The organism is Staphylococcus sp. GDY8P196P, from assembly GCF_017891705.1.
In the GTDB taxonomy this organism is placed as follows: domain Bacteria; phylum Bacillota; class Bacilli; order Staphylococcales; family Staphylococcaceae; genus Staphylococcus; species Staphylococcus ureilyticus.
This window is the reverse complement of record NZ_JAESJS010000012.1, coordinates 57,672-108,404: the sequence shown is the minus strand read 5'-3', so window position 1 is coordinate 108,404 and position 50,733 is coordinate 57,672. Positions and strand designations below refer to the sequence as shown.

Sequence of the window (50,733 nt, the reverse complement as noted above, 5' to 3'; positions counted from 1 at the left end):
TTTTTTTACATAAAAGGAGCTTAACTTCCAGTTCGAAGAACTGTAAACTGACAAAAGAAAGCGTTTGAAGCTGACGAAGTAAACGAGAGACGAAATGAGCTTACAAGCGGTAAGTGAGTGAGGAAAGCGTGAAACTGAGGAAAGATGCGAGCGCTTGTCTGAAGTCAGGGATGCTTCTTAGCGCCGAAGGTAGCTGACTTACGTTCCGCAAGAGTAGGTAAAGAGGAATACATGAGCTAAAGCTCATGTATAAGTCACACTATTCCAATAACATATAAATTTATAAGATATATAAGTGTGAAACGTAAAAATTAAAATTAAGAAGTGTGACTTTACAGGCAATCAAGACCCGAAAGGGTCTTTTTTTTACGTAAAAGGAGCTTAACTTCCAGTTCGAAGAACTGCAAGTGGTACTTTATATAAAATAAAAGTCTAGCATAAGCTAGACTTTTAAATTAATAGTGAATAAAGCATTTTGTTTTCGTTAATATAGATATTGGAAGGATCGAATTCATTGACATTCGACTTTAAGTTATCTAAATCTTGATGGTTATTTAATTGTATGCCGATGATGACAGTTCCTGTATTTTGAGAACTTTTCTTAAGGTACTCAAATTTAGTAATATCATCCTTTGGTCCAAGTACGTCATTTACAAATTCTCTTAATGCGCCAGGTCTTTGTGGGAAGTTGAGAATGAAGTAATGTTTCATTTCTTCAAATAATAAAGAACGTTCTTCGATTTCTTTCATACGGTTGATATCATTGTTGCCGCCACTTACAACACAAACAACTGTCTTACCTTTAATTTCTGAACGATATTGTTCTAATGCTGAAACACTTAAAGCACCAGCAGGTTCCGCAATAATTGCTTGTTTAGAATACATGTCCAAGATCGTTGAACAAACAGCGCCTTCATGTACTTGAATATAGTCATCTACTACATTTTTGGCAATATCATATGTGATTTCACCGACTTTTGCTACAGATGCACCATCCACAAATTTATCAATTTCAGGTAACGTTACTATTTGATTTTCTAGTACAACAGAGGCATACATACTACTCGCACCGGCAGGTTCTACGCCAATGATAGAAGTTTGTGGTGAATGTTCTTTGAAGTAAGTGCCTACCCCTGAAATTAACCCACCACCGCCTATAGCTGCGAATAAATAATCAAATTGAATGTTATCCTCTTTAGATTGTTTTAAAATTTCTTTAGCTAACGTACCTTGGCCAGCGATTGTATAAATGTTATTAAATGGATCGATGAAATTCATTTTATTATCTTGAGTATACGTAAGTGCCTCTTTTAGACAATCATCAAATGTATCGCCGGTAAGCACAACTTCAGCGTTACTACCACCAAAAAATTTCACCTGATTTATCTTTTGAAGAGGTGTAGTTACTGGCATAAATATAACAGCATTTAAATTAAGTTTGTTGGCAGTGTAAGCAACACCTTGTGCATGATTACCTGCACTTGCACATGTAATTCCGTTTTGTCTATCATTTTCATTTAACGCTATAATTGCGTTATAAGCACCTCTTAATTTAAAAGATCGAACCCATTGTAAGTCTTCTCTTTTTAAATAGACATCACAATCGTATTTAAGCGATAAGTAATGATCCTTTTGCAAAGGAGTTTCTTTAACAACATCTTTCAATTGTAAGAAAGCTTCATCTATATCTTTTGAAGAAACAGTTGTTTTGACAGCCATAAATTTCACACCTTTATTTAAGTTTCGTTAAAAAGCTTTTGACGTTTCATATGCTTGAATTTCATTTTCGAATTGTAGTGTTACAGCAATATCATCAAGTCCATTAACAAGTTTATTTTTCCACGTTTCATCAATAACAAAGTGAAATGTTTTATCATTCGCAGTCACAGTTTGATTAGGTAAATCAACAGTGACTTTACCTGCTTTGGCAATGTATTGACGTTCTTCTTCATTTAATACGATAGGTAACATCGCATTTTTAGTACAGTTCATATAAAAGATATCACTATAACTACCAGCAATAATAATATCAAAACCATAATCCTTAATTGCCCAAGCTGCATGTTCACGGCTCGAACCACAACCAAAATTATCCCCAGTTACTAAAATCGTGGCATCTTGGTATTCTGGCTTATTTGGATTGAAATCTGGATTGTCGGATCCATCCTCTAAGTAGCGCCATTCATCAAAAGCAAAAGGTCCAAAACCAGATTTAGAAATTCGTTTTAAATGTACTTTTGGTATGATTTGGTCAGTATCAATATTATCATGAAATAATGGAACAACTTTACCAGTATAGGTTGTGATAGGTTGGATTTCCATATTATACAACCACCTTTCTTACGTCTACAAACTTCCCGTTAATGGCTGCAGCAGCTGCCATAGCAGGGGAGACTAAGTGTGTTCGAGCCCCTTTGCCTTGGCGTCCTTCAAAGTTACGATTACTTGTTGATGCACAATGCACACCAGCAGGTACTTGGTCAGGGTTCATACCAAGACACATTGAACAACCAGGTTCTCTCCATTCAAATCCAGCATTTTTAAACACTTTATCAAGACCTAATTTTTCTGCTTCTATCTTTACTGTTCTAGAACCAGGAACGACGATTGCTGTAATATTAGGATGCACTTGATTTCCTTTTACAATATGGCTTGCTTCTATTAGATCAGATAGTCGAGCATTCGTACAAGAACCTAAAAATACATAACCTAAATCAATATCTTCTGCTTTTTGGCCAGGTTTTAGTCCCATATAGTTATAGGCCCGTTCATCATTAACATCATTAATTTCAGGAAATGGTGTATTAAAGCTAACACCCATTTCAGGGCTAGTACCCCAAGTAACTTGTGGTTCTAAATCAGAAACATCAAGTCGTATGATTTTATCAAAATTTGCATCATCATCAGTGTAAAGTTCACGCCATTCATCTACATCATATGCAAAGTTTGTTGCATAAGGTCTTCCTTTTACATATTCAAATGTAGTTTCATCAGGCGCCATCATCCCATACTTTGCACCAGCTTCGATCGCCATATTACAAATCGTCATTCTTGCTTCCATTGATAGACTACGAATAGTTTCACCTGAAAACTCAAGTGCATATCCAGTACCAAAATCAACACCATATTGGTTAATAAGATGTAAAATAATATCTTTTGCATATACGCCTGTAGGTAGTTTACCAGTAACATCAATTTTTAAATTTTTTGGCTTTGTTTGCCATAGTGTTTGTGTTGCAAAAACATGTTCGACTTCACTAGTTCCAATACCAAATGCAATAGCACCAAAAGCACCATGTGTAGCTGTATGAGAGTCTCCGCATACGATTGTTTTTCCAGGTTGTGTCAGTCCAGTTTCAGGACCAACCATATGCACGATACCTTGTTCGTCAGAACCCATATCAAAAATATGCACATCAAATTCTTCGGCATTTTTTTGAAGCGTTGTTATTTGTTTATTAGCAATTTCATCTTTAATATTAAAAATATCAACTGTTGGAACGTTATGGTCCAGCGTCGCATAGGTTAAATCAGGTCTGCGCAGCTTTCTATTTTGTAGTCTAAGTCCTTCAAAAGCTTGAGGAGATGTGACTTCGTGTATAAGATGTAGGTCTATATATAATAATTGTGGGTCACCTTCTTTACCGGTTAAGACATGCTTATTCCAAACTTTGTCAAATAGTGTTTTACCCATATGACATCTCCTCCTTTTTAAAGATTTTGTTTAATGAATTTAAAAATATCAGTCGTTTTATACTTACCATTGAGATCTTGAGTTGTTTTTTCATCTTCGATAAGTTGATAAATAACTGATTCTAATCTATGAGCAGCCTCTGGTGCATTAAGACTTTCTCTTAAACACATAACCACTGATAAAAGCATACCGAATGGATTTGCTATATCTTTATTTGCAATATCAGGTGCAGAACCATGAATGGGTTCATAAAGTCTTGGTCCTTTTTCACTAAAACTAGCTGATGGTGAAAGACCAAGCGAGCCAGGAATTACAGATGCCTCATCACTTAATATATCTCCAAATAAATTTTCTGTTACAATGACGTCAAATTGAGAAGGATTTGTAATGATATGCATTGCACAAGCATCTACAAGTAAATGATTAACTTCAACATCTGGATAGTCTTTAGATACATCATTTATTACATTTCTCCATAATTTACTGGAAGAAAGTACATTTTCCTTATCTACAGAAGTTAATTTTTTGCGACGGTTTTGAGCTAAATCAAAAGCAACTCTTGCAATTCGTTCTATTTCTGTACGTGTATAAGTTAAGGAATCTAAAGCTTTATCCTCATTCCAATGTTTTGGTTCACCAAAGTAAATACCACCTGTTAACTCTCTCACTAAAATAAAATCTGTACCAGCTACACGCTCTTTTTTAATAGGTGATAAGTGACTGGTACCACTCGTTACTGTAGTGGGGCGAATATTAGCAAATAGACCTAAAGCTTTTCGAATACCAAGCAGACCTTGTTCAGGTCTATTATTAGGGTCTGTCCATCTTGGGCCACCGACAGCACCCAATAGAATTGCGTCTGCTTGTTTACAAGCACTTAGTGTCGTATCAGGTAGTGGCGTACCATGATTATCTATAGCAATACCACCGAAATCATGCGTTTCTATTTCATAGTCGAAATTATAGATATTACTCAGTTGTGAAAGAATTTCTAGTGAACCATTTAAAATTTCCGGTCCAATCCCATCCCCGGGAAGTGCTACAATCTTATAACTCATGAGTGAATACCTTCTTTCACTTCTGAATTAGAAACGTATTTAGCATGTGCTTCAACATATGATTTACATGATGCTAATAAGATGTCATGATCAATACCTACACCAGTAACGATTTGATCTCCAATTTTAATTTGGACATGTACTTCTGCTTGTGCATCAGTACCTTCAGTTACAGATTCAATACGATAGTCTATAAGTTCAGTTTTGCGATTGAAAATTCGATCTACTGCATTATATACAGAAACAATTGATCCAGTACCAATACTTGAATCTTGATACGTATTTCCATCTTTATCTTGAATAACTACGACTGCACTTTGTAGTCCATTTGAGACGAATTGTAGTTGCAGAGCTTCAACTTTATAGATGGCATTTTGTTCATGTTCAGTTCCTTGAATTAAAGCGTGTATATCCCTGTCAGTAACAGACTTTTTCTTATCAGCAATTGTTTTAAATTGCTTAAATAGTTCTTTTTGTTCTTCGGCATCCACATCATATCCCAATGCAACTAATTTTTCTGAAAAAGCGTGTTTACCAGATAATTTACCGAGCGGTAATTCAGTTGTTTTGACGCCTACTAATTGTGGTGTCATAATCTCATAAGTTTCAGGATTTTTAAGAACACCATCTTGATGAATACCTGATTCGTGACTAAAAGCATTTTGTCCGACAATAGCTTTATTTCTTGGGACTCGAATTCCTGCATATCGTGCTATTAAATCAGATGTATTTTTAGTTTCTTCGAGATTTATTTGTGTTTGATTACCATAATGATCTTGTCGAACGTATAGGCCAAGTGCAACTTCCTCAAGGGCTGTGTTACCTGCACGTTCACCAATACCATTTAAAGTACCTTCAATGCGTTTTGCACCATTTTCAATTGCAGACATACTATTTGCAACAGCTAAGCCTAAGTCATCGTGACAGTGTGCACTATAAATAACTTCATGATTCGTTTTAATGCTTTCTTGGAGTGTTTTAAAAATTTTGCCATATTCTGTAGGGTAGCTGAATCCAACTGTATCAGGTATATTGATGACACTTGCTCCCGCATCAACTGCAGTTTGAACACATTCGATTAAGAAAGGTAGTTCCGTTCTTGTAGCATCTTCTGGTGAAAATTGAACGACGTCAAAATATTCTGTAGCATAAGCAACATGCTCTTTGATTGATGCTAACACTTCTTCTTTGGACATCATGAGTTTTGAGTCACGGTGAATAGGGCTAGTTGCTAAGAACACATGTATTCTAGGTTTTACTGCCTCTTTTGTTGATTGATACACTGCATCAATATCTTTTTTGACACAACGTGCTAAGCCACAAACAGCAGTGGTTGTTAATGTTTTAGAAATCGCTTCTACGGATTTAAAACTACCTGAACTTGAAGCAGGGAAACCAGCTTCGATGATATCAACACCCCATTTTTCAAGTTGTTTAGCAATTTTTAAGCGTTCATCGAAGGAAAAGTTTACGCCTGGCGTTTGTTCTCCGTCTCTTAGTGTCGTATCAAAAATTTGAATATGGCTAGTCATTTTAAACATCTCCTAATAAATAGATTTTAGTTCAATATGATGAATGAGCCGAACAATCTAAAATTGTCCTAAAAATTAAAGTAGGGGACTTCTCTTGATTCTTCAGGCATCACCATAAAACTAATTATTTTTCAATACTCTTGGATTTAATAAATGGCATCATCTCACGTAGGTCTCTACCAACCGCTTCAATTTGATGTCCATGTTGTTCTTCACGTAGTTTATGGAATTCTTCAAAATTATTTTCGTTATCTTTGATGAAACGATCGCTGAAGTTTCCTTGTTGAATATCGTTAAGTACTGCTTTCATATTATCTTTAACATCTGGAGTGATTACGCGTGGTCCTGATACATAGTCTCCAAATTCAGCTGTATTTGAGATTGAATAGCGCATGTTTTCCATGCCACCTTCATACATTAAATCAACAATTAATTTCATTTCATGTAAAACTTCAAAGTAAGCAATTTCTGGTTGATAACCAGCTTCAACTAATGTTTCAAAACCAGATTGAATTAGTTTTGTTGTACCACCACAAAGTACTGCTTGTTCACCGAATAAATCTGTCTCGGTTTCTTCTTTAAATGATGTTTCTAAAACCCCAGCACGAGTTGCACCAATACCTTTTGCGTAACTTAGTGCTAAATCAGTTGCTTCACCACTTGCATCTTGTTCAACTGCAAATAGGGCGGGTACGGCGCTACCTTCTGTGAAAGTACGTCTAACTAAATGTCCAGGCCCTTTTGGTGCTACTAAAAATACATCTACTGTTTCAGGTGGTTGAATAACATTAAAGTGAATATTAAAGCCATGTGCGAAAACAAGTGCATTATTTGGCTCTAAATTAGGTTCAATTTCTTCATTATATACTTGTCCTTGAATTTCATCTGGTAATAATACCATGATGACATCAGCCTGTTTTGCTGCCTCATTTACAGGATATACTTCGAAACCATCATCTTTTGCTTTGTCAAATGAACGACCTGGTCTGATGCCAATAATCACGTCATAGCCGTTATCTTTTAGGTTTTGCGCATGTGCATGTCCTTGTGAACCATAGCCGATGATGGCTACTTTTTTACCTTGTAATGCATCTTTCGTTACTGATTGGTCATAATAAACTGTTGTCATAATAAAATCCTCCATGTTTTAAATATAGTTTGATGAATTGTGTTTTAAACTAAACCGGCTGAACCAGTTCTTGAAACTTGTTCAATGTTATATGATGATAGATCATCTAATAAATTATCCATTGTATATTGTGGACCTGAGGCTTGAAGATAGGTGTAAGGATCCTCATTTTTTAAAATAGAGACTAGCGCATCATAAGGTTTAATTACTTTTTGTAAATCTTGATGGTTACTTGGTGTTTCTAATTTCACAAGCACTAATTCTCTGTTGTAAGTGTTTGTATCAGTGATGTCTTCTACATCAATAATATTTATTTGTTTTTCCAATTGGCTAATTAAGTTTCTTAAAACATCTGAATCTGGGACTTCCGCTACAAATGTGATATTAGAAACGCCATCTTCTCTCGTTGGAGTAACTGATAACGTGACAATGTTAAATTGCCTGCGAACAAAGATACTCGTTAATCTATTTAAAGTACCAGCTTTATCTAAAACTTTTGTTCTAAATGTGCGTCTCATAATAATCCCTCCATCTCATAATTAGCTTTACCGCTAGGCACCATTGGATTAACAGGTTCGATAGGTGAGATACGAACATCAATGAGAGCAGGCCCTTTGTGTTCAAAAGCAGCGTCTAGTTGTTCTTCTAAATGTGTTGGATCTTCGATAAGGAAACCTTTCACATTGTATGCTTCTCCCAATTTTAAGAAATCAGGTTGTCCATTAAATACGGAATGAGAGAAACGTTTGTTAAAGAATTTATCTTGCCATTGTTTAACCATACCTAACGTGCCGTTATTTATAATTACAACTTTTATGTCTAAATCGTATTCTTCTAGTATTGCTAACTCTTGATTGGTCATTTGGAAACCACCGTCGCCAACAAAAGCTACGACTGTTTTATCAGGTTCAGCTAATTTTGCACCTATTGCTGCAGGTATGCCAAAGCCCATTGTTCCTAAGCCACCACTCGTAACTAATTGACCGTGATTTTTAAATGGATAATATTGGGCAACCCACATTTGATGTTGACCGACATCAGTTGTAACAACTGCGTCACCTTTAGTAATTTCTCCTATATATTCAATAGTACGTTGTGGTTTTGAAAATGTACCATCTGGATCTTCTTTGTATGCAAAAGGTTGCTCTGCTTTATTGTTAAAGCATGTTTCTAACCAGTCATCATGGTTGATTGAATAGCTGTCGAATTCAAGTAATGCTTCTAAAGTTGCTTTACAATCTGCAACAATACCTAAATCAACTTTGATTATTTTATTTATTTCTGATGGATCAATGTCGATATGAACAATTTTTGCATTAGGTGCAAATTCATCTGGTTTACTTGCAAGTCTGTCATCAAAACGACTGCCAAAGTTTATAAGTAAATCACAATCTGTTAATGCCATATTGCTTGCGTATGATCCGTGCATTCCCCCCATACCTAAAAATAGGGGATTTTCATATGGTATGGCACCTAACCCTAATAAAGTACTAACTACAGGCAATTGATGTCGTGTAACAAATTCAGTGAAAACTTCATTAGCCTTAGCGTGATTTACACCAGCTCCTGATAAAACCACAGGTTTTTTAGAAGATTTTAAATAATCACGTAATTTTTGAATTTCTGTTTTGTCTGGTTGATTAGGAACTGAATAACCAGGTAGGTTCAATTCGTTTGATACTTCTGCGTTAGTAGATAAGATTCCCATATCTTTTGGGAAGTCAATAACGACTGGTCCTTTTCTTCCTGAGTTTGCTACGTGAAATGCCTCATGGATTATCTTAGGTATTTCATTTACATTTTTAATCTGATAATTATGTTTAGTTATCGGTGTAGTCATTGAAAGCAAGTCTGCTTCTTGGAAAGCATCTTTCCCTATACCAGCTGTTGCAACTTGACCTGTGATAACGACAAGCGGTAGTGAATCACTATAAGCATCAGCAATACCAGTGATTGCATTTGTTGCTCCAGGACCACTTGTAACGACAACGACACCAGTTTTTCCAGAAACACGCGCATAACCCTCAGCAGCGTGTGAAGCACCTTGTTCATGTCTCGCTAGAATGTGTTTAATTTTCCCATCATAAAATGTGTCATATAGTGGAAGTACAGCACCACCAGGGTAACCAAATATAAAATCTACATCTTCATTTACAAGTGAATCTACTAATAATTCTGAACCAGATTTCATTTCATCAATTGTTTCTTTTTCTAATTCAACTTCGGTCTCAATTGCTTCTGCTGTTTCAAAATAATCTAAATTTTCTGATTTTTCATATTCAAGTATTTCAGTTTGTTTAGACATCATACTCACTCCTTAAATGAGATCTTCAGGTACTTGCATAATACCACCAGTATTAGCACTCGTTACTAATGCTGTATAGCGTGCAAGATAACCTGTTTTCACTTTTGCTTTAAATGGTTTCAAGTTTTGTTTTCTAGATTCTAATACTTCGTCTGTAACTTCTACATTTAATGTTCTGTTTGTTAAATCAATTGTGATATCGTCGTTGTTTTCAATTAAAGCGATAGGTCCACCCGCCGCTGCTTCTGGTGAAATATGACCAACAGCAATACCTCGTGTTGCTCCGGAAAATCTACCATCAGTGATTAATGCAACGTCTTTACCTAACCCTCTTCCTACAATAGATGATGTAGGGGCCAACATTTCCGGCATTCCTGGTCCACCTTTAGGGCCTTCATACCTAATCACAACCACATGACCTTCACGTACTACGTGATTGTCAATTGCTTCAACTGCTTCATCATGTGAATCAAAACAAATTGCTTTTCCTTTAAAGACTTTAATTGAAGGATCAACACCACCGACTTTGATAACCGCACCTTTAGGAGCTAAGTTACCATAAAGGATTGAAAGGCCACCTTGTTTATCGTATGGATTATCAAGGTGTCTGATTACATCACTATTTAATATCTCTTTGTGTTCGTTATTTTCACGAAGTGTTTTACCTGTGGCTGTAATTCTGTCTGGATGAAGTGTACCTTCTTTTTTAAATAATTCGTTAATGATAGCTGGAACGCCACCAGCTTCATGTACATCATGCATAGAATAGGAAGAACTTGGTGCTATTTTTGACAAATAAGGCGTTTTTTTCGCAATTTCATTTATTCTTGATAAGTCATAATCAATGCCAGCTTCATTTGCAATCGCTAATGTGTGTAGTACTGTATTGGTAGATCCCCCCATAGCCATGTCTAAAGCAAATGCGTCATCAATTGCTTCTTTAGTAACAATATCTCTTGGTTTAATGTCATTTTTGATATTATCAACAAGTTTAAATGCTGCTTCTCTAATCATTTCTCTACGTTGGTCACTTACTGCTAGGGCTGTTCCGTTATATGGGAGAGCTAAGCCTAAAACCTCCATTAAACAATTCATTGAATTTGCTGTAAACATACCAGAACATGAACCACAAGTAGGGCAAGCATTTTGTTCCATATCTAAAAACTCATCTTTTGAAATTGAACCATCTTTAAATGCTCCAACTGCTTCAAACATTGAAGAAAGTGTTAATGCTTTACCTTGTGATGATAAACCTGCTTTCATAGGTCCACCTGAACAAAAAATAGCTGGAACATTGGTTCTTACAGCTGCTAGTAACATGCCAGGTGTAATCTTGTCACAGTTCGGTATGTAAAAGACACCATCAAACCAGTGTGCATTGATAACTGTTTCTGCAGCATCGGCAATAATTTCTCTAGATGGCAGTGAATATCTCATTCCAATATGTCCCATTGCAATACCATCATCTACACCGATTGTGTCAAATTCAAAGGGGATGGCACCTGCTTCTCGAATTGCTTCTTTAGCAATGTCAGCTAATTCTCTTAGGTGAACGTGTCCTGGTACAATGTCGATATATGAATTACATATAGCTACGAAAGGCTTATTCATATCTGTTGGTTTTTCTAAAGCGCCTGTTGCATGCAAAAGGCTTCTTGCTGGAGCTTGATGATCTCCTTTTTTGATCATATCGCTTCTCATATTAATTCCCCCATAAATTTGAAAATAAAAAAGCGTCCCAATAAATAATTGGGACGCTTTCAAGTCCCATTCAACTAGAAATAGGACTTAAACATTTAGTAGATTCTTTACTAAAGTTCCAGTCCTAATAGCATAATAAAATGACTAAAATATTTGAAGTTGTTGGTTGGTATTGCATTGTATATTTGGTCATCTTATTATGCTCCTTTCCGTTAGAATGGTTTATCTGTTAATGTATTAAATTGAATTGTCTAAAAATTCGATAAATTAAATTTACTATATTGAACTTGTGCTGTCAATGATTTTTTTAAATTTTCTATCAATTCAAATAATTTCAAAATGTTGGAACTTGTTTTAGTTTGAAGTAAAATAAGGAAAAATTTGTTAAACTATAGTAGTTAATTTAATGATAATAAAGTATTAAAGTAATAGATGATCATTTAGTGCTGATAAAAATCAATAAGAAAGTAGTCACTTTTAATGTTAGTGAATTTAAAACTTTTCTTATTCATCATTATTGATTTGGAAGTAAATAGAAATACTTGAGCGATGCACAAGCATATGCGACACTAATCCAATCGATTTGGAAGTGTCGTTAAAAAAGGAGAGACATATGATTAAAATAAATGATTTAGAAAGTATGGAACATTTTGCAAAATTGTTAGCGAAACATTTATCTGCAGGGGACATTATTTTATTAAATGGTGATTTAGGTGCTGGTAAGACAACATTAACGCAATTTATTGGTAAAGCTATGGGCGTAAAACGCAATATAAATTCTCCAACGTTTAACATCATTAAATCTTATCAAGGAAATGCATTTAAGTTACATCATATGGATTGCTATAGATTAGAAGATAGTGAAGAAGATTTGGGATTTGATGAATATTTTGAAGATCAAGCTGTCACATTGATTGAGTGGAGTGAATTTATCGAATCATTTTTACCAAATAATCACCTAACTATAAATATTAAAACCATAAATGAAACGACAAGAAATATAGAGATGAAAGCAGTAGGTCAACATTACAAAACGTTAAAGGAGGCCGTTGAATATGATTTATCTGTTGATTGATACATCTAATCAACCGTTGTCTGTTGCAGTTATGCAAAATAATGTAGTACTAGGTGAAATCAATACTAACGTGAAGCAAAATCATTCTACTCAGTTAATGCCGGCGATTCAACAGTTGTTTCATGAGAGTGGAATTGCAAAAGAAGAAATAAATGCGATTATTGTCGCGCAAGGACCTGGCTCTTATACTGGACTTAGAATTGGCGTAACGGTTGCTAAAACTTTGGCCTATGCATTGAATGCTGAACTATATGGTGTTTCTTCGCTAAAAGCGTTAGCTGCAACTGTTCAAGACGATGAACGACTTTTGGTGCCGATATTTGATGCACGTAGAGAAGCAGTATACAGTGGAGTTTATCGATATAATGGAAATCAATTGCTCCAAGTAGAAGAAGATCAATATTTACCAATACAAGAACTTCTCAACTTATTACATAGAATGGGAAAACCATATGTATTTGTTGGCATAGACACTGAAAAAGTAAAAGATTTATTAGATAGTGATTGCATACCTAATATACCAAAAGCAAAATATATGAAGCATTTAGTTGAAACTACTGAAGATATACATCAATTTAAACCCAATTATATTAAATTGTCAGAGGCCGAAAGAAATTGGTTAAACCAACAGAAAAAGAACTAAATATACGCTTGATGACTATGAAGGATGTACCTCAAGTATTTGATATTGAAAGAAATAGTTTTAACAACAGTAGTTGGACAATCGATGCTTTTTATCATGAAATAGAACAGAATGAGTTTGCACATTATTTTATAATTGAGTTTAATAATGTGATTATTGGTTATATTGGCATTTGGATAGTGATAGATCAAGCGCAGATTACAACAGTTGCGATAGATGAATTATATAGAGGCTATGGATTAGGACAATTATTATTAAAATATGCGATGAATTATGTACAAACCAAATGTGAAATTATGAGTTTAGAGGTTCGGATAGATAATGTGGTGGCACAACATGTGTATACAAATTTAGGATTCCAATTTGGAGGCAAACGTAAGAACTATTATGGTGAAGGTGAGGATGCAATAGTGATGTGGGTGAATTTAAATGAGTAATCAAACATTGATTTTAGCAGTTGAGTCAAGTTGTGACGAAACAAGTGTAAGCATTATTAAGCAAGGCACAGAAATTTTAAGTAATATTGTATTGAGTCAAATTGAAAGTCATAAGCGATTTGGAGGTGTGGTACCTGAGGTCGCTAGCCGGCACCACGTGGAAGGTATTACAACGACAATTGATCAAGCATTATATGAAGCAAATGTATCCATGGAAGATATAGATGCAGTAGCGGTAACTCAGGGTCCTGGACTCATAGGTGCATTGTTAGTAGGCATTAATGCAGCTAAGGCGTTAGCTTTTGCTTACGATAAACCATTGATACCTGTACATCATATTGCAGGACATATTTATGCGAATCATTTAGAACAACCATTACAATTTCCTTTAATAGCATTAATCGTGTCAGGTGGGCATACTGAACTAGTATACATGAAAGATCATTTGAATTTTGAAGTCATAGGAGAAACTAGAGATGATGCTGTTGGCGAAGCCTATGATAAAGTGGCGAGAACGATTGGTTTAGGCTATCCAGGTGGGCCACAAGTTGATCGATTAGCTGCAAAAGGTCAAGATAGCTATAATTTCCCGAGAGTTTGGTTAGAGGCTAATAGTTACGATTTTAGTTTTAGTGGATTAAAAAGTGCAGTCATAAATAAATTGCATAATTTACGACAAAAAGGAGCTGAAATAAAACCTGAAGATGTAGCAACGAGTTTTCAAAATAGTGTTGTCGAAGTTTTAGTTGGCAAAGCAGTGTCAGCTTGTGAGGCATATGATGTGAAACAGTTAATTATTGCGGGTGGTGTCGCCAGTAATAAAGGTTTAAGAGCAGCGCTTGATAAATCCTGTAAGCAACATGAGATTAATTTGCGAATACCGAGCCCAAAACTTTGTACAGATAATGCTGCTATGATTGGTGCTGCAGCACATTATTTATATCAAGCTGGATATGTTGGTGACATGTCATTAAATGGATTTAATGATATGGATATAGAGCAATTTTCAATAAACAATTAAACTTGATAGGATGAACATTTAAAAATGTAATCACTTCATTTAGTGTAATATTAACTTAATATGATATTATCTCTATAAAAATGGATACAGCTTAGATTAATTATATATGAAATTAGGAAGTAGGAATATTAAATCAATGTTTGATGTTTCTACTTCTTTTTTAAAAGTTTAATGCTATGTATTTCGTTAAATAAAAAAATATGTACATTATAAATATTATTAAGTTCAAATGTTTAAATATTAAAAAAGGGGTATATATTTTAATGTATAGTCATACTATATAGAATAATGTAAATTTAGAATTACATTATCAGGAGGCGGCTTATCAATGAAATCAGTTCAGTATTTTAATTTTGAAAATAGTTTAGCAGCATTAGACTTTTATGAAAAAAATTTAGGTGCCACAGATATTCAACGTATTGGTGGTGACCATGAAATGTTTAAAGATATGCCAGAAGAATTCCAAGTAGACAAAAACTTTACAATGAATGCTTCATTTAAAGTTTTAGGTGAAACATTTTATTGTAGTGACACATGGAAAAATAAAAAAATCGATAATAGTGGTGCAATTGTAACATTTACATTTGATCACAGTAATGAAGCGGATAAACAACTAGCCATCGATTTCTTTAACAATGCAATAGCAGCTGGTTGTGAAGAGGCAATGCCGTTAGGTAAAACGGAGTGGTCAGAATTATATGGCATGTTTAATGATCCTTTCGGTATTACTTGGATGATTAATGCTGAATAAAATAGTTAAAGCAAATAAAGGAACAATGAAGCGAATATAAACTTCATTGTTCCTTTTCTGTATTTATTAGCGCATTTATAGTTAAATGATTCGGTCTAAGACTTAAAGGAATTGATTGGAGGATGTTTTAGCACGTGTATATACTTGATTAGGAAATTTTAAGATTCTTAATAATTCAATTGCATTTCTTGTATCTGCTTTGCCAGGTTTAATTTTAAAATCAAAAGCAATCTCATTTTCATAAATGGTTTCGTTAAAGTGAAAGTTTTTGTACTGATATTCTAATAATGTAGCTAATTCAATATCATGGGTCGCAGCTATGATTTCGTAATTTTGGCTATTGCCTAAATAATTTAACACGGATTCAGAAGCGGCAATTCGTTCTGTTGTATTAGTCCCTTTAAATATTTCATCAATGAAGCAATAAATTTTATCCTCTGTTTTTAAATCAAACAATCGTTTAATAGATTTGATTTCTGTCATAAAATAACTATCGCCAGACAAGATATCATCTTGGTTCACCATGGAGGTGAAAATTAAGCCAGTTTTATATTTAAAGTACTTTGCTGTAACTGTATTTATCGTTTGAGCGAGTAAAAGATTTAAGGCGATTGCTTTCATAAATGTTGACTTGCCTGACGCGTTCGAACCAGTTAATAATATATGACTATTAATTACTAAATCATTAGAAATAGCATCGACAAGCAGTGGGTGTGTAAGTGCTTCAAATTCTACTGAATCATCATTACTTGCTTGAGGCAATGCATATTGTGTTAATGTTTCTCTCCACAATGCTATTGCATAGTGATTGTCTATACTTCCTATATATTCATAACACGCCATAACTTCAGCTTCATATTTTTTAAAGCTATGTTGTATTAAATGGAAGATATGGTAGTCCAACATAAATATTGCTTTTAATAAGAATGCAAATACCATAGAATCTTCTGCTGTATTTACTCTTCCCAATAGACCACTTAGCCTACGAGCAACTTTAAAATGACTAAAGTCAACATCAATGGTAGGGGCACCATCTATTTTGTGAATTGCATAAGCCTTTTTAATAACATTTGATGTATAAAATAATGAATTTAAGTCTTGATCAAATGTCCTTTTGAGTACGCCACTTAAAATCATATTAAATATAGCAACAAGTATAGTTAAAAGAATACCGATTTCAGGTTTTAAAAATGCAAACAGTAAAAAGACTAACGGTAAATATGTAGTCAACATATACAGATGATTGCGTTTCACTGTGGTTAGTTGATCAGGGAACGTTGGATAAATTGCTTTACCGATTTTAGCAAGGTGGGTCGATATCTTTAGTCGAAAAAGTTCGTCATTTTTAAATTTTTGAATTAACATCTGATTATGAATGGTAAACATTTTCCTTAAAGTTGCATATAAACGCATCTCACCAATAGCAGTGAAATTAAAGTTCATGCTGTCGAAAAGGGCTTTTAAATTCAAGTCTGCGTAAGTTTTATCATCTATCAGATTTGTTTCATCAAACTGGTGTTTATATGTATCGAATTGATAACTATACCTGTGATTTGGTCGTACAAAAGATTCTAAAGGCTTTCTTAAGGACCATAAAGGTTTGATATCATGTATTAACTTTTTATTGGCAATGATTGTTGTGATAATAAATAAAAGAGTTGTTCCAATTATTAAAGCGATTAGGAACCAAAGAATAGGAAACATAAGTTTCACCTCATACTAGATTAATATGCTTTATTATGTCATGAAATAAATTGATATACAAATCGCTATTTAAGTTAAATATTTATAGATGTCAATAGAGAACGTGCGTACTTATCAACAATTAGTGTATAACTTGTTGATAAGTCGTGGGCAAATGTGTGGACATACATTGTTTTCTGAATATTCATTGGCGAAAAAGTAACATTTTACCTGTGTATAACTAGGATAACTCTGTGGATAGCTTTGATGATAGGGTTAAAGTTGTGAATAGTTAATGTGTAAAAAGTTAATAAAAAAGTACGAAAAATGAATTTTTCATTTTCGTACTTTTAGTTCAAATATGCTTTAAATTAACTTTTCTTGTAATTCTGCCCATTCTGACATAACTTGTTCTAATGCTTGTTCGTTATTTTCTTTCTCGTTAGCTAAACGCTTTGCTTCCTCTGGATCACTGTATATATCTGGTAGAGTTAGCATTTCATTGATTTCATTGATTTTAGTTTCAAAGTTATCTATTTTAGTTTCGCATTCATCAATTTGTCTTTCAATTTGGCGTTGTTCACGTTTTTGAAGTTTTTGATCGGTATAATGATCATTTTGTGATTCTATTGGTTTTGTTTGATGTGAAGTTTCATTTTCCTTTTTAGCTTGAATTGCTTCATTTTCTTCTTTCTTCTCAATAAAATATTGATAATTGCCTAAATACATAGTGCCACCATGAATGTCCAAATCATAAACTTTGTTTGCAAGTTGATTGATAAAATAACGATCGTGAGAAACAAATAAAATCGTACCTTCAAAATGATCCAATGCTTGCTCTAACATTTCTTTTGAATCTATATCGAGATGATTTGTAGGTTCATCTAAGATAAGTACATTGTTACGCTCAAGCATTAATAAAGCTAATTGCAATCTAGCTTTTTCACCGCCAGAAAGGTCATTAATGATTTTTTTAACATCTTCTTGTACAAATAAAAATCGGCCGAGTACTGCGCGAATATCTTTTTCATTCATTGAAGGGTATTGGTCCCACAGATAATCTAGTATTGTTTTACTAGATTTGAATTCAGCTTGTTTTTGGTCATAGTAACCGATTTTTAAATTTGCACCAGTAGTGATTTCTCCGTTCAATTTCGGTTGAATACCTGCAATTGTTTTGATTAAAGTTGATTTTCCAATACCGTTAGGCCCAATAATGGCGATATGGTCTCCTTTAGTCACTTCAATATTGATACCTTTGGTAACTGGCTGCTCATATCCAATATCTAAATCTTTGATATGGAAAACATCATTTCCTGTATTTCTATCAAAGTCAAATTGGATATTAGCACTTTTGGCATCAACCATTGGTTTATTGATTCTTTCCATTTTTTCAAGCATTTTTCTACGGCTTTTTGCCATACCAGTAGTTGAAGCCCTTGCTATATTTTTCTCAACAAAAGTTTCTAAGCGTTTAATCTCATCTTGTTGACGTTCATATTCTTGCATGCGTTTTTCATAATACTTATCTCTTTTTTCAATAAATTGTTTATAATTACCTATATAATGTTGCACATCGCCAAGGGCTACATCATAGATTTGATTGACTATTTTATCTAAAAAATATCTGTCATGGCTAATGATAACAATAGCACCTTTAAAATAGTTTAAATAACTTTCTAACCATTGTGTTGTTTCCATATCCAAATGGTTAGTAGGTTCATCAAGTAATAATAAATCAGGTTCACTTAATAACATTTGGGCTAATGAAAGCCTAGTTTTTTGACCACCACTAAAATCATTAATAGGGCGATTGAAATCCGCTTCAGTAAAATTCAGTCCATGGAGAACGGTTTTTATTTTACTTTCATATTGATATCCATCCTGTTGTTCGAATTCATTGGATAAATATTCATAACGATCGATATGACTTTTATATTCGTCTGTATCATATGCATTTGCATGTTGTGCTAACCAATCTGTTTCTTTTTTCATTTCAGCTTCTAGCTTTTTCATATTTTCAAAAGGTTTAGACATTTCTTCAATCACAGTTTGGTTTGTGTTGAGTGTCATTTGTTGTGTTAAATAACCAAGTTTTAAATTTTTACTTTTTGAAATATGTCCACTATCATAACCTTCGACGCCAGCAATAATTTTCATTAATGTAGATTTACCAGCACCGTTACGTCCTACGATACCAATACGTTCACCAGTTTTCACTTCAAAATCTACATTGTTAAAAATATCTTCTCCGTCGAATGATTTAGTAATGTCATTTAATTGTAATAATATCATCCGATTTTGCACCTCTCTATTCATTATCATTCTACCGTATTCTGCGTGTTGTTAAAACTACCAGTGTTTATTTTTATAATGTATTAATGTATAATGTTGTAGTAATTATAAGATTAATTAGACATTATAGTATAGGAGGACAAGATCTTGGCTAACCAAAGCGAAAAGATTCCTCGTGCCACGTTAAAACGGTTACTGTTATATTATAGATTCGTCAATACTTTGAAATCTAAAGGGATAGACAGAGTTAATTCTAAAACAATTAGTGAAGGTTTGAACATTGATTCTGCAACAATTCGTCGTGATTTTTCTTATTTTGGTGAATTAGGCAAAAAAGGGTATGGTTATAATATTGATAGCTTGTTACATTTTTTTAAAAATGAAATAAGTGAAAATGATGAAATTAAAATAGCCATCGTAGGTGTAGGGAACCTAGGTAAAGCATTACTAACATATAATTTTTCTATTCATGATGAAATGACTATTACAGAGGCGTTCGATATACGAGATGATGTGATAGGAACACAAATAGGCAATGTGGTTGTAAGCCCATTTTCGAAAATCACCGATGTCTTAAAGCAAGAGCAAATTGATGTCGTGATATTAACAACGCCTGAAAATGCAGCACAACAAGTTGCAGATACATTAGTTGGAGTTGGCATTAAAGGGATTTTAAATTTTACACCAACACGTGTTTATACGCCATCAGATGTTCAAGTTCATCATATTGATTTAGGGATTGAACTACAATCTTTACTTTTCTTTATGAAAAATTACAGTAATAAATAATAATTTTTAATATTAACTTTGTATAGATGCAAACATTTTTGATGTTTAGTTGTCTATGCAAAGTTTTTTTACTAGCAAGTTTTCATAGCACATCTTTTCATAAGACTTAAAACAGAAAGGTTGAAATTTCACTGTAAATCTAATATGATAATTCATATTGATTTCATCGGAAAAGAGGTAATGTTATGACGTGGTTAGTAATCAGTGGCTTAATCGTAGGCGGGCTTTTGGGGTTTGTCATGCAACGTACACGGTTTTGTCTTGCTGGTGGATTTAGGGATATGTATATCCAAAAAAGTAATAAAATGTTTTATGCCTTATTAATAGCAATATCCGTTCAAAGTATCGGACTACTCGTTTTAACTTCAACAGGGTTAGTGCAAATACCAGAGTCCACATATCCAATCATAGGTACGGTTATTGGCTCATTTATTTTTGGTATTGGCATTATATTAGCAGGCGGTTGTGCAACTGGCACATGGTATAGAGCAGGAGAAGGATTAATTGGTAGTTGGATAGCACTTATTGCATATGCATTTACATCAGCTGCTACTAAATTTGGTTTATTATTACCTTTAATGGACGGTATCAATAAACCTACTAATGTAAATACAAGTATGGCTCAAACTACAGGTATTCCTACATGGATTTGGGTCACTTTATTAACAATGATAACGCTCATATTTGTTGTAAAAACACTACGCAAACCAAAACCCAAATTTGCCGTACCAAAGTTAAAACAAAAATTTACAGGAATTCGCTATTATTTATTTGAAAAAAAATACCATCCATTTGTTGCAGCTATTGCAGTTGGACTCATTGCATTATTGGCTTGGCCAGTGAGTGAATCTACTGGTAGAATGTACGGTTTAGGCATTACAACACCATCTGCAAACATTGTTCAATTCTTTGTAACTGGTGATGTCCAACTATTAGATTGGGGTGTCTTTCTTGTTTTAGGTATCTTTGCTGGTTCTTATATTGCAGCAAAAGGTGCTAGAGAATTTAAGTGGAGATTACCAGATAAAAAAACAATCCGCAATAGTGTTATTGGTGGCGTATGTATGGGATTTGGTGCATCAGTAGCAGGCGGTTGCTCTATCGGAAATGGTTTAGTTGAAACAGCTACAATGTCTTGGAAAGGTTGGATCGCGCTTGCATCAATGATATTAGGTGCTTGGTTTATGAGTTACTTCATATTTATCAAACCAATGAAAAAAGCTCAAAAATCTACAACGCAAAAAGTTTCTACACAAACACAGACGACGTAAATTTTATTTTTTAGGAGGATTTCATTATGGTATATGAATTAGGTACAGTAGGTATGGTTTGTCCTTTTCCTTTGATTGAAGCACAGAAGAAAATGACTACTTTAGAGAACGGGGACGAATTAAAAATTGATTTTGATTGTACCCAAGCAACTGAAGCAATTCCAAATTGGGCAGCTGAAGAAGGTTACCCAGTTACTAATTATGAACAACTTGATGATGCTTCTTGGACAATCACTGTTCAGAAAGCTTAGTGATATAAAACTAAATTTGGATATCTGAATAAGATAAAACACAATGCTATATGAAGTGATTTCACTTCGTTAAAGGCTGACTACAGAAAAAAAGTCCGAGACATATTTTATGTTTCGGACTTTATTTAGTTCTATAAAAATTTCTCATTTAGTTACACGCGTTGTAAGGTTAAACGAGGTTAGTCCGAGTTGAACTATTTATAAATTTACTTAAAACTAACAAAGTATATTGATGATTTTTTGAAAGTGTTATTCATAAAGTTGTCAATTGTTAAAAGTGTTTATAAAGCAAGTTGACTTTGATTTTTAATAGTATTTAAAGGGATTACAATATGATAAAATAGAGGATGTTTACAGTGCCAAGTAGATTGATTGGAAGAGATAGTAAAAATGATTTACATATCAAAGCGAATTGTCTGTCAGATGATAGAATATCATTTCAATTACAGTCTATATGAATATTTATGATGTCAAAATAATGTGCGAAAAGTTAAATTAAGGCATTTAATAAAGCTATACTAATATTAATATTAAGTTAGAAACTATTTATAGGGATGAATGTTGATGAAACAGAACTTATGTTAAGCATTGTTGATCTGATGTGGTCTTAGACATAGGAATCATATATTGATTAAACATCATACAAGGTGTAATGATATTGAAGAAGAGAAGCCATAGCGCTTTGAATCGATAAAAAGACAAATCTAATTAAATAGGAATGAAATAAAAACAAATGATGCATAAATGTTATGCTGAGTTGAATTGAGATGGACAATATCCGGAAAGTAGTAGTTAATAATAGGAGGAAATAAAGTGAGTGAATGGACAAGAGATGAACGTTATCAGCGTTACGAAGATATTGATCAAGAAGTAATGGATGAATTAACTGAGCTTGTGAATCAATCTAAATATAGACAATTATTTCATATTCAGCCGAAAACAGGACTCTTAAATGATCCTAACGGTCTAATTTATTATAAAGGAGAATACTACATCTCACACCAGTGGTTTCCTTTAGGAGCAGTCCATGGTTTGAAATATTGGTATACATATAAAAGTAAAGATTTAATAAATTTTGAAGATCAAGGGATTTCACTAAAACCAGATACAAAAGATGATAGTCATGGTGTTTATAGCGGCAGCGCATTTACATATCACAATAACTTGTATTATATGTATACAGGAAATCATAGAGATGAAAATTGGAATAGAAAGTCGACACAACATATAGCTAAAGTACTCGATAATGGCGAGGTTCAAAAATTTCCAAAAGCAGTAATAGCAGCACCGCCGTCAGGATATACACAACATTTTAGAGATCCTAAAGTGTTTGTTAAAGATGGAATTTACTATGCAGTCATTGCTGCACAAAATGAAGAAGGATATGGAAGAATACTTCAATACCAATCAACAGACATTGTGAACTGGACATTTCAAGGAGAAATAAAAACAAAGCTTGAGGCGTTTGGTTTTATGTGGGAATGCCCAGATTATTTTAATTTAGATGGCTTCGATTTACTGTTATTTTGTCCACAAGGTATTGAACCGGAGGGTGAAAAATTTAGGAATATTTACCAATCTGGTTATATTATGGGGCAATACGACATAGATCACCTTGTTATGGATCATGGTGATTTTCATGAATTAGATTATGGTTTTGATTTTTATGCGCCTCAAACTTTTACAGATGAATTTGGCGACAGAATACTCATTGGTTGGATGGGCTTACCAGAAGTGACCTATCCTACAGATTCAGATGGTTGGGCGCATTGTTTAACAATTCCGCGTATTTTGACAATTGAACAAGGCAATTTAAAACAACGTCCTATTAAAGCACTTCAACAATTAAGAACGAATAAAGAAACAGCATTAGGTTACGCTAATAAATTTACGCGATTCTTAAAACCATATGAAGGTAAACAATTTGAATTGATTATTGATATCTTGGAAAACGAAGCTACTGAAATATATTTTGAAATAAGAGCTTCAAAATCACAATCTTTACGTATCGCTTATAATACAAAAAACAAAAAAATTACATTAGATCGTAGTGAAAGTGGCGCATTACCAGAACCAGTAGAAGGTAAAACACGTAGCACTTATTTGGATACACCTTTATCACAATTACAAATGTTCGTTGATACATCTAGTATTGAATTATTTTGTAATGATGGTGAACGTGTAATGACTTCAAGAATTTTTACAGATGATGATGCGATAGGATTTAAAGCTTCTACTGAATCTGGGCAAGCCTTTCTCAATTTCACAAAATATGATATAAAGGGTGGACAATAAATGAAACGTTTACTTGCAATCGGTGAAGCACTTATCGATTTTATTCCTAATCAAAAAGATTCAAAATTAAAAGACGTAGAAGGGTTTACAAGACAAGTAGGAGGCGCACCTTGTAACGTTGCTTGTACAACCACAAAATTAGGTGGTCAAGCAGCTATGATCACTCAGTTAGGAAACGATGCTTTTGGTGATTTAATTGTAGAAACAATAAGTAATATTGGTGTGTCTACAAACTATATCCGACGAACAGATGAAGCGAACACAGCTTTAGCATTTGTAAGTTTAACCAAAGAAGGAGAACGAGATTTTTCATTTTATCGTAAACCATCAGCAGATATGTTATATCAACCTAGCAATATAGATGCAATAACTGTAACAGAAAATGATATGTTACATTTTTGTTCTGTTGATCTCGTAGATAGTCCAATGAAACAAGCGCATAAATCGTTAATAAATAAAGTGAAATCAGCAAATGGTACGATTATATTTGATCCTAACGTACGGTTGCCATTATGGCCAAGTGAAGCGGAATGTAAAAATGCAATTCGTGAATTCTTGCCATCAGCACATATACTTAAAATTTCAGACGAAGAATTGTCATTCGTCACTGGAAAAAAAGATGAAAAAGAAGCAATCGCTTGGTTATTCCAAGGTAGTGTAGAAGCTGTTATATACACTAAGGGTAAAGAAGGTGCTGAAATTCATTTCAAAGATGGTACCGTGCATAGTCATGGTGGTTATAAAGTGAAAGCAATAGATACGACTGGTGCCGGTGATGCTTTTGTAGGTGCATTAATTAATAGATTAGCAGCATCTGATATTATCAATCCGATAGAAGCATTAAAACGAGAAGGTGGAACTATGCTTCAATTTAGTAACATCGTTGCTGCAAAAGTTACTACAAAATATGGCGCTATTGAGAGTATACCTACTTTAGATGAAGTTCAAGTGTTACTTGATTTTTAACAAGAAAGGGAAGGACTGCAATAATTCTCTCAAGTTAAGGTGATTAAGGTTGAATGGGTGTTGAAGGTTGAATGGGTGTTGAAGGTTGATTTAAGCTAAACGCATATATGAGTTTCACACAATAAATTGAAGAGTGATGTTAAAAGGCTGAGACATTTTTGTAGTCTCAGCCTTTTAGTTTATGTATTAAATTTTTTTAACATTACGTACAGAAGCATAGCAGTGTTCATTATTTTTGAAATAAACAATACGTGACTTAGAATCAATGGATTCAATATTGTGTCTATTGACAACAAAACTATTATGACATCTGAAAAAACGCTCGTCCAAATTATCAATTTCTTTTAAATTACCATAAAATTCAATTTGCCTATTGTCCAAATGAGCAATCAAACGATGCGAATTCGAAGATGATTCAAAGAACATGACATCATCGTATTGTACATAAATAGAATTGCTGCCGCGTTTAAGTTCGATTGTTTCAACCGTGCTTTCTTTTGAAAGTAATTTCAATCGAGTTTCTGAAGTTTCGAGGCAATCAATCACTCTGGATTTTAATTCGTCAGGATCATCTTTGAAGATGAAATCCATAGCAGCAACTTTATATACAAAGGTTAAATAAGTGAGCTCACTATGACTTGTGACAAATATGATATTGCTCACAGGATCATATTTTCTAATCTCACTTGCTAATTTAATACCGTTAATATCGGCCTCTAATTGTATATCAAGAAAATAACAACCAATATCTTTAAGTTCCTTTGCACGTTCCAATACCTCATAAGGATCTGACGTAGCTACTTCAATTTCCATTGGTTTTTCTTCTATCATGATGTAATTATTGATAATAGAAACTATATTTTCACGTTGTCTTACATCATCTTCACAAATGAATATTTTCATATTTACACATCCTTATGAATTAGAATTTAATATTTCTACTTTTTGAATAAAGTAGTTATTGTCTATAGTTGTATCTAATAAAACATTGGAAGTTGCATCGGTTATTTCTTTTAAGTTAGATAATCCTAAACCACGATTTTTTCCTTTTGTTGAATAATTTTCTTGGAATAAAGTATGTACTCTAGGCATATCAGGCTTACATTTGTTCATGATGATAAACATAACTGAATCGTCTTCATTTTTGATAAAAGCAATGCGAATTAGAGGATCATCCTCTATTTTTTCTGAAGCTTCTATAGCATTGTCTAATAAAATACCAATAATTCTACTCAAATTGATAATAGGCATATCAATTTTTTCAATTGGCTCTGGAACTTCAATACTTAATCTTATATTTTTTTCTTGAGCTTGTAATATTTTAGTTGTGATTAAACCTTTAATTTCACGGACTTTTAAATTTTCAATACCATTAATTTTAAGTGTTTTCATTTGCATATTATCTTGCATAGGTATGATTTCTTCATTGAAATACTTGCGTAAACCTTCCATATCATTTTCTCGAATATAATCAGATAATGTTGAAAGGATATTAACATAATCATGCCGAAACTTACGCATCTCATTATTAATCTTTTCAATTTGTAACGTATATTTATAATAATTTTCTATTTCTTTAATATTACGTTTATATTGGATTTGACGTATAATGCTAAAGGAAATAGTAATGATTAAAATTGCCGTAGTAATGATAACCACAGCATACATGATTGAAATAAATTTAGCATCACCAAATGAAACATTTTGATTTGGTAAGTAAAAATATATCAACCCTAAGATAATAAGTAGAAATAAACTAACTAATATTAAATATAATTTATTCAAAGATAAATCTGAAAAAGAGAGTCGTTTTATAAAAAATTTTGCTATGTATGCGTAAATTAATGAAAATATAATATATGTGATAGCATAAAATATTGAAAAGTTATATTTAATAACTATTATGTCTACAATTAGACTACTTAACCACAAACTTGTGAAATTTGCCATGTACAAAATAAAAAAACAAATCATTGCGGTAACAATACCAAGAAATTTGTTTTTATAATACATAAATACTAAACTTGCAAAGAATAGAAATAGAACAGCTTGTGATTCAATTGTAAGAAATAAGATAGCAGAAAGGATTATAATTCCAATAATAGAAATATAATCCTTCACAGTATAACTAATCCCGCTTATAAGCTTCATATTATAAAGTAAAATAATTGCTTGTATTATTAATATAACTACTAAGATTAAAACCGCCATATTATACACACTTTCTAAGTAACTATTATTTTATTTATATAAATCTGTTAACTCTTTAGGAATCTCAGGTTCATCAGCAAAACCTGTACAAGGTTTAACACTTGAAATAGTACCAATAAAAGCAAAGAACTTAGCAAAAATAGTTAAAATTGATTCGAAAATATTCATAATTAATAATCCTCCTTAGGGAAAAATATTGGAATTTGTAAAATTGCAATGATGGTAATACCAAGCAACATTAGTTGTTGGTATGGTTCATCTAAAAATACAGAAATAATTAATAATAATAATGTTACGGCGATAGCTTTGATTTTTTTTCCTTTTCTAAGTCGTTGTGGAATAGGTTGCTTTTTAGTTGCAGATGGTGAGAAAATTATGATTAAAACTAAACCTATTAAAGACAAGGTATACATTATTTCAGACGGTACTTTAATATACCCGACTATCCAAGGAAGTAAAACAAAGTAAAAAAGACTTTCTAAATAACATAATAGAGAACTTCTAGCATGTGCACCATGTGCAAAATGTCTGATTAAAAAAAATGATAAGTGTACAGTCAGTGTGTATAAAAATAGGTTGAAAAGGATTGAAATGCCATAAACTACAATAGTTTTCGCAAGATTGCTAACTACAACTTGCATGCCTAAACGCATTTTCAAATACTCTATATTATCTAGATTGTTTCGTATTTGAAGTTGTTTAGCAAGTCTATCTATTTTATTGTCAATTAATTTTACCATTGGCTATTCTCTCCTCACCCATATTATACAATTTTAATTATATTTTAGGCGTCTCATTGCTTAAGTGTATGTTTTGTATTCCTAACTGTTTGTATTTCTTATCTTTTTAATTTTAACATATAATTCTTAACAAATAAGTATGAAATATAACGAGTTAGGAATTATTAAACGCAATTTCAAAAATTCATGGTTTAATAAACTTGTATCACAAAGAAGTGATAAAATTATTTAGACTTAGCCGTTTAAATGATGTTGTTAGTTAGGCTTTTGAGCAGGAGCCTAATTGACTTTACTAAATTGTGACTGTATCTTCGTATAGTTATTGGAGTTACAAGTTTAGTTGTCGGTTTCATTTCTTTGAATACGGATAAGAGGAGGCTGATGTTGTGACAAGAACCTTTTCAGTAATAGCTAGTGGTTTCGTGAAATAGTACTAAATTAGTACACAACTCGCTTAATACGTTAAGCAAATCCCTTAAATTTGTATTTGTAGACCTTTCCCAGTCTCAAATCAAATCTATTTTAACATTGTCTATAACAGAGACAATTTAAAATTTAAACATGTAAGCTATCGGAAACATCATTCAATTTATCATTTTAATCGGTAAATTCACTAATTTTTTTCATAATTAATAACATCCCCAAAAATAGATAGAGAAATAACTGTATAAAACATTCCCTTAATAATAAGTTACAAAAAACCGTGAGTCCCTCCCAAGCTCACGGTTTTTTTATGTTTTATTTATAAAGATGAGGTCTCAAATTTTTAAATACGGGTATTGCTTCACGTTGTTTAGAAACCTCATCTAAATTTAACGAACAATTTAATCTTCCTTCTTTATCATTGAGTTGATCTATAATTTCACCATTTGGATTAATAATTATTGAGTTACCAGCATACTCAGTTTTACCATCGTCACCACAGGTATTACAACCGACAACAAACATATCATTTTCTATCGCACGTGCTTTTAATAAAGCTATCCAATGGTCTAATCTAACACTTGGCCACTGTGCTACATAAAATGCGATTTCTGCTCCTTTACGTGCTGGATAACGTAGTATCTCAGGGAAACGCAAGTCATAACAAATAATTTGAGCAATTTTTACACCGTTAGAAAGTGAAAATGGTTCAGGAACAGCATTGCCTGGGCTCATAAAGAGTGGTTCATCTAACATTGGTACAAGATGTACCTTATCGTAACTATTGATTAAATAGCCTTGCTTAGATACTGCAAAGGCAGTGTTATATACACTTTCTTTCATGATATTAGATACAGAGCCTGCTACAATATCTACTTGATACTGAATAGCTAATTTTGAAATGAACTCAAAACTTCGTGATAATTGTTGATCTGCTAGTTTGTTCAATTGGGGTAAGGCATATCCGTTGTTCCACATTTCTGGCAATACAACAACATCTGTGTCAGTCGTCACATAATTAGAGAACCAATTTTTAATGGTTGCTTCATTAAAAGAAACATTTGCTGGTTCAATTTTAAGTTGAAAGATTTCTATATTCATCAATTTCACCCCTTAAATTAGTATTAGACTAAATATACTAAATATATTTAGAAAATTCAAAATATGATAAATTGTATTATATCTAGATATGAAAAAAGAGGCGAAGACACAGAAGTCTAAGCCTCATATTTTGGCAATCATACTAACATTGATAGAAAAGGAATGCATTTTGTCCACGTTTTTGAAGGTGGATGTATAATAACATGTCATTCCATATATTTAATCTTTTATTTTTTTATAAGGAATCGTTTGCTTATATCATTAAATTCTTTTTCATTAGCTGCTTCACGAATATTACCGAAAGGCATTTGTGCCATCAGTTTCCAAGTTTTTGGAATATCAAAAGCTTCAGAAACAGCTACATCTACAAGTGGGTTATAATGCTGTAATGAAGCCCCAATACCTTCAGTGCTTAGTGCTGTCCAAATAGCGAATTGATGCATTGCGTTTGTCTGATTAGACCAAATTGCAAAGTTTTCTGCGTAATTAGGCATTTGATTTTGTAAGCCTTCGATGACTTCTTCGTCCTCAAAATATAAAATTGTTCCATATGAATGTTTAAAATTATCAATTTTATCAGCAGTCGGTTGGAAATCGCGATCAGGTCCCATTGTATTTTTCAGTGCTTCTTTTGTAATTTCCCAAAATTTATCATGGTTATCATTTAATAATAAAACAATACGTGTAGATTGAGAGTTAAATGAAGATGGTACATGTTTAACTGCATGTTCAATTATATTTTCAACTTCTTTATCAGAAATTGAAATTTCTTTATCTAAACTATAAATTGTACGTCTTGTTTCGATTGCATTTTGAAATGCATCTAAATCTTTTGATTTTTTAGAGAAAATTCCCATTATAGTAGCTCCTTTATTAATTCAAAATATATATCTAGTATAATAATTATACCTGAGTTTGTAAATAGGGTTTTTACAAAAAATTTCAGATTTATTACTTTTTCCTTTCAATAACCATCTATTTAATGAAAAAAAGTGAGCTTTCTAATATAATTATAATGAATACAAGGATTACTAATATGGAGGTGAGAAAATGAAAGGGTATAAAATGAATAAAGTATTAATCTCTAGCTTCGCTTTTGCAATAAGTGCCGCTTTAATATCTAAACCAATTCAAGCTGTTGAAGATCAAAATAATAACACATCGACTGGCACAAAGAATAAATTTGCTGAAACTGATGAAATGGGACGTTCATATTTTGCACCTTCAATTTCCAACCTTTATAATGTAGACGATAAAGAAAATTCTGTCTCTAACGTTGAAAATAATAATATAATAAAAAATGAATTGACAGATGATAATTTAAAATCAGATGAAAACTATGATTCATTGAATGATAATGTTTCTAACAATGATGGAAGTGATACACACATTCAACCCGACAATCCAAGTGAAGGAGACATATCTGATACAAATGAAGAGGGTGGTACAGAAGAGACGACAAAATCTGACCAACCTGATAAAGATGAAGATAAATCTTCAAAACCAGATGAACCAAGCGAAGGAGACACTTCTGATACAAAAGGAGACGGTGATACAGGAGAAACATCAAAACCAGACAAACCCAATAAAGATGAAGAATCACCTTCAAAACCAGATGAACCAAGCGAAGGGGACACGTCTGATACAAATGAAGATGGTGATACAGGAGAAACATCAAAACCTGACCAACCTGATAAAGATGAAGATACATCTTCAAAACCAGATGAACCAAGCGAAGGGGACACGTCTGATACAAATGAAGACGGTGATACAGGAGAAACATCAAAACCTGACCAACCTGATAAAGATGAAGATACATCTTCAAAACCAGATGAACCAAGTGAAGGAGACGCGTCTGATACAAATGAAGGTGAAGGTTCATCGCCAAAACCAGACAAACCCAGTGATGGAAATACATCTGGTTCAAATGGAGGTACAGGAACACCGACAAAGCCTGACCGACCAAATGAAGGTGGAGGTTCATCACCTCAACCAGACAAACCCAGTGATGGAAATACAACCGGTTCAAATGGAGGTACAGGAACACCGACAAAGCCTGACCGACCTAATTTGACACCACCGTCAAACTCTCATTATCCCAATACACCAAGTAATGGAAATCATGAGAGTGGTAATGGAGATGCGTATCAACCAACAAAACCAATCAAACCATCATATTCTGCGCGTCCGAACTTAAAAGGATCAAGTGAAAATGCACAATCAAATAAATATCAAAGTGATTTTAATTATGGAGATTTAGCAGTTAAAGAAGATACAAATCAAGCGTCGACGCATACAAAAAGTGACCGTCAAATTTTAAATAGATTTAACCAAATGTCTACCGGTTCATTTAAATATAATCCTTTTGTTGTAAACCAAGTAAAACAATTAAACAATGGTGAAGAAAAAATTTCTAATAGAGAAATTTTATCCATATTAAGACCACAACGATTTGATGATAATGCTTTTTTAAATGAGTTACAGAAAGGAACGAATTATTTTAAATTTCAGTATTTTAACCCATTAAAATCGCAGGATTATTATAAAAATTTAGATAATCAAGTTTTAGCTTTGATTACAGGTGAAATTGGCTCTATGCCAGATTTGAAAAATCCCAAAACGGAAAGTGCTACAGGTAAATATGAGTATCATTCTAGTGGCGATGAAGAAATGACTGAAACTGCAGATAAAGATTCAAAAAATACTATTGATATAAAATTTGAACGTATATTATTTGCTTTAATAACAGCTATTTTTATTATCTTTGTAGGTGTCGTAGTTGGTTACTTTGTTCATCGTAAAAACAAAAATAACGAATAACTAAAATATAAAAAGGGTTAATCCATTTCATAAGATGGATTAACCCTTTATTTTGAGAATGTAACTATTTTCTTATTTTATAATAAAATGTTAGTTAAACAATAAGATTAAAAATAAATGAAGTAGTTTCTTGTAACTCTTTTATTTTTTCTGGTCCAATTAAAACTTGAATAATTACTACAAAACCATTTTGCATCATATGTACAGCAATAGGAACCCATATGCGCTTAGTAAATGCATATAATCCTGAAAAAATCATTCCCATACCAAAGTAAATGATGAAGAAAGCTGGGTCACCGTGTGCAGCACTAAATATAATAGAACTTACTACCGAAGCTACAATGAATTTTAGGGTCTTATTACCTTTCATAAGTTGATATAACTCACCAAAGATAACTTTTCTAAACACATATTCTTCAAGAATTGGGCCTACAATTGAAATTAAAATAATGAAGACAGGTATATCTTGAGCGACTTTCATTAACCTTTCTGTATTTGGACTTGATTGCGGTCCACCTAATACAAACATATTAATTAAATTAGCAATGATTTGATAAACCATAACACTAACATATCCAACGAATGCCCATAGTATTGCGTAGCGCTTCTTCTCTTTTGTTTGTTGTTCTAATTGTGTTGGATTAGCAATGAAATTATTGATTATAATGATAATGATGGATGCAATTATAAATAAAATCACTTGTGTATAAATATTGGTAAACATTAACGATTTACCACTTAAATTGCTGAAAAAACCAGCCATATGTAAAAATAAAACACCATATTGTGCTAGACCATAAATAACTAATGTCAATATGGATACCCACAAACGAGACATAATGAACCTCCAAAAATAGTTTATATCTTATTTTAGCGTAAATTATGTTCACACACAAAATATACAACGATGGTTTTAACTTGAAATATTGACCAACTTTGATTATTATAGAAAATAGATTAGCACTCAAGGTAATAAAGTGCTAAAGATTTCCAATTCTAAGGAGGAACAATCAATGTTAAAACCATTAGGTAACCGAGTAATTATTCAAAAAATAGAACAAGAGCAAACAACAAAAAGTGGTATTGTATTAACAGATAGCGCTAAAGAGAAGTCAAATGAAGGTACGATAATTGCAGTAGGTGCAGGACGTATTTTAAAAGATGGTTCTCGAGTTGCTCCTGAAGTGAATGAAGGCGATAACGTTGTTTTTCAACAATACGCTGGCACAGAAGTTAAACGTGGGGACGAAACATATTTAATTCTAAACGAAGATGATATTTTAGCAATTATTGAATAATAAAAATTATAACTACGATAAAATATACTAACAACATGGAGGTTAAGAAATATGGCTAAAGATTTAAAGTTCTCTGAAGATGCACGTCAATCTATGCTAAGAGGTGTAGATAAATTAGCAAATGCTGTCAAAGTTACAATTGGTCCTAAAGGACGTAATGTTGTATTAGATAAAGAATACACTTCACCATTAATTACTAATGACGGTGTAACAATTGCAAAAGAAATTGAATTAGAAGATCCTTATGAAAATATGGGTGCTAAATTAGTACAAGAAGTAGCGAACAAGACAAATGAAATCGCTGGAGACGGTACAACTACAGCTACTGTATTAGCACAAGCAATGATTCAAGAAGGTTTGAAAAATGTTACAAGTGGTGCTAACCCAGTTGGACTACGTCAAGGTATTGACAAAGCTGTAGAAGTAGCGATTGAAGCTTTACATGAAATTTCACAAAATGTAGATAATAAAAATGAAATAGCACAAGTTGGTTCTATTTCAGCAGCTGATGAAGAAATTGGTAAATATATTTCTGAAGCAATGGAAAAAGTTGGAAATGATGGTGTGATTACAATTGAAGAATCAAGTGGCTTTAATACCGAATTAGAAGTTGTAGAAGGTATGCAATTCGACAGAGGTTATCAATCTCCATATATGGTCACAGATTCAGATAAAATGGTTGCAGAGTTAGAAAGACCATATATTTTAATTACAGATAAAAAGATTTCATCTTTCCAAGATATTTTACCGTTATTGGAACAAGTGGTTCAAGCTAACCGTCCAATTTTAATAGTAGCTGACGATGTTGAAGGCGATGCATTAACAAATATAGTATTAAACCGTATGCGTGGCACGTTTACAGCAGTTGCAGTAAAAGCGCCTGGATTTGGCGATCGTCGCAAAGCAATGTTAGAAGATTTAGCAATTTTAACAGGTGCACAAGTGATTACTGACGATTTAGGCTTAGAACTTAAAGATGCAACAATTGATATGCTTGGTACTGCTAATAAAGCTGAAATTACTAAAGACAATACGACAGTTGTCGATGGTGATGGTGATCAAAACAATATCGATGCAAGAGTAAGTCAAATCAAAGCACAAATTGATGAAACTGATTCTGATTTTGATAGAGAAAAATTACAGGAACGCTTAGCGAAATTAGCAGGCGGTGTTGCAGTAATTAAAGTTGGTGCAGCAAGTGAAACAGAGTTAAAAGAGCGTAAATTACGTATTGAAGATGCTTTAAACTCTACAAGAGCTGCCGTTGAAGAAGGAATTGTAGCAGGCGGTGGCACAGCATTTATGAACATTTTTGATGAAGTATCAAAAATTGAAGCTGAAGGCGACGTAGCTACAGGGGTTAATATCGTCTTAAAAGCTCTAGAAGCACCTGTACGTCAGATAGCAGAAAATGCTGGCTTAGAAGGCTCAATTATAGTTGAAAGACTTAAAAATTCAGAAGTAGGCGTTGGCTTTAATGCTGCTACTAATGAATGGGTGAATATGCTTGAAGCTGGTATTGTAGATCCAACTAAAGTAACACGCTCATCACTTCAACACGCAGCAAGTGTTGCAGCTATGTTCTTAACAACAGAAGCAGTTGTTGCTAATATTCCTGAAGAAAATAACAATGAACCGCAACCAGGTATGGGTGGCATGCCAGGCATGATGTAAAATATTTATCACATCCATGTTTAGTTGGTTGATATGACGAAATAATATAAAAATTAAAAACAAACTTTATAGAAGATACTCATGGACGTTTCTCATTTAAACAAATTTTTTGAGAAACGTCTTTTATATATATCATAGTATAAGTTAAAGCAAAACAAACGTGTTATTAAACTGGAGATTTACTAGTGATAATACAAAGGTGTCAGTGTATGCTTTTTGATTATAAATTATATCTAAATTTTGAATCGATGGATTAGATATTAATAATTAAAATATACATTGTTTATAATAATTTTACTTATGTGAATAAGTATTAAATAAAAGGGTAGAGAGTGGATGTACGTTTTTATAGCCACATTATATTTAAGTTGCACGATATTTGAAGAGTGGAGGGGATTAAATTATGACAAAGAAATCAGTATATGATGTTATTGATATGGGTGTTAATTATTTAATTTCAGGTTATGATAATTGGAGTAATGATCAAGTATTGGACGATAAAATTGATTTATTCCCAAATACAATACATTGGCAATATGGTCATGTTTTAACTATATTTGAATCTGCATTATCTTTATATGATAAAAATACAGTAGATGTAGAGAAATACACACGTTTGTTTGGTTATGGATCCTCACCAGAAAATTGGGGAGATGAAACAGTACCAAAAATAGATGAAATCTTGAACGATTTACAAACCTTACCAGAGCGTGCTCAAAAAATTTCAGATGAAGAACTACAAGCAGAATTAACTGAAACCATTGCAGGTTGTAATACGTTAGACGAATTGTTGGTATTAAATGCCATTCATATTCCTTTACATGCTGGTAAAATTGAAGAAATGTCTCGTGTTTTAAAACAACAACAATAAATTAAATAGATACTGATATATAAATCCTAGAAAAATAGCACACAGATGATTTAATGATATAATTTAATCCATCTGCGTGCTTCTTTATTCTTCAGTATTTCGTATTGTTGACTCGCTTTCTTAGGGGGGCAGCTTCATCCTGTGATCTTCAGCTTATCCTGTTCCCCCAAGCGTCTCGCTAGAATACAACTCATTCACATGTAATTCCACATTAAAATACTTTAAAAAACAAGGCTCTATATCAAACCAGGTAGTAGCTCAATGAGCTAACTATAATTAACACAATATTGAAAAGGGCAATTTCTATATGATTTCAATAGAAATTGCCCTTTTTTACTTGTCCAAGAACTTTATGTCCCAGTGACTTTTTTATACATTTTGTAAATCAGAAATGGCTTTAGCTATTGAATCAAAGACATGAGGGATATCATCTTTTTCTACACAACTAAAAGCAATTCTAATGTCAGAATCATTTAATGCAATTACACCAATAGAATAATTTTCAATTAAATGCTTACGTAACTGTTCTGGATTAACATTTTTAACTTTAAGCGCCATAAAGTATCCAGAGTTAAAATCATAGGGTTGCCAATATGTTGAATATTTTTCGTCATAAACAACAGATTTTGTAGTTTGGTATCTTGCATTTAATGTATCTATATTCTTTTGAATCTCTTTGTCAAATTGATCATGGTTTTCAAGTACATATTTAACTGCACTTTGAGAAGGCATTGGTCCACTAGAAATATTACTTCTAATTAACCCTTTTACTTTGGCTTCTAAGACTTGTTTTGTAATAGGATCGTTCACACCAAAACTAATAAATCCAACACGTAACCCCCATGCAAAGAATTCTTTAGTAGCTCCATCTAAGCGGATAGGTAATAAATTAGGCAAATGTAAATTTGTTAATGCAGTAAATAGAGATTGCGTGTAAACATCTTCATAGAATAAACCATAGTAAGCGTCGTCTATTAATGCAATAACATTAGTGCCACGCTCTGCAAGTGATTTGATGGCATCGACAATAACGGCTACTTCATCTTTAGTAGGCGTATAGCCAGTTGGGTTATTAGGATAATTCAGGATTAAAATAACTTTATCTTTGTTATATTGTTCTAAAGTATGAACAAGTTGTTCAGTGGTGAAATGTCCATGCTCATCGAAGATATCATATGTTTCAATTTCAGCACTATGTCTTGTACTATATACTAATTTATAGTTACCCCAATTATGTGATGGTAGTAAAATTGTGTCTCCGCTATCAACAAACATATCTCCCACAATAGATAGACCGTGTGTCAATGCATTCGTAACAATAGGTCTTGTCATGTGATTCGCAGTTAAATCAGGATTGTCTTTCAACATTTTTTGTTGCCATAAATCGCGAAGTGCTTCTAAACCTTGAGGAGGTGCGTACGGAAAGATGTCATTTGGTTCTAAATGATTGAACATATCATTTAACGTTTCAGCATACATTTTACTATCTTTATATGTTGCCATACCAATTGTGGCATTATACTTAGTAGCTTTCGCTTCTGCAGATTGTGATAAAATGCCTTTGGGATAATACATTAATTTGCCTAAATCAGAAAGCATATCTGCGATTTCTGGATTGGATTTAGATAATTGTTCGTTTAAATCTAAAGCTAAAGGATTCATAGTTTGTTAACCTCTCTTTACTTTTTAAATGATATAACTATATTATCTTGAAATCAGTCAAAATTAAAGCGTTCTAAACATTTTATAAGAAAAATATAAATTTATGGTCATTTTATACGAACATGTGTTCTGATTTATGTTAGAATATAGATAGGCCATCAAAATCCTACATGGTACTTTTTTGTGGGGGGTGTAGTATGATTACGTGGTGGCAAGAAATTTTAGTAACTTTAATAACAGGTGGCTTACTTGTTGTATTCCGTGTTTGGTTAGAAGATAAGTGGAAAGACAAATAGGTGGCCTTACACAAAAAACCCCAAGTCTGATAGCGCAGACTTGGGGTTGTGTAGTATAATTCGTGGATACAATTATATTTTAGCACCACCAAGTATAAACTGCAAACAATATATTCTATTGCGTGTAATGGAAATTAATAAAATAATAAATTTAAATAGAAATAATACGAATGAGTTTTAGAAATTGCGAGTAAATTTTGATACAATATAATTATTTGAGGTGAGTATAGTGAAGCATTTAACAAAAATATTTGTGGTTATTGCTATTGTATTGTTTGTCGTTGGTTATTATTTGCAGGCTACTGGTCATGAAAATTCAGGCATAAAATTATTAATTGCAGCAATTATGTTTATGATATGTGCATTTATAAATAGAAGTAATGATAGACGCAAAAGAAATAACCAAAATCATAAAAGGAAATAAATAGTAAGATAGAGACAACAATTTCTTTCTTACTAAGAGTAAGGCTACCCATTTTTTATGTGGGTTAGCCTTTTTTATTTTAAACGATATAATTATTTGTTTTAATATTTAAAACAAAATTTTCAATCACTGTAAATTTTTATTTAAAATGAAATTTTGACTTTACAAGTGTGTATATATTGTATATATTGTGTATATACAGTTATGAGGGAGGACGTTAATGAAAATACTTTTAAAAAATAGTAGTGAAAGGCCGATTTATGAGCAAATCAAACAACAAGTAAAAGAGAACATTTTAAAAGGATACGTTGCTCCTGGAGAACATTTGCCTTCAATGAGAGAATTAGCACAGGATTTAAGTGTCAGTGTAATCACCACAAAACGTGCCTACGAAGATTTAGAAAAAGATGGTTTTGTTTTTACTATAAGAGGAAAAGGTACATTTGTGAAGGAGCAGGACAGTTCAATTTTAAAAGAAAAACAATTTATAGTTATAGAATCCTTAGCTAAATCAATGAGTAAAGAAGCCAAGACCATTGGGATGACTTTGTCAGAGTTACAAGAAATATTAGCGTTGATTTATGAGGAGGACGACGAATGAATGCAATAGAATTGAAAAACATTAATTACCATTTTAAAGAATTTCAATTAAATGATATTTCATTTAAAGTCCCTCAAGGATTTGTAACTGGTTTTATCGGAGCAAATGGTGTTGGTAAAACGACAATTATCAGGTTAATCATGGATTTAATTGAACCTAATGATGGTGAAATATTCGTTTTTAACCAAAAAATGAAAAATAATGCTGTAGCAATAAAAGATAAAATTGGTTTTATTTATTCTGAGTTATATCTTAATGATAAATGGACAATAAAGAAAACAGAAAGTTATATTGCGCCATTTTATAGTTATTGGAGTCATGATATTTTTAAACATTATGTTGAGTTGTTTGGTTTACCTTTTAATAAAAAGATTAAAACATTTTCAACAGGAATGAAGATGAAGTTATCTATTGCAATCGCATTTAGCCATCAAGCGGAATTATTTATTTTAGATGAACCTACTTCAGGCCTAGATCCTATTGTTAGAAATGAAGTTTTAGATATCATTCAAAAAGAACTTATTGATGAGAAAAAGACTGTTTTTTTATCAACGCATATTATTTCTGATTTGGAAAAAATTGCTGATTATTTAGTCTATATTAAAGATGGAGAAGTTGTTTTGAATGATTTTTTAGATAAACTTTTAAATCAGTTTAAAATTGTCAAAGGTGATTCCGATCAAATTGATGAAGAGTTAAGGCAATTAACTCAATACTTTGAAAGTAATAAAACGGGTTATACTGCACTAACAACTCAAGCCAATGTGTTTTATGAAATATTTGGAAACGCCGTTGCAATCACTAGTCCAACAATTGAAGACTTAATGGTTTACCTCGAAAAAGGTACCCAAAAGAATGATTAGGGCCTTTCTAATAATTAACAACGCGGGAGGTATAAGATGAAAAATTTACTTATTCGAAACCTTAAGTTACGTAAATGGACGATTGTTTTATATGCAGTTTTACTTGTTATTTCTCCTTTACAATTAATTTTGAATCATGACACCTTGATGAATAAAGTGATTTATTCTGCACTTGTTATGGTACTGGTAGTTATTTCAGTTTTAGATTCAGGACATGTTTTTCGTTTTAATAAAAAGCTAGGACACAAACAATCCTATGACTTTTTTGCTAGTTTACCGGTTTCTAAATTATCTTTATTAAATGCGAACTATATAACTGTTTTGGTATTTACTTTTATTGGTGCAGGCATTTTATCTTTATATGGTATTTCCAATGATAACTATACAAATAATACAATTAACATTAACTTCACATTGCCATTTTCTTATATTGCCATCAACTTCTTTGCCATACCATTAGGCTTTAAGCGTTATACAGAACAAAAGGCAGAATATATTTCATTTATTCCTTACGTGCTAGGGATGTTAATTTTCTTACCGTTTGTCATTGCAATTATCATTATTGGTTGTTCATTACTATTTGATTATGACTTTGAACATTTAAAATATTTTAAAAATTTCTTTAACTATGGCTTTTTGTCACTAAGTGTTATATTTTTAGGAATAAATTATATCATTCAATATAGAAAGCTAAATTAACTTTAAAGGAGGCGCATTATGCAGTTAAAACAAATTACTAAAACATATGGTAGTAATAACGTATTAGACCATATTGATTTTGATTTTGGCCATAGTCAAATTGTTGGTTTAATAGGTAAAAATGGAGTGGGTAAAACCACTTTAATGAAAGTGATGAATGGCAACATTGTAAATTATAAAGGTGAAGTTCAACTAAGTAATAAAGAAAACGTAGGTTATTTAATTGAGCATCCTAAATTATACGATAATAAATCTGGCTTATATAACTTGAAGCTTTTTGCAAATGTGTTAGGAAAAGGATTTGATAAAAAGTATGCTGATCAAATTATCGATGCATTTGGAATGCGCGGTTATATAAAAAAGAAAATCAAAAAATATTCAATGGGTATGAAACAAAAGTTAGCTATTGCAGTGTCTTTAATGAATAAGCCCAAATATTTAATTTTAGATGAACCAACAAATGGAATGGATCCTGACGGTTCAATTGATGTTTTAAAAACGATACAATCACTTGTTCAAGAACTAGATATGAAAATCCTGATTTCAAGTCATAAACTTGAAGACATAGAGTTAATTTGTGATAGAGCAGTCTTTTTAAGAGATGGAACATTTGTACAAGATGTTGATATGAAAGAAGGTGCTCCAACAGATTCTACGGTATTGAATCTTGAAGCAGGTGACTTTGAGGCAGGATTAGCTTATTTAAATGAACATTTTGATGTTATACAGTCTCAAAAAGAAACAGGAGAAGTTATATTAAAGGCTCAAAAAAGCTATAAAGATATATTACGAGGGTTAGCAAGTAAAGAAATTTTCCCTGAATTTATTGAAACACGTAAAAGTTCGTTACGTGATACGTACTTTAATATCAATCAGAAAGGTGGCCAATAATGAACAGTATACAACTCGTAAAATATGACTTGATTAGTATATTTAAAAGTCCTTTAACTTACTTAGCATTATTATTGACGATTTTACCAATGATTGGATTTACAATTTTATTTGTTCAACAATCTGATGAAATGAATGGTAATACATTACTTTCAATTGGTAGTTGGTTCTTTTCTATTATGGGTCTACTTTTTGTAATTAAAACAATTACACGTGATATTTCTCAAGGTACGATTCAATTATATATGAATAAAACATCGAGTCGTGTGGGTTATGTTGTTGCAAAAGTTGTTTCTATTATACTAATTGCTATATTAATAACAGCTATTCTTGTTGCATTTGTTTTAATTGTTCAAGGTATTGTAGATGGTAAAAATATTAAAATGGATAAAATTTTTGAATTACTATGGTTTTTCCTAATGTTCCATTTATTCTTTGGATTACTATTATATTTATTTGCATTAGTAGTGCCTAAAACAGCGCTTATTTTCACATTAGGAATTTTCTTAGTATTGATTGTGCCTTTTGCAGAGCCTTTCTTACCAATGATTCCCAAAATTGGAGATAACATACAAGACTCATTAAAATATATTCCATTTAGTTATTTAACATCGAAAACGACTTCTGGAGATTATACATTCAGTAATTGGCAATGGTTTATTACCTCAGCTTCAATTGTTATTTTATTTATTATTAATCTATTCTATGCATCTAAAAAAGATATTTAATAGTAGAAATTAAACTTCAATAAAAACACGTATGAATTGTAGTAAAGCTCATCCAATTCATACGTGTTTAATTATTTAGTGATTAATTTATCTAAGATTGAATCGTAAACATGTTTCCACATTTGTGAGTCTGTTTTGTAACGATTTGCAATAATTGTGTGTGTTTCTGCTGATTTGTCTTTAAATGTAGGGTCGTCTTTTTCAGGTAATTTTGAGCGCGTGTCATCTACAAAGTTTTGGACTTGTCTAGCACGAGGGCCCCAAACAGTTTGTTGTTCAAAATCATCATTTAGAAAGACAAATATTGGAATAGATCTAGCCGTGCCATTTGTTAAGTATTGATCTATTAAATCAGTATTTTCATCGCGATGGAATACTCTGACTTCCAAGTGTAATGCTTCACTAATATGTTTTAGAATAGGAAGATTCATCATAGCATCTCCGCACCAATCTTCTGTTATTACAAGCACTTTGCTGTAAGGTAAAGATTTGATTTTTTCAAGACGTTCATCATCTTGAGGAAGTGAGAATGATTTATAAATTGTAAGTAAATTTTCTTGGTTTTCAGTCATATCCTCAATGTACTGATCAAGTGGCTGACTGTTTTTGAAATAAGTTTCTAAACTTGTCATTATTTTTCCCCCTTTAATTTATTAGCTATTATTATAGCAACAATTTTTAATGAAAGAAAATTTTTAATACTTAGAAAAGTAATAAGTTTTAATATTTGTTTTAAATGAAAATACTAAATGATTATGCTATATTAATTTAGTATGAATAGTGTAAAACAACATTGGATTACATAACTTTTTGATATTAGTTTTTAACTAATAATATTTAAACATTAAATTTATTATATTTAATCATTGAATCTTTGATATGTTAGATTATGTTTACTTAATAATCTTAACGCAACATTTAGATGATGAATATATTAAAGTGTTTGTTATACATAGAAATGATGAAATTAGAGCGTTGAAATTTGTATTATTAAATTTGGTAATGACATGCCTTATCGGTTTGCCATGTTTTGAATTGAAATAGAAATCGATGAAATCTTACAATTTGAATGGCGGTAGATAACTTGGATAAAATCACATTTTTAAATGCGTTAGAACAAGAATTAGAAAACCTACCTCGAAATGAACGAGATAAAGTGATGTATGAATATGAGCAGTATTTTTTTGAACAAGAAAACAATGGGAAAAATGAATACCAAATCATTGGAGCTTTAGAATCGCCAAAGCAGATTGGTAAACAGATAATGGCAAAAAATGCTATTGTATCTGCCGAATATAGACCAAGTACTAAAAATATTGTCAGAGCAATAATGGCTTCTCTAGGTATGAGGATTTTGTCATTAATTATTATTTTGATACCTATGGTAATATTAGCTGTATTTATGTGTGGCTTATTACTCGTTGCGTTTTTCTTAACTATTAGCCCTATATTGTTAATTGTTCATGGATTATTGAATCACATGATTAGTCTTGCGATAAGTAATTATTTTTTTGCTTTTTCTTTTACAGGGTTAGGTATTGTTTTATTTGTAATTATAGCTAAACTAGCTCAACTTGTTTATCGTTTAATTTTAAAATACTTAAGATGGAATATCCGAACAATTAAAGGAAGTGTAGATTTATGAAGCGGTTATTTTTAGGTGGATTAACTTTATTTATAACGTGCTTTCTTTTAGGAAGTGTTACATGGTTCGGTTTTGAAAAGCAAAATGAAAAATTAAATAGTGTTAATAAAGTATTAGATTCTAAAGATATTAAAAATTTAGATGTTTTAACTGAAAATTGTAAAGTTTTAATTAAAGCTGGAGATAAAACGTCAGTGAGATATAAAGGTAAAAGAAATCTTGATATTAGCAATCATGATAAAACGTTGAAAGTTAAAGAGACTGAAAAACTAGAAAACCATTATGGTTTAAATTACAATCCTTTTAGAAACTTTGAGGATAACTTAATTATCACTTTACCTGAAGAAAAATTAAATGAACTGCATGTTTCAAGTAAATATAACACTATAACGGTTAAACAATTAAATGTAAATGATGCAGATTTTTCAAAAAAGCATAAAAATGGAGGTAAGGTGTTTGTAAATGAATCTAAGTTTGAAAAGTTAAGGTATAAAGGACTAAATTCAGCTATAACGTTTAAAAATAGTGAAATAAATAATGCTAATATTAAAACTGAAAATGCCAGAATAAATAGTGAAAATACTCTTATCCAAGCGTCTGTGTTATTAGTAAATAATGGAAGCATAAACTTATCTAATACAGAAATCGATTCAAATTTTAAGGCTTCTGCTAAAAAAGGTGATATTAATATTAGTTATAAAGCGGCGCCGAAAAATACACTTCTAAAGTTATATCCATTTCATGGAGATGAAAAAGTTAACAATAAGCATTTTGTGAATCAAAAAATAGGGAATGGGGATAATATTTTAGAGTTATATACCACTGACGGAGATATAGTGATTGATTAATTACTTTTATAGAATCTGGGACATCATTGACTCGTCCCAGATTTTTTCATATTGTTAGTGAGCCTTATGTATAAGATTCAGCCCAGGTACTCATTTTGTACTTTTTTTCGATTTTAATCATCATTGCTAGGAGAGAGACAATAAAATCTTTTTAATAAAATTAGATCTCTGTTTCACTCCTTTTGTATAGTCTAATAAGTTGCAAAGGTTAATTCGGTATCTAATTGACCAAAAAGTGTGTCTGCAGATAAAGCTTGTCCATTAAGCCAGTTTGCAAAGTTTATTTTGGTCGGATGTTTATTTTCACCGATTGCAATATATGCAGTTAAAGTCTGTGGTTCATACATACTCGTATGTATTGTTCCTGACCAACTTCTAAAAAGCTTGCTATAAATGTTATATTGAGGGTTATTAAATAATTTAAAAGCTTCTGCTTTATTTAGGTGTGCTGGTTTATGTTTAATAAGCCGTTCTAAACGCGCCTCTGATTCTGCTGTATAATTTCTATTTTCATGTGTTAATAATTTAAAGTGATTCGTACAAGTTTGGTCATAGCGCACGTTAATTGAACGGGGTGTAACTTCAATAATTGCATGATCTAGATTTTTATCCATAACAATGTAGCTAAATGAACTTCTATGTGGGATTTCCTTTAATAGTTGTATTGCTTCTGGTACAGTTTTACAATACTGTAGAATAATTCTACCTATCATATAACATACAAAACCGTCTCCAGGATGTTTACGGTGCATGAAATTGTAACCCATAGACAGCCCAGCTTCGTTCATTCCATCCATTCTTCCAGTTACACGCGAAGTTGGCCCAACCTGTGCTAAACCACCATCATTTGGTTGAAATAATAAATATCGTCCATCATAAGTGGCAGGATGGTAGTCGTAATTGCGTACCATGTAATCATTTCCTAAAAAGACAGTGCAACCGCTATTTTTTAATGGTGTAAAACGGTAATGTCCGAAGTTTAATATCATTTGTTTGGTAGGGAGATTCAAAACTTCTTGCATACCTTTTATTTCTTCCCAAATTTGTGGGGCATATATTTGGAAAATTTCATATGTTTCTTTAATATTTATATCAAATCTAGGCATGCGTTTTTTCCATTCTTTTTCTCTATTTTTTAGCATTGGTGTTTGCTGCATCCATTTAGCAGTTTTGACGCCTAAATCAAAATGTGATCCTCGGTGCGTTAAAATATCTGTTTGTACTTTTTGCATAAAAAAACTCCTATGTTAAGTGTAACCTTACAATAATGTTATCTCATTGTAACGTCATGTTAATTGTATTACTGTTCTGTGGAAGTTATCATAAAATTAACTTTTAAAACTAAATCTTAATTTAGTTGAATGAGGTGATGATTATGTTAAATTACTATGGACAATTAAGAGATGCTCTATCAACTTGGTGGGGTAATTAATATCTAATGATTATTTTATAGTAGTATCATGTTTACTTCAAATGGTTATTAAATTCCAATTCTTTTCAAACTATTTAAGTTATAATGGTTATTTAGTATATTTATAATGTAATTTTATATTATGAACCCTTAGAATAATTTATTTGAAAAAGGGTATATATTTATTGATGTCTTTAAGTATGCTATCATAATTGTTAGACATGTTAATAAATTATTGAGGTGAAACAGAATGTGGAATTTTATTAAAGGTTTATTTAAATTTGTATTCGGTACAATTCTAACTGTATCGTTAGCAGCAGGAATAGGTGCTGTTGTATTCGCTTATATCTTCAAAAAAGACTTTGAAGATATCGAAAATAAAACAAAAGAAATCGTTTCAGACATCGAATCTAATAATTAATTACTGATAGAACACTTTTAAGTGTTCTATTTTTTTTAGCCTCCGTTCATCTGCCGAAAGCAGATGCTACGGAGGCTTATGCAGTCGGAAGACTGCGAACCAAAGTAAAAGAGCTGCCGAAAGCAGATGCTACGGAGGCATATGCAGTCGAAAGACTGCGAATGACATGTGTGCAATAACTGACTTTTAGTACGATGTTGGTTGATGCTTTAGGTTTATGTTTGTGATATCAAAAAGTGATAGCTTTATTGTGTTTGAATTGGCAAGTGGATATCCCTCTAAGTACATATGAAGCATATCAATATTTTTAATTTCCAATGTGATATATTCTAGCCAACCATTCTTATAATATTCGATATCCACTGGTATATTTGCATGTAGTGCTTGATGTAGTTGAATATTAAGTTCATTTAATTGATCGTCTGATAAAATAGGACGGTCAATTTTATTTTGATCAATGATATGTTGTTGTACTGCCTCAAATTGTTCGGGTAACGTTGCAAATGGTGCCCACTTAACCATTCCGCGTCCTTGTGGAATATTAGGATTTAATTTTTCCCTAGGTATTTTTCTATAATCAGTTTCTTTATTATTATATTCATTTGAAAGCATCTAATCACCTCAATTCAATAATAGAACATTTGTTCGTATTATTGCAAGTTATTTTTCAATATTTAATAAAATGTTAGCGTAACGTCTGAAAACTGACCTGATTTATAAAAGAAGGCAGATAATAATTAAAGTGAAAGCTAGAAAATGATATGTTTAATTAAGATAAATTAGTTTAATAAAAGTAAAAGTTATTTTTGTCATATAGGTTACAATGAGATGATGTATAATCGCGTATTAGCACTAAAACCATTATATTGTCATTTAGCATTAATATTTATTAAAATGAAAGTATCATTATATGGAGGGGTTTACATGACTACAGTAGGATATATCGGTTCATATACGAAAAAAGAGGGGAAGGGCATTTACCGTTTCGAATTAGATGAACAAACAGGAACGATTGTTGAGGTAGAAACAGGTTATGAATTAGAAGCATCAACATACGTGAATCAGCATGACTCATTTTTATATGCTGTCACACGTGAAGGCGAAGACTGTGGTATCGCAAGTTTTAAAATAGACCAAGATGGCAAAATTAGCTTTATTAATAAATGTTTAGCTTCAACAAAAGGTAGCGGATGTTATGTTTCAGTTTCGCCAAATGGAAAATACATTTTTGAAGCAGTTTATGGTGCAGGACTGGCTCGTATTTATGAAGCGAATCCGACTACTGGTGAAGTTATTCGTTTAATTCAAGAGTTAACACATGATTACCCAACAGGTCCTTTAGAAAGACAAGAACAACCTCATGTCCATTACCTTGGTATAACACCAGATGAAAAATATGTGGTGGCTATGGATTTAGGAACAGATAAGATTGTAACGTATGAATTTGGAGATAATGGATACAGTGAATATGCAGTATATGACTTTGAGCCAGGAGATGGACCACGGCATATTGCTTTCCATGAAAATGGGAAAATCGCTTATGTTGTACACGAATTATCAAATATTGTAAGTGTTATGGAATACGAAAATGGTGAATTCTCAGAAATTGAGCGCCATGCAACAATACCCGAAAATTTTGAAGGTGCAACCAAGTTAGCTGCAGTAAGATTATCTCACGATCAAAAGTTCTTATATATTAGTAATAGAGGACATGATAGTATTGCTATCTTCAAACTTGGAGACAATGGCTCAACAATTTCACTCGTAGATATAGTGGCAAGTGGAGGAGCATTTCCTCGTGATTTTAATATTACTGGATCAGATGACTTCTTAGTTTGCGCCCACCAAGAGGGTGATTATGAAGTTGTTGTATTTAAGAGAGACAAAGTTACTGGAAAATTAGAGAAAGCAGATGACAACAAAAATGCACCAGAAGGTGTTTGTGTTCAGTTTTTAAAATAAAATAAATGATAAAAATCCCGAAAACTTAGCTTAGTTTTCGGGATTTACTATATTAAAATATTATTTGTTGAAGAATGCTTTAATATATTTAAATTTTCCTTTGTAAGGAGGGAACAATAGGCTTGATTCCAACCTTGTAGATTTAAAAATATATGATTTATCATGACTAAAAGTATCAAAAGAATATTTTCCATGGTATTTTCCTATACCAGAAGCACCAACGCCACCAAAAGGTAAATTAGGGTTTGCTAAATGCATTAAGGTATCATTGATTGCACCACCACCAAAGGATAATTCATTTAGTATTCTCTCTGAACTGTTTTCATCTTCACTAAATAAATAAAGGCTAAGTGGTTTAGGTTTAGTACGTATTAAATCAATTGCTTCGTCAAAATCATCGTAAGCTATAATAGGTAAAATTGGTCCGAAAATTTCATTTTCCATAATTTTTGAATCGAAAGTAGTACCGTCTAAGATAGTAGGTGCAATAAAATTTTCATCAATATCAGTTTGACCACCAAAAGTAATCTCAGGGTGATGAATATTTAACAATTCATTTAAACGGTGATAATGTTTTTTGTTTACAATACGTCCAAAGTCTGGACTATCTTGAATATTTGTACCATAAAATTCAGTTATTGTCTTTTTTAATGCACTGATGAGCTCATCTTTTACTTTACGATTTACCAGTAAGTAATCCGGTGCAACACAAGTTTGTCCAGCATTTGTAAACTTACCAAAACAAATACGTTCACTTGCAACTTTAATATTTGCACTTTCGTCAATGATTGCAGGTGACTTTCCACCTAATTCTAAAGTTACAGGCGTTAAGTTTTTGCTTGCAGCGCTATATACGATGCGTCCAACCTGTTCACTACCTGTGAAGAAAATATAATCAAAAGGTAAATGAAGTAAAGACTGAGTTGTATCAGCATTTCCTTGAATGATATTAATATACTCAGGATCAAAGGCGTCGGAAATGATTTGCTGTATGACATCAGATACATTCGGTGTGAATTCAGAGGGTTTTAGTATTATAGTGTTCCCTGCAGCAATTGCACCAATCAACGGTTCTATTAACAATTGGAATGGATAATTAAAAGGTCCAATAATTAGCACTGTGCCATAAGGTTCTTTCATAATGTAACTTTTGGTAGGAAACATAAATAAGGGTGTATTGACTTGTTTGGTTTTGGCCCAATTTTTTAGTTCTTTACGAGCTGATTTAATATTTTTTAATGTAAAGCCAATCTCAGTTGCGTAGGCTTCTACTTTATTTTTACCTAAATCTTTTTGAAAAGCTTCAAGTAAGTCATTTTCATAATTTTTAATACTCTTACTTAACTGTTTGAGTTGTTTTTTTCTAAATTTAAGTGATTTGGTTTCATGAGTATTAAAATATTGTTTACTATTGTGGAAAGATTGTTCTATTGAATTCAAATATTATTCCTCCTAGTATATTGATGATTTAGATAGTTTAAAAAGATGGATAAAAAACTGGAACATAATTATTATTATGTCCCAGTTTTTCTATATAGTAAACTATTTAAGTTTTTACTATATAGTGTTATATATTGATAAAGTATGAGATTAGCTTAAAGCTTCTGTAATTTGTGGTACAACTTGTTTTTTACGAGATACAACACCTGGTAAAAATGCAGTATTATTGTCTAGTTTAACGTTGAATGCGTTGCCTACTTTATCTTTTTCAGCACCAACAACTAAAATTTTAGAATCACTGTTGATGATATCAGTTACAAGCAGTACAAATAAATCATATTTTTCATTTGTACTTACTTCTAACATTGCTTTTTCTAACTCTTCTTGACGTTGGAATACTTCATCAATATCTACGGTATTAACTTGACCGATACGTGTAATATAGTCACCCATATTAAATGATTTTGCATCCATATTTAATAGCTCAGATGCAGTTTTGTCAGTTGTTGAAGCACCTGCTTTTAACATTTCTAAACCATAAGATTCTAAGTCAACATCTGCAATTGATTTTAAAGCTTCAGCAGCGTCAATATCTTCTTGTGTACAAGTTGGTGATTTAAATAGTAAGCTATCTGAAATGATAGCAGAAATCATTAAACCAGCAATTTCAGGTTTGATTTCAAAACCACGTTCTTTGTACATTTTGTATAAGATTGTTGCAGTACAACCTACTGGCTCAGCACGGTAATATAATGGTCCTGCAGTTTCAAAGTTTGAAATTCTATGATGGTCAACGACATGTTGAATT

At 32.2% G+C, this 50,733-nt stretch carries 49 protein-coding genes (1 of these 49 cut by a window edge); 25 read left to right on the top strand and 24 right to left on the bottom strand.

The features are described 5' to 3' along the window. Window positions 1–450 precede the first annotated feature (450 nt). The 9 genes from ilvA to ilvD form a co-directional block, all read right to left on the bottom strand. On the bottom strand, window positions 451–1,719 hold the full coding sequence (gene ilvA / locus KA814_RS08450; protein WP_046206540.1) for a threonine ammonia-lyase IlvA: 1,269 nt from the start codon (window positions 1,717–1,719) through the stop codon (window positions 451–453). Window positions 1,720–1,746: 27 nt separating this feature from the next. Continuing rightward, window positions 1,747–2,322 carry a 3-isopropylmalate dehydratase small subunit gene (leuD, locus tag KA814_RS08445; protein WP_064210005.1) on the bottom strand — a complete coding sequence of 192 codons (576 nt, stop codon included), beginning with the start codon at window positions 2,320–2,322 and terminating at the stop codon, window positions 1,747–1,749. A 1-nt stretch (window position 2,323) separates the two neighbouring features. Beyond that, on the bottom strand, window positions 2,324–3,694 hold the full coding sequence (leuC, locus tag KA814_RS08440) for a 3-isopropylmalate dehydratase large subunit (RefSeq protein WP_064210004.1): 1,371 nt from the start codon (window positions 3,692–3,694) through the stop codon (window positions 2,324–2,326). A 17-nt stretch (window positions 3,695–3,711) separates the two neighbouring features. Continuing rightward, window positions 3,712–4,752 (bottom strand): 3-isopropylmalate dehydrogenase, encoded by a 1,041-nt coding sequence (leuB, locus tag KA814_RS08435; RefSeq protein ID WP_064210003.1) that lies wholly within the window; start codon window positions 4,750–4,752, stop codon window positions 3,712–3,714. Next, complete coding sequence (locus tag KA814_RS08430; protein ID WP_064210002.1) at window positions 4,749–6,284, bottom strand: 2-isopropylmalate synthase; 1,536 nt, start codon at window positions 6,282–6,284, stop codon at window positions 4,749–4,751. Before KA814_RS08430 ends, leuB begins: the two co-directional genes overlap by 4 nt. Before the next feature lie 124 nt (window positions 6,285–6,408). Beyond that, window positions 6,409–7,413 carry a ketol-acid reductoisomerase gene (gene ilvC / locus KA814_RS08425; protein WP_046206535.1) on the bottom strand — a complete coding sequence of 335 codons (1,005 nt, stop codon included), beginning with the start codon at window positions 7,411–7,413 and terminating at the stop codon, window positions 6,409–6,411. A 44-nt stretch (window positions 7,414–7,457) separates the two neighbouring features. Further along, window positions 7,458–7,931, bottom strand: coding sequence for an acetolactate synthase small subunit (gene ilvN / locus KA814_RS08420; protein WP_046206534.1), 474 nt, complete (start codon window positions 7,929–7,931; stop codon window positions 7,458–7,460). Beyond that, on the bottom strand, window positions 7,928–9,718 hold the full coding sequence (gene ilvB, locus KA814_RS08415; RefSeq protein ID WP_064210001.1) for a biosynthetic-type acetolactate synthase large subunit: 1,791 nt from the start codon (window positions 9,716–9,718) through the stop codon (window positions 7,928–7,930). The genes ilvN and ilvB overlap by 4 nt, the downstream gene beginning before the upstream one ends. Window positions 9,719–9,730: 12 nt before the next feature. Next, the gene (ilvD, locus tag KA814_RS08410) at window positions 9,731–11,419 is read right to left on the bottom strand and encodes a dihydroxy-acid dehydratase (protein WP_064210000.1); all 1,689 of its coding nucleotides are present in this window, start codon (window positions 11,417–11,419) and stop codon (window positions 9,731–9,733) included. A 613-nt stretch (window positions 11,420–12,032) separates the two neighbouring features. Here ilvD and tsaE point away from each other — a divergent pair. From tsaE to KA814_RS08385, 5 genes are all read left to right on the top strand, one after another. Further along, complete coding sequence (gene tsaE, locus KA814_RS08405) at window positions 12,033–12,494, top strand: tRNA (adenosine(37)-N6)-threonylcarbamoyltransferase complex ATPase subunit type 1 TsaE (protein ID WP_064209999.1); 462 nt, start codon at window positions 12,033–12,035, stop codon at window positions 12,492–12,494. Then, window positions 12,475–13,137: a tRNA (adenosine(37)-N6)-threonylcarbamoyltransferase complex dimerization subunit type 1 TsaB gene (gene tsaB, locus KA814_RS08400; protein WP_064209998.1), complete on the top strand. Its 663-nt coding sequence runs from the start codon at window positions 12,475–12,477 to the stop codon at window positions 13,135–13,137. The genes tsaE and tsaB overlap by 20 nt, the downstream gene beginning before the upstream one ends. Beyond that, window positions 13,110–13,574 (top strand): ribosomal protein S18-alanine N-acetyltransferase, encoded by a 465-nt coding sequence (rimI, locus tag KA814_RS08395; protein ID WP_064209997.1) that lies wholly within the window; start codon window positions 13,110–13,112, stop codon window positions 13,572–13,574. The genes tsaB and rimI overlap by 28 nt, the downstream gene beginning before the upstream one ends. Continuing rightward, on the top strand, window positions 13,567–14,595 hold the full coding sequence (gene tsaD, locus KA814_RS08390; protein WP_064209996.1) for a tRNA (adenosine(37)-N6)-threonylcarbamoyltransferase complex transferase subunit TsaD: 1,029 nt from the start codon (window positions 13,567–13,569) through the stop codon (window positions 14,593–14,595). The genes rimI and tsaD overlap by 8 nt, the downstream gene beginning before the upstream one ends. Window positions 14,596–14,923: 328 nt before the next feature. After that, window positions 14,924–15,346: a VOC family protein gene (locus tag KA814_RS08385; protein WP_064209770.1), complete on the top strand. Its 423-nt coding sequence runs from the start codon at window positions 14,924–14,926 to the stop codon at window positions 15,344–15,346. A 102-nt stretch (window positions 15,347–15,448) separates the two neighbouring features. Here the strand turns inward: KA814_RS08385 and KA814_RS08380 are convergent, their stop codons facing one another. Beyond that, window positions 15,449–17,050 (bottom strand): MutS-related protein, encoded by a 1,602-nt coding sequence (locus KA814_RS08380; protein ID WP_064209769.1) that lies wholly within the window; start codon window positions 17,048–17,050, stop codon window positions 15,449–15,451. Between the two features lie 345 nt (window positions 17,051–17,395). Further along, window positions 17,396–19,324, bottom strand: coding sequence for an ABC transporter ATP-binding protein (locus KA814_RS08375; RefSeq protein ID WP_064209768.1), 1,929 nt, complete (start codon window positions 19,322–19,324; stop codon window positions 17,396–17,398). 147 nt (window positions 19,325–19,471) lie between these two features. Here KA814_RS08375 and KA814_RS08370 point away from each other — a divergent pair, with 147 nt between their 5' ends. From KA814_RS08370 to KA814_RS08350, 5 genes are all read left to right on the top strand, one after another. Further along, window positions 19,472–20,113, top strand: a complete 642-nt coding sequence (locus KA814_RS08370; RefSeq protein WP_210122719.1) for a redox-sensing transcriptional repressor Rex — start codon at window positions 19,472–19,474, stop codon at window positions 20,111–20,113. Between the two features lie 185 nt (window positions 20,114–20,298). Further along, window positions 20,299–21,384, top strand: a complete 1,086-nt coding sequence (locus KA814_RS08365) for a YeeE/YedE family protein (protein WP_064209766.1) — start codon at window positions 20,299–20,301, stop codon at window positions 21,382–21,384. Window positions 21,385–21,410: 26 nt separating this feature from the next. After that, on the top strand, window positions 21,411–21,635 hold the full coding sequence (locus KA814_RS08360; protein ID WP_019469551.1) for a sulfurtransferase TusA family protein: 225 nt from the start codon (window positions 21,411–21,413) through the stop codon (window positions 21,633–21,635). 813 nt (window positions 21,636–22,448) lie between these two features. Beyond that, the gene (locus KA814_RS08355; protein WP_064209765.1) at window positions 22,449–23,930 is read left to right on the top strand and encodes a sucrose-6-phosphate hydrolase; all 1,482 of its coding nucleotides are present in this window, start codon (window positions 22,449–22,451) and stop codon (window positions 23,928–23,930) included. Beyond that, a complete protein-coding gene (locus KA814_RS08350; RefSeq protein ID WP_107521818.1) occupies window positions 23,931–24,896 on the top strand; it encodes a carbohydrate kinase family protein in 966 nt (321 codons plus the stop codon). 186 nt (window positions 24,897–25,082) lie between these two features. Here the strand turns inward: KA814_RS08350 and agrA are convergent, their stop codons facing one another. The 6 genes from agrA to KA814_RS08320 all read right to left on the bottom strand — a co-directional run bounded on the left by agrA (window position 25,083) and on the right by KA814_RS08320 (window position 30,228). Further along, a complete protein-coding gene (gene agrA / locus KA814_RS08345) occupies window positions 25,083–25,799 on the bottom strand; it encodes a quorum-sensing response regulator AgrA (RefSeq protein WP_046208006.1) in 717 nt (238 codons plus the stop codon). 12 nt (window positions 25,800–25,811) lie between these two features. Continuing rightward, window positions 25,812–27,107, bottom strand: coding sequence for a quorum-sensing sensor histidine kinase AgrC (gene agrC, locus KA814_RS08340; protein WP_064209763.1), 1,296 nt, complete (start codon window positions 27,105–27,107; stop codon window positions 25,812–25,814). Window positions 27,108–27,137: 30 nt separating this feature from the next. After that, a complete protein-coding gene (gene agrD / locus KA814_RS08335) occupies window positions 27,138–27,275 on the bottom strand; it encodes a cyclic lactone autoinducer peptide AgrD (protein WP_064209762.1) in 138 nt (45 codons plus the stop codon). A 2-nt stretch (window positions 27,276–27,277) separates the two neighbouring features. Further along, window positions 27,278–27,847 (bottom strand): accessory gene regulator AgrB, encoded by a 570-nt coding sequence (locus KA814_RS08330; RefSeq protein WP_064209761.1) that lies wholly within the window; start codon window positions 27,845–27,847, stop codon window positions 27,278–27,280. Window positions 27,848–28,585: 738 nt separating this feature from the next. Then, window positions 28,586–29,371 carry a carbon-nitrogen family hydrolase gene (locus KA814_RS08325; protein WP_064209760.1) on the bottom strand — a complete coding sequence of 262 codons (786 nt, stop codon included), beginning with the start codon at window positions 29,369–29,371 and terminating at the stop codon, window positions 28,586–28,588. 227 nt (window positions 29,372–29,598) lie between these two features. Further along, window positions 29,599–30,228 (bottom strand): nitroreductase family protein, encoded by a 630-nt coding sequence (locus KA814_RS08320; RefSeq protein WP_046208001.1) that lies wholly within the window; start codon window positions 30,226–30,228, stop codon window positions 29,599–29,601. Window positions 30,229–30,421: 193 nt separating this feature from the next. On the opposite strand from KA814_RS08320, the gene KA814_RS08315 reads away from it, so the two are divergent. Then, window positions 30,422–32,191: an SdrH family protein gene (locus tag KA814_RS08315; protein WP_107521937.1), complete on the top strand. Its 1,770-nt coding sequence runs from the start codon at window positions 30,422–30,424 to the stop codon at window positions 32,189–32,191. 94 nt (window positions 32,192–32,285) lie between these two features. Here the strand turns inward: KA814_RS08315 and mroQ are convergent, their stop codons facing one another. Next, complete coding sequence (gene mroQ, locus KA814_RS08310; protein WP_064209758.1) at window positions 32,286–33,029, bottom strand: intramembrane glutamic endopeptidase MroQ; 744 nt, start codon at window positions 33,027–33,029, stop codon at window positions 32,286–32,288. Between the two features lie 175 nt (window positions 33,030–33,204). Here mroQ and groES point away from each other — a divergent pair, with 175 nt between their 5' ends. From groES to KA814_RS08295, 3 genes are all read left to right on the top strand, one after another. After that, the gene (gene groES / locus KA814_RS08305) at window positions 33,205–33,489 is read left to right on the top strand and encodes a co-chaperone GroES (protein ID WP_019469562.1); all 285 of its coding nucleotides are present in this window, start codon (window positions 33,205–33,207) and stop codon (window positions 33,487–33,489) included. A 51-nt stretch (window positions 33,490–33,540) separates the two neighbouring features. Further along, window positions 33,541–35,163 carry a chaperonin GroEL gene (gene groL, locus KA814_RS08300; RefSeq protein WP_046207998.1) on the top strand — a complete coding sequence of 541 codons (1,623 nt, stop codon included), beginning with the start codon at window positions 33,541–33,543 and terminating at the stop codon, window positions 35,161–35,163. A gap of 403 nt (window positions 35,164–35,566) precedes the next feature. Beyond that, window positions 35,567–36,034, top strand: a complete 468-nt coding sequence (locus tag KA814_RS08295) for a bacillithiol transferase BstA (protein ID WP_064209736.1) — start codon at window positions 35,567–35,569, stop codon at window positions 36,032–36,034. A 369-nt stretch (window positions 36,035–36,403) separates the two neighbouring features. On the opposite strand, the gene KA814_RS08290 is transcribed toward KA814_RS08295, so the two are convergent. Further along, a complete protein-coding gene (locus tag KA814_RS08290; RefSeq protein WP_046207996.1) occupies window positions 36,404–37,696 on the bottom strand; it encodes an aminotransferase class I/II-fold pyridoxal phosphate-dependent enzyme in 1,293 nt (430 codons plus the stop codon). A 200-nt stretch (window positions 37,697–37,896) separates the two neighbouring features. Between KA814_RS08290 and KA814_RS13625 the strand changes: the two genes are divergently transcribed. The 7 genes from KA814_RS13625 (at window position 37,897) to pmtD (ending at window position 42,198) form a co-directional block, all read left to right on the top strand. Then, window positions 37,897–37,992, top strand: a complete 96-nt coding sequence (locus KA814_RS13625; RefSeq protein ID WP_225309943.1) for a Trp-rich small protein — start codon at window positions 37,897–37,899, stop codon at window positions 37,990–37,992. Between the two features lie 229 nt (window positions 37,993–38,221). Beyond that, window positions 38,222–38,416: an SE1626 family protein gene (locus KA814_RS08285; RefSeq protein WP_046207995.1), complete on the top strand. Its 195-nt coding sequence runs from the start codon at window positions 38,222–38,224 to the stop codon at window positions 38,414–38,416. Window positions 38,417–38,636: 220 nt separating this feature from the next. After that, a complete protein-coding gene (pmtR, locus tag KA814_RS08280; RefSeq protein WP_046207994.1) occupies window positions 38,637–39,017 on the top strand; it encodes a PSM export ABC transporter transcriptional regulator PmtR in 381 nt (126 codons plus the stop codon). Continuing rightward, the gene (gene pmtA / locus KA814_RS08275) at window positions 39,014–39,880 is read left to right on the top strand and encodes a phenol-soluble modulin export ABC transporter ATP-binding protein PmtA (protein WP_046207993.1); all 867 of its coding nucleotides are present in this window, start codon (window positions 39,014–39,016) and stop codon (window positions 39,878–39,880) included. Before pmtR ends, pmtA begins: the two co-directional genes overlap by 4 nt. Window positions 39,881–39,916: 36 nt before the next feature. Further along, window positions 39,917–40,579: a phenol-soluble modulin export ABC transporter permease subunit PmtB gene (pmtB, locus tag KA814_RS08270; RefSeq protein WP_046207992.1), complete on the top strand. Its 663-nt coding sequence runs from the start codon at window positions 39,917–39,919 to the stop codon at window positions 40,577–40,579. A gap of 18 nt (window positions 40,580–40,597) precedes the next feature. Beyond that, window positions 40,598–41,470: a phenol-soluble modulin export ABC transporter ATP-binding protein PmtC gene (gene pmtC, locus KA814_RS08265; protein WP_046207991.1), complete on the top strand. Its 873-nt coding sequence runs from the start codon at window positions 40,598–40,600 to the stop codon at window positions 41,468–41,470. Beyond that, window positions 41,470–42,198, top strand: a complete 729-nt coding sequence (gene pmtD, locus KA814_RS08260) for a phenol-soluble modulin export ABC transporter permease subunit PmtD (protein ID WP_046207990.1) — start codon at window positions 41,470–41,472, stop codon at window positions 42,196–42,198. The genes pmtC and pmtD overlap by 1 nt, the downstream gene beginning before the upstream one ends. Window positions 42,199–42,269: 71 nt before the next feature. Here the strand turns inward: pmtD and KA814_RS08255 are convergent, their stop codons facing one another. Continuing rightward, window positions 42,270–42,830 (bottom strand): thioredoxin family protein, encoded by a 561-nt coding sequence (locus tag KA814_RS08255; RefSeq protein WP_064209734.1) that lies wholly within the window; start codon window positions 42,828–42,830, stop codon window positions 42,270–42,272. A gap of 452 nt (window positions 42,831–43,282) precedes the next feature. On the opposite strand from KA814_RS08255, the gene KA814_RS08250 reads away from it, so the two are divergent. Continuing rightward, on the top strand, window positions 43,283–43,843 hold the full coding sequence (locus KA814_RS08250) for an HAAS signaling domain-containing protein (RefSeq protein ID WP_210122718.1): 561 nt from the start codon (window positions 43,283–43,285) through the stop codon (window positions 43,841–43,843). After that, window positions 43,840–44,691, top strand: coding sequence for a DUF4097 family beta strand repeat-containing protein (locus KA814_RS08245; RefSeq protein WP_046207987.1), 852 nt, complete (start codon window positions 43,840–43,842; stop codon window positions 44,689–44,691). Before KA814_RS08250 ends, KA814_RS08245 begins: the two co-directional genes overlap by 4 nt. A 191-nt stretch (window positions 44,692–44,882) precedes the next feature. Here KA814_RS08245 and KA814_RS08240 read toward each other — a convergent pair whose 3' ends face one another. After that, window positions 44,883–45,923 (bottom strand): C45 family autoproteolytic acyltransferase/hydrolase, encoded by a 1,041-nt coding sequence (locus KA814_RS08240; RefSeq protein ID WP_064209732.1) that lies wholly within the window; start codon window positions 45,921–45,923, stop codon window positions 44,883–44,885. Between the two features lie 429 nt (window positions 45,924–46,352). Between KA814_RS08240 and KA814_RS08235 the strand changes: the two genes are divergently transcribed. Then, window positions 46,353–46,523, top strand: coding sequence for a hypothetical protein (locus KA814_RS08235; RefSeq protein WP_019469577.1), 171 nt, complete (start codon window positions 46,353–46,355; stop codon window positions 46,521–46,523). A gap of 186 nt (window positions 46,524–46,709) precedes the next feature. On the opposite strand, the gene KA814_RS08230 is transcribed toward KA814_RS08235, so the two are convergent. After that, a complete protein-coding gene (locus tag KA814_RS08230) occupies window positions 46,710–47,135 on the bottom strand; it encodes a YolD-like family protein (protein ID WP_064209731.1) in 426 nt (141 codons plus the stop codon). Between the two features lie 312 nt (window positions 47,136–47,447). On the opposite strand from KA814_RS08230, the gene pglS reads away from it, so the two are divergent. Beyond that, window positions 47,448–48,485, top strand: coding sequence for a 6-phosphogluconolactonase (gene pglS / locus KA814_RS08225; protein ID WP_046207984.1), 1,038 nt, complete (start codon window positions 47,448–47,450; stop codon window positions 48,483–48,485). A gap of 60 nt (window positions 48,486–48,545) precedes the next feature. Here pglS and KA814_RS08220 read toward each other — a convergent pair whose 3' ends face one another. Both KA814_RS08220 and KA814_RS08215 read right to left on the bottom strand, forming a co-directional pair. Beyond that, a complete protein-coding gene (locus tag KA814_RS08220; RefSeq protein ID WP_046207983.1) occupies window positions 48,546–49,925 on the bottom strand; it encodes an aldehyde dehydrogenase in 1,380 nt (459 codons plus the stop codon). 150 nt (window positions 49,926–50,075) lie between these two features. Then, window positions 50,076–50,733: the 3' portion of a manganese-dependent inorganic pyrophosphatase gene (locus KA814_RS08215; protein WP_046207982.1), read on the bottom strand. Its footprint extends 269 nt past the window's final position; the window shows 658 of its 927 coding nt (coding positions 270–927); its start codon lies beyond the right edge, outside the window; its stop codon occupies window positions 50,076–50,078.

Coding starts and splice junctions, on each gene's coding strand:
- KA814_RS08240 (WP_064209732.1), bottom strand. CDS start 45,923: ATGCAAAAAGTACAAACAGATATTTTAACGCACCGAGGATCACATTTT.
- groL (WP_046207998.1), top strand. CDS start 33,541: ATGGCTAAAGATTTAAAGTTCTCTGAAGATGCACGTCAATCTATGCTA.
- KA814_RS08230 (WP_064209731.1), bottom strand. CDS start 47,135: ATGCTTTCAAATGAATATAATAATAAAGAAACTGATTATAGAAAAATA.
- tsaE (WP_064209999.1), top strand. CDS start 12,033: ATGATTAAAATAAATGATTTAGAAAGTATGGAACATTTTGCAAAATTG.
- ilvB (WP_064210001.1), bottom strand. CDS start 9,718: ATGTCTAAACAAACTGAAATACTTGAATATGAAAAATCAGAAAATTTA.
- leuB (WP_064210003.1), bottom strand. CDS start 4,752: ATGAGTTATAAGATTGTAGCACTTCCCGGGGATGGGATTGGACCGGAA.
- pmtB (WP_046207992.1), top strand. CDS start 39,917: ATGAAAAATTTACTTATTCGAAACCTTAAGTTACGTAAATGGACGATT.
- KA814_RS08430 (WP_064210002.1), bottom strand. CDS start 6,284: ATGACTAGCCATATTCAAATTTTTGATACGACACTAAGAGACGGAGAA.
- pglS (WP_046207984.1), top strand. CDS start 47,448: ATGACTACAGTAGGATATATCGGTTCATATACGAAAAAAGAGGGGAAG.
- tsaD (WP_064209996.1), top strand. CDS start 13,567: ATGAGTAATCAAACATTGATTTTAGCAGTTGAGTCAAGTTGTGACGAA.
- pmtR (WP_046207994.1), top strand. CDS start 38,637: ATGAAAATACTTTTAAAAAATAGTAGTGAAAGGCCGATTTATGAGCAA.
- groES (WP_019469562.1), top strand. CDS start 33,205: ATGTTAAAACCATTAGGTAACCGAGTAATTATTCAAAAAATAGAACAA.
- KA814_RS08290 (WP_046207996.1), bottom strand. CDS start 37,696: ATGAATCCTTTAGCTTTAGATTTAAACGAACAATTATCTAAATCCAAT.
- pmtA (WP_046207993.1), top strand. CDS start 39,014: ATGAATGCAATAGAATTGAAAAACATTAATTACCATTTTAAAGAATTT.
- ilvD (WP_064210000.1), bottom strand. CDS start 11,419: ATGAGAAGCGATATGATCAAAAAAGGAGATCATCAAGCTCCAGCAAGA.
- KA814_RS08330 (WP_064209761.1), bottom strand. CDS start 27,847: ATGGTAAAATTAATTGACAATAAAATAGATAGACTTGCTAAACAACTT.
- KA814_RS08325 (WP_064209760.1), bottom strand. CDS start 29,371: ATGAATATAGAAATCTTTCAACTTAAAATTGAACCAGCAAATGTTTCT.
- KA814_RS08320 (WP_046208001.1), bottom strand. CDS start 30,228: ATGGGAATTTTCTCTAAAAAATCAAAAGATTTAGATGCATTTCAAAAT.
- KA814_RS08360 (WP_019469551.1), top strand. CDS start 21,411: ATGGTATATGAATTAGGTACAGTAGGTATGGTTTGTCCTTTTCCTTTG.
- pmtC (WP_046207991.1), top strand. CDS start 40,598: ATGCAGTTAAAACAAATTACTAAAACATATGGTAGTAATAACGTATTA.
- agrC (WP_064209763.1), bottom strand. CDS start 27,107: ATGGCGGTTTTAATCTTAGTAGTTATATTAATAATACAAGCAATTATT.
- ilvC (WP_046206535.1), bottom strand. CDS start 7,413: ATGACAACAGTTTATTATGACCAATCAGTAACGAAAGATGCATTACAA.
- KA814_RS08245 (WP_046207987.1), top strand. CDS start 43,840: ATGAAGCGGTTATTTTTAGGTGGATTAACTTTATTTATAACGTGCTTT.
- pmtD (WP_046207990.1), top strand. CDS start 41,470: ATGAACAGTATACAACTCGTAAAATATGACTTGATTAGTATATTTAAA.
- KA814_RS08365 (WP_064209766.1), top strand. CDS start 20,299: ATGACGTGGTTAGTAATCAGTGGCTTAATCGTAGGCGGGCTTTTGGGG.
- KA814_RS08235 (WP_019469577.1), top strand. CDS start 46,353: ATGTGGAATTTTATTAAAGGTTTATTTAAATTTGTATTCGGTACAATT.
- ilvN (WP_046206534.1), bottom strand. CDS start 7,931: ATGAGACGCACATTTAGAACAAAAGTTTTAGATAAAGCTGGTACTTTA.
- agrD (WP_064209762.1), bottom strand. CDS start 27,275: ATGAATATTTTCGAATCAATTTTAACTATTTTTGCTAAGTTCTTTGCT.
- KA814_RS08315 (WP_107521937.1), top strand. CDS start 30,422: ATGAAAGGGTATAAAATGAATAAAGTATTAATCTCTAGCTTCGCTTTT.
- ilvA (WP_046206540.1), bottom strand. CDS start 1,719: ATGGCTGTCAAAACAACTGTTTCTTCAAAAGATATAGATGAAGCTTTC.
- KA814_RS08380 (WP_064209769.1), bottom strand. CDS start 17,050: ATGTTTCCTATTCTTTGGTTCCTAATCGCTTTAATAATTGGAACAACT.
- KA814_RS08255 (WP_064209734.1), bottom strand. CDS start 42,830: ATGACAAGTTTAGAAACTTATTTCAAAAACAGTCAGCCACTTGATCAG.
- leuD (WP_064210005.1), bottom strand. CDS start 2,322: ATGGAAATCCAACCTATCACAACCTATACTGGTAAAGTTGTTCCATTA.
- KA814_RS08385 (WP_064209770.1), top strand. CDS start 14,924: ATGAAATCAGTTCAGTATTTTAATTTTGAAAATAGTTTAGCAGCATTA.
- agrA (WP_046208006.1), bottom strand. CDS start 25,799: ATGAAAATATTCATTTGTGAAGATGATGTAAGACAACGTGAAAATATA.
- tsaB (WP_064209998.1), top strand. CDS start 12,475: ATGATTTATCTGTTGATTGATACATCTAATCAACCGTTGTCTGTTGCA.
- mroQ (WP_064209758.1), bottom strand. CDS start 33,029: ATGTCTCGTTTGTGGGTATCCATATTGACATTAGTTATTTATGGTCTA.
- KA814_RS08350 (WP_107521818.1), top strand. CDS start 23,931: ATGAAACGTTTACTTGCAATCGGTGAAGCACTTATCGATTTTATTCCT.
- leuC (WP_064210004.1), bottom strand. CDS start 3,694: ATGGGTAAAACACTATTTGACAAAGTTTGGAATAAGCATGTCTTAACC.
- KA814_RS08295 (WP_064209736.1), top strand. CDS start 35,567: ATGACAAAGAAATCAGTATATGATGTTATTGATATGGGTGTTAATTAT.
- KA814_RS08375 (WP_064209768.1), bottom strand. CDS start 19,324: ATGATATTATTACAATTAAATGACATTACTAAATCATTCGACGGAGAA.